The 44312-nt window shown below is 33.9% G+C and carries 39 protein-coding genes, 1 tRNA gene and 1 pseudogene (1 of these 41 cut by a window edge); 24 read left to right on the forward strand and 17 right to left on the reverse strand.

Annotation, left to right across the window (positions count from 1 at the left end):
• Together ppk1 and VFM92_RS04440 are read left to right on the forward strand one after the other, a co-directional pair.
• Positions 1 to 959: the final stretch of a polyphosphate kinase 1 gene (ppk1, locus tag VFM92_RS04435; RefSeq protein ID WP_325120987.1), read on the forward strand. It extends 1159 nt beyond the left edge of the window; the window shows 959 of its 2118 coding nt (coding positions 1160-2118); its start codon lies beyond the left edge, outside the window; its stop codon occupies positions 957 to 959.
• Positions 960 to 1001: 42 nt separating this feature from the next.
• Entirely contained in the window at positions 1002 to 2888 is a 1887-nt protein-coding gene (locus VFM92_RS04440; protein WP_325120988.1) for a mucoidy inhibitor MuiA family protein, read from the forward strand.
• Positions 2889 to 2895: 7 nt separating this feature from the next.
• Here the strand turns inward: VFM92_RS04440 and VFM92_RS04445 are convergent, their stop codons facing one another.
• The 7 genes from VFM92_RS04445 to VFM92_RS04475 form a co-directional block, all read right to left on the reverse strand.
• Positions 2896 to 3327, reverse strand: coding sequence for a hypothetical protein (locus VFM92_RS04445; RefSeq protein WP_325120989.1), 432 nt, complete (start codon positions 3325 to 3327; stop codon positions 2896 to 2898).
• 437 nt (positions 3328 to 3764) lie between these two features.
• Positions 3765 to 5615: a membrane protein insertase YidC gene (yidC, locus tag VFM92_RS04450; protein ID WP_325120990.1), complete on the reverse strand. Its 1851-nt coding sequence runs from the start codon at positions 5613 to 5615 to the stop codon at positions 3765 to 3767.
• 11 nt (positions 5616 to 5626) lie between these two features.
• Entirely contained in the window at positions 5627 to 7261 is a 1635-nt protein-coding gene (locus VFM92_RS04455) for a CTP synthase (RefSeq protein WP_325120991.1), read from the reverse strand.
• 173 nt (positions 7262 to 7434) lie between these two features.
• Positions 7435 to 8187, reverse strand: a complete 753-nt coding sequence (locus tag VFM92_RS04460; RefSeq protein ID WP_325120992.1) for a hypothetical protein — start codon at positions 8185 to 8187, stop codon at positions 7435 to 7437.
• A 10-nt stretch (positions 8188 to 8197) separates the two neighbouring features.
• On the reverse strand, positions 8198 to 8821 hold the full coding sequence (rsmG, locus tag VFM92_RS04465) for a 16S rRNA (guanine(527)-N(7))-methyltransferase RsmG (protein ID WP_325120993.1): 624 nt from the start codon (positions 8819 to 8821) through the stop codon (positions 8198 to 8200).
• Between the two features lies 1 nt (position 8822).
• Positions 8823 to 9440: an RNA polymerase sigma factor gene (locus VFM92_RS04470; protein ID WP_325120994.1), complete on the reverse strand. Its 618-nt coding sequence runs from the start codon at positions 9438 to 9440 to the stop codon at positions 8823 to 8825.
• Positions 9431 to 10552 carry a glycosyltransferase gene (locus tag VFM92_RS04475; protein WP_325120995.1) on the reverse strand — a complete coding sequence of 374 codons (1122 nt, stop codon included), beginning with the start codon at positions 10550 to 10552 and terminating at the stop codon, positions 9431 to 9433. The genes VFM92_RS04470 and VFM92_RS04475 overlap by 10 nt, the downstream gene beginning before the upstream one ends.
• A gap of 84 nt (positions 10553 to 10636) precedes the next feature.
• Between VFM92_RS04475 and tgt the strand changes: the two genes are divergently transcribed.
• The 5 genes from tgt to VFM92_RS04500 all read left to right on the forward strand — a co-directional run bounded on the left by tgt (position 10637) and on the right by VFM92_RS04500 (position 16294).
• Positions 10637 to 11767: a tRNA guanosine(34) transglycosylase Tgt gene (gene tgt / locus VFM92_RS04480; protein ID WP_325120996.1), complete on the forward strand. Its 1131-nt coding sequence runs from the start codon at positions 10637 to 10639 to the stop codon at positions 11765 to 11767.
• A gap of 9 nt (positions 11768 to 11776) precedes the next feature.
• On the forward strand, positions 11777 to 12850 hold the full coding sequence (locus tag VFM92_RS04485) for an LptF/LptG family permease (RefSeq protein WP_325120997.1): 1074 nt from the start codon (positions 11777 to 11779) through the stop codon (positions 12848 to 12850).
• Complete coding sequence (locus tag VFM92_RS04490) at positions 12847 to 13758, forward strand: DMT family transporter (RefSeq protein WP_325120998.1); 912 nt, start codon at positions 12847 to 12849, stop codon at positions 13756 to 13758. The genes VFM92_RS04485 and VFM92_RS04490 overlap by 4 nt, the downstream gene beginning before the upstream one ends.
• 11 nt (positions 13759 to 13769) lie before the next feature.
• A complete protein-coding gene (locus tag VFM92_RS04495) occupies positions 13770 to 15629 on the forward strand; it encodes an Ig-like domain-containing protein (protein WP_325120999.1) in 1860 nt (619 codons plus the stop codon).
• 176 nt (positions 15630 to 15805) lie between these two features.
• Positions 15806 to 16294: a fasciclin domain-containing protein gene (locus VFM92_RS04500; protein WP_325121000.1), complete on the forward strand. Its 489-nt coding sequence runs from the start codon at positions 15806 to 15808 to the stop codon at positions 16292 to 16294.
• Positions 16295 to 16359: 65 nt separating this feature from the next.
• Here the strand turns inward: VFM92_RS04500 and ispE are convergent, their stop codons facing one another.
• The 4 genes from ispE to VFM92_RS04520 all read right to left on the reverse strand — a co-directional run bounded on the left by ispE (position 16360) and on the right by VFM92_RS04520 (position 18977).
• Positions 16360 to 17160 (reverse strand): 4-(cytidine 5'-diphospho)-2-C-methyl-D-erythritol kinase, encoded by an 801-nt coding sequence (gene ispE, locus VFM92_RS04505; protein WP_325121001.1) that lies wholly within the window; start codon positions 17158 to 17160, stop codon positions 16360 to 16362.
• Between the two features lie 81 nt (positions 17161 to 17241).
• Complete coding sequence (locus VFM92_RS04510) at positions 17242 to 18051, reverse strand: enoyl-ACP reductase FabI (RefSeq protein ID WP_325121002.1); 810 nt, start codon at positions 18049 to 18051, stop codon at positions 17242 to 17244.
• A gap of 110 nt (positions 18052 to 18161) precedes the next feature.
• Positions 18162 to 18395 carry a hypothetical protein gene (locus tag VFM92_RS04515; protein WP_325121003.1) on the reverse strand — a complete coding sequence of 78 codons (234 nt, stop codon included), beginning with the start codon at positions 18393 to 18395 and terminating at the stop codon, positions 18162 to 18164.
• Positions 18396 to 18494: 99 nt separating this feature from the next.
• Positions 18495 to 18977, reverse strand: coding sequence for a mechanosensitive ion channel domain-containing protein (locus VFM92_RS04520; protein WP_325121004.1), 483 nt, complete (start codon positions 18975 to 18977; stop codon positions 18495 to 18497).
• 36 nt (positions 18978 to 19013) lie between these two features.
• On the opposite strand from VFM92_RS04520, the pseudogene VFM92_RS04525 reads away from it, so the two are divergent.
• Positions 19014 to 19781: pseudogene (locus VFM92_RS04525) on the forward strand (carboxypeptidase-like regulatory domain-containing protein); the annotation flags it as partial.
• Positions 19782 to 19783: 2 nt separating this feature from the next.
• Here the strand turns inward: VFM92_RS04525 and lhgO are convergent.
• Both lhgO and tyrS read right to left on the reverse strand, forming a co-directional pair.
• On the reverse strand, positions 19784 to 20977 hold the full coding sequence (lhgO, locus tag VFM92_RS04530; protein ID WP_325121005.1) for an L-2-hydroxyglutarate oxidase: 1194 nt from the start codon (positions 20975 to 20977) through the stop codon (positions 19784 to 19786).
• A gap of 136 nt (positions 20978 to 21113) precedes the next feature.
• The gene (gene tyrS, locus VFM92_RS04535; protein ID WP_325121006.1) at positions 21114 to 22418 is read right to left on the reverse strand and encodes a tyrosine--tRNA ligase; all 1305 of its coding nucleotides are present in this window, start codon (positions 22416 to 22418) and stop codon (positions 21114 to 21116) included.
• A gap of 206 nt (positions 22419 to 22624) precedes the next feature.
• On the opposite strand from tyrS, the gene VFM92_RS04540 reads away from it, so the two are divergent.
• Entirely contained in the window at positions 22625 to 23647 is a 1023-nt protein-coding gene (locus VFM92_RS04540) for a medium chain dehydrogenase/reductase family protein (protein WP_325121007.1), read from the forward strand.
• Between the two features lie 59 nt (positions 23648 to 23706).
• On the opposite strand, the gene VFM92_RS04545 is transcribed toward VFM92_RS04540, so the two are convergent.
• Positions 23707 to 24426, reverse strand: coding sequence for a tetratricopeptide repeat protein (locus VFM92_RS04545; RefSeq protein ID WP_325121008.1), 720 nt, complete (start codon positions 24424 to 24426; stop codon positions 23707 to 23709).
• 90 nt (positions 24427 to 24516) lie between these two features.
• Entirely contained in the window at positions 24517 to 25386 is an 870-nt protein-coding gene (locus VFM92_RS04550; RefSeq protein WP_325121009.1) for an alpha/beta hydrolase, read from the reverse strand.
• Between the two features lie 147 nt (positions 25387 to 25533).
• Here VFM92_RS04550 and VFM92_RS04555 point away from each other — a divergent pair, with 147 nt between their 5' ends.
• From VFM92_RS04555 to bshB1, 11 genes are all read left to right on the forward strand, one after another.
• Complete coding sequence (locus VFM92_RS04555; protein ID WP_325121010.1) at positions 25534 to 25926, forward strand: hypothetical protein; 393 nt, start codon at positions 25534 to 25536, stop codon at positions 25924 to 25926.
• Positions 25927 to 25982: 56 nt separating this feature from the next.
• Positions 25983 to 28475, forward strand: a complete 2493-nt coding sequence (locus VFM92_RS04560) for a PIG-L family deacetylase (protein ID WP_325121011.1) — start codon at positions 25983 to 25985, stop codon at positions 28473 to 28475.
• Between the two features lie 156 nt (positions 28476 to 28631).
• Complete coding sequence (locus VFM92_RS04565; protein ID WP_325121012.1) at positions 28632 to 29081, forward strand: MarR family winged helix-turn-helix transcriptional regulator; 450 nt, start codon at positions 28632 to 28634, stop codon at positions 29079 to 29081.
• A gap of 84 nt (positions 29082 to 29165) precedes the next feature.
• Positions 29166 to 29480, forward strand: coding sequence for a DoxX family protein (locus tag VFM92_RS04570; protein WP_325121013.1), 315 nt, complete (start codon positions 29166 to 29168; stop codon positions 29478 to 29480).
• 13 nt (positions 29481 to 29493) lie between these two features.
• Positions 29494 to 30489 carry an alpha/beta hydrolase gene (locus VFM92_RS04575; protein WP_325121014.1) on the forward strand — a complete coding sequence of 332 codons (996 nt, stop codon included), beginning with the start codon at positions 29494 to 29496 and terminating at the stop codon, positions 30487 to 30489.
• A gap of 570 nt (positions 30490 to 31059) precedes the next feature.
• Positions 31060 to 32640, forward strand: a complete 1581-nt coding sequence (locus tag VFM92_RS04580; protein WP_325121015.1) for an LptF/LptG family permease — start codon at positions 31060 to 31062, stop codon at positions 32638 to 32640.
• 70 nt (positions 32641 to 32710) lie between these two features.
• The gene (gene rpsO / locus VFM92_RS04585) at positions 32711 to 32986 is read left to right on the forward strand and encodes a 30S ribosomal protein S15 (RefSeq protein WP_325121016.1); all 276 of its coding nucleotides are present in this window, start codon (positions 32711 to 32713) and stop codon (positions 32984 to 32986) included.
• Positions 32987 to 33136: 150 nt separating this feature from the next.
• Entirely contained in the window at positions 33137 to 35278 is a 2142-nt protein-coding gene (gene pnp, locus VFM92_RS04590; protein WP_325121017.1) for a polyribonucleotide nucleotidyltransferase, read from the forward strand.
• Between the two features lie 103 nt (positions 35279 to 35381).
• Positions 35382 to 36245, forward strand: a complete 864-nt coding sequence (locus tag VFM92_RS04595) for a sigma-70 family RNA polymerase sigma factor (protein ID WP_322345743.1) — start codon at positions 35382 to 35384, stop codon at positions 36243 to 36245.
• 120 nt (positions 36246 to 36365) lie between these two features.
• On the forward strand, positions 36366 to 37337 hold the full coding sequence (gene trxB / locus VFM92_RS04600) for a thioredoxin-disulfide reductase (protein WP_325121018.1): 972 nt from the start codon (positions 36366 to 36368) through the stop codon (positions 37335 to 37337).
• A gap of 226 nt (positions 37338 to 37563) precedes the next feature.
• A complete protein-coding gene (bshB1, locus tag VFM92_RS04605; RefSeq protein ID WP_325121019.1) occupies positions 37564 to 38283 on the forward strand; it encodes a bacillithiol biosynthesis deacetylase BshB1 in 720 nt (239 codons plus the stop codon).
• Between the two features lie 315 nt (positions 38284 to 38598).
• Here the strand turns inward: bshB1 and VFM92_RS04610 are convergent, their stop codons facing one another.
• The gene (locus VFM92_RS04610) at positions 38599 to 39819 is read right to left on the reverse strand and encodes a glycosyltransferase (RefSeq protein ID WP_325121020.1); all 1221 of its coding nucleotides are present in this window, start codon (positions 39817 to 39819) and stop codon (positions 38599 to 38601) included.
• A complete protein-coding gene (gene pdxH, locus VFM92_RS04615; protein WP_325121021.1) occupies positions 39819 to 40460 on the reverse strand; it encodes a pyridoxamine 5'-phosphate oxidase in 642 nt (213 codons plus the stop codon). Before pdxH ends, VFM92_RS04610 begins: the two co-directional genes overlap by 1 nt.
• Before the next feature lie 159 nt (positions 40461 to 40619).
• Between pdxH and VFM92_RS04620 the strand changes: the two genes are divergently transcribed.
• The 4 genes from VFM92_RS04620 (at position 40620) to VFM92_RS04635 (ending at position 44071) form a co-directional block, all read left to right on the forward strand.
• Positions 40620 to 41255 carry a tRNA-(ms[2]io[6]A)-hydroxylase gene (locus tag VFM92_RS04620; protein WP_325121022.1) on the forward strand — a complete coding sequence of 212 codons (636 nt, stop codon included), beginning with the start codon at positions 40620 to 40622 and terminating at the stop codon, positions 41253 to 41255.
• Complete coding sequence (locus VFM92_RS04625; protein ID WP_325121023.1) at positions 41256 to 41834, forward strand: YqgE/AlgH family protein; 579 nt, start codon at positions 41256 to 41258, stop codon at positions 41832 to 41834. It begins immediately after the preceding gene.
• Between the two features lie 66 nt (positions 41835 to 41900).
• Entirely contained in the window at positions 41901 to 43865 is a 1965-nt protein-coding gene (locus VFM92_RS04630; RefSeq protein ID WP_325121024.1) for a DUF349 domain-containing protein, read from the forward strand.
• 133 nt (positions 43866 to 43998) lie between these two features.
• A tRNA-Thr gene (locus tag VFM92_RS04635) sits at positions 43999 to 44071 on the forward strand.
• Positions 44072 to 44312 lie beyond the last annotated feature (241 nt).

The following is a 44312-nucleotide window of genomic DNA, read 5'->3' on the forward strand; positions in this document are numbered from 1 at the left end:
ATCGATTGGCGGAGGATTCAAGAATTACAACTGCTCTACTGAAGGCAGCAGAAAATGGAATTCACGTTTCTGTGCTTTTCGAAGTGAAAGCACGATTCGATGAGGAAAATAATATTAGGGAAGCGAAAAGATTGCAAAAAGCAGGATGTTTTGTAATCTACGGTATAAGTCGTTATAAGACTCATACCAAATTGCTCATGATAGTTCGAAAGGAGAAGGAGAAAGTTACGCGCTACTTACACATGGCCAGCGGAAATTATAATGAGGAAACAGCTAGGCTTTATACCGACATTGGTTTAATGACCACCGATGAAATCTATGCTCAAGATATTTCAGAATTCTTTAATGTAATCACTGGTCATAGTTTGCCGCATGAATACCAAAGATTGATTACAGCTCCAAAAGATATGCGAACGCGTTTAATAAATCTAATTCAACAAGAAGCAGAAAATGCTAAAGCTGGTTTATCTTCAGGGATTTGCATAAAAATCAATTCTTTGGAAGATAAAGAAACAATAGAAGAATTATATGCTGCTTCTCAGGCGGGTGTAAGAATTAAATTGATAGTACGAGGGATTTGCTGCCTGAGACCAGGAAGAAAAGGATTAAGTGAAAATATCACAGTACGCTCAATTGTTGGTAATTATTTAGAACATTCCCGTATTTATTATTTCCATAACAATGGAGATCCTAAAGTATATGGTGGCAGCGCTGATATGATGGTAAGATCCTTTGAACGCAGGCTAGAATCTTTATTCTTAATTGTAGATGATACCTTAAAGAGACAAGTCATGAATATTCTCAGATATAATTTGCGAGATAATGTCAATTCTTATGATATGAATGAGGAAAGTTATTATAAAGTAGTGGAACGTAATGAAGAACCAATTTTTAATATTCATGAAGAGTTTTTTAACTTGACTCCAGAATTGATTGAGAATGTTCGATTGTTTGATTAATAACTATTGTTTGCTCGAATTCGATTTTTATCAATATTTTTTATGAAAAATTTACTTTTAGGTCTATTTCTAGTTTTTTCTTTTCCCAACCTTTTTGCACAATCAGGTAGTATAGAAAAAGAATTACCTACTGAAACTAGTCAAGTTACTGTTTATTTGCAAGGTGCACAGGTTCAAAGGGAAGGAACTATAAATCTAGGTTCGGGTAATTATACTTTGACGATTAAATCCTTATCTGCCTTATTAGACCCTAATAGTATTAATGTAAAAGGAACAGGTGATATTAAAATCTTATCCGTTCAACATCAATTTGATTATTTAGAAAAGGAAACTAATTCTCTTTTAGTAGACAGCATTGAATTTGCAATTGAAAAAATAGAGGCAGACCTAAATTCTTTGACCAACAGAATGGACATTTTAAATGCCAAAGAATCTCTAATTGCCTCAAATAAGAATTTGGGAACCGAGAATGTTACTTCCATTCAGTTGTTAGAAATGTTGAAGTTGTATGAAAAGGAACTAACATCTATTAAGAAAGAACAGACTTCCTTAAATCAAGAAATTACCCGTTTAAGAAGTCAACTGGATAAATTAAATAGTCAGTTGAATGCTGTAAACCGTGATAAAAGTGAAACAAAAAGTAAAATCCTTATCAAATTAGAGTCTAATCAAAATACTAAAGCTTCTTTTGAAATTAGTTATTTTGTAGAAGGTGCTGGCTGGTATCCAAAATACAGATTGAATGTATCAGACATCACTAAACCTATTGATTTGGAATATCAAGCCGAAGTTTTTCAGCAAACTGGAGAAGACTGGAATGATGTGAAATTACGTTTTTCTAATGCGGAGCCCAATCAAAATAAACAAGCTCCAGAATTAGAAACCTGGTATTTGGACTATGCCAGATTCACCGATTTCGAGGAAAATAACCCGGCTAACTTAAGGCTTAACAATAATTCAGTAAAAGGTAAAGTAGTGGATGCCGAAAGTGGAGAAGCGATTCCTGGGGTGAATGTATTGGTCAAGGGGACTTCAATTGGAACAAATACTGATTTACAAGGCAATTACGCTATTACAATGCCTCAAGGTGCCAACGAACTGGTTTTTTCATTTATTGGTATGGTTACAGAAATGATTGAGGTTAATTCTTCTATTTTAAATGTTAGTCTGAGCCCAGATATTCAACAATTATCTGAAGTTGTGGTGACAGGTTATGCAAGAGAGAGAAGAAGCCCTTCAATTCAATCTAAATTGCAAGGACAAGTTGCGGCTTTAGATATTGAAGATGCTGAAAGAATGAAATCAACCACCATCAAAAGACAAACGAATGTAGAATTTGAGGTGGATGAACCTTTTACCATCAAATCAGGAAATCCTCAAACTTATATTGATTTAAAGAAATATGAAATGGAGGCTGAATATCATTATGTAGCCATTCCTAAATTAGATAAAAGTGCTTATTTAATGGCAGGAGTTGCTAATTGGGATCAATATAATTTGATGGATAGTGAAGCGAAATTATTTTTCGAAGGTTCATTCGTAGGAACCACTATTCTAAATGCTAACGCCACTATCGATACATTGACTATTTCTTTAGGGAATGATAAAGGTATCATTATTGAACGCGAAAAAATTGATGATTACAATAAAAGTAATTTTATAGGCTTTAATAAAAATAAACAGATTGGCTATGAGATTATGGTTAGAAATTCAAAGTCACAAAAAATTGATCTAACTTTATATGATCAAGTTCCGGTTTCACTTAGAGATGATATTACTGTGACAGTTCAGGAATTAAGCAAAGCTAATTACAATAAGAAAACCGGAGAATTAAGATGGGATCTTAAGTTAGATGCCAAATCATCTGTTAGTAAGACCTTTGTTTATGATGTGAAATACCCAAAAGATGAAGCCATCATTTTGGAATAAATATTGTCTATTTAGCTTCTACTAAAAACCATTTTAAAGCTTTTTTTTGGTCTTTGAATACTTTAGTGACAAATGGTTGATCATCATTTTTAGAGTTATACTCATCAACCTTATTTGATGCTATCTGAGTAACTGGTGAAATAACTGCTTGATGTGTAAATCCTAAGGCTTCATATTTCGGATTAACCTCTTCATCCAACCATTTTATTTCCTCCTGACGGATCATTTCTAATTCACTAACATCTGCAAATAGGAAGAAGTAATTTTGACCTGTTATTTTGTGTTTCTTTATTTCTTTTTCATATATCTCTAAGGAGGTTTTAATTAAATCTCTGAATACTACTGGATTTAATATTCCTCTCCAAACTTCTTTGATATAGGGGATATTATTAAACTCTTCTACTGTAATTCTTAATTTGGGATGTGTGAATAATCTCATGTATAATTTTAAAAAATATATTTATAATTAGGAAATTTAAACAAAAAAATAATTGCAAAAGTATGAAATCATAAGTAGTTCTTTGCTTTTAGGTGTTTACTAGACCTATTTATAATAAATGGGGTGTATTATTACCTTTATTCATTTATCATATAAATGAATCAACTCTGTAATGCTTTTACAACCTGATTTTTTTAGATGAAGCTGCTATGTTTAGATAAAGTTTTTGGATTGATAAACAGAATATCGGCTATGTCGGTGCTTGATTTTCATGCTGCTAATAATTTACAATTTAAATTATAAAACAATACCTAATAAGCTGTATTTCTTATGAAAAATATTGAATTTATCTATTTTCATCAAATGGGAGTGAAGTATTGAAAATAAAAAAGGTGAGCCATTGCTGACTCACCTTTTGATTATGTTTTAAGAAAATATTATTTCTTCTTCTTTTTATTTTTTTCCTTTTCTTTTTTTGCTTCTTCACTTGCTTTCATTGCTTCTTGTAATCTTTGCTGAAATTTGGAAGTTTTCTTGTTAACATTTTTCTTTTTATTTTCTTCCAGAATTGCAATGATTTTATCTTCATCAATCATTCTTCTAATTAAAGTTTGTTGACCGAATGTAATTAAGTTAGCAATAAGATAATAGAAACTCAAAGCAGCTGGGAAGCTATTCAAAACAAACATGAAGATTACCGGCATGAAATACTGTATGTTTTTCATTGGTCCTTGCACAGAACTTACTTGTCCTTGTGACCAGGTTATCAATAAAGTAGATAAGGTCATTAAGATTGTAAATAAACTCACATGGTCACCATAGAAAGGGATTTCAAACGGTAAGCTTAATACACTATCATAAGTTGATAAATCGCTTGCCCACAAAAATGATTCTTGTCTTAGCTCAATTGAACTAGGGAAGAAGTAGAACATTGCAAATAGAATCGGCATTTGAAGCAAGAGCGGTATACAACCAGAAAGTGGATTTACCCCTACTTTTCGGTAGAGGTCCATCTGGTCAGCTTGAGCTTTTTGCATGTCTCCACCATGCTTTTCTTTTATCTCGTCTAATTGTGGCTTTAAAACTTTCGTTTTAGCCATGGAAACATAAGATTTATAGGAAAGAGGAGAGAGAGCTAATTTGATTAAAAACACCAAAATTATGATAATCAATCCGTAATTACTGATGTATTTCTCTAGTATATAAAATACATTGATAATTATATATTTGTTCACTAAACTGATTGGAAACCAGCCTAAATAAACGTTTTCTTCAAAATCAGGGGCAACTTCTTGTAATATTTTGTAATTGTTGGGACCGAAATAATATTTAAATTCTCCCGCTTTATTAGTAACCTCAGCTAAAGGAATTTCAACTTTTACTTTTCCTCTTTTAACATAGTCACTTGATAAATCTTCAATATTGGTAGCAAATTCTGCTCTTTTCATCGGTATATCCGTGATTAAAGCTTCTGTAAAGAAGTTTTGCTTAAAAGAAAACCATTTTATTGGTTCTGCAATTTCTTCACTATCATCTTCCGAGCGCTCACTTAAACCATCCATTCCTTCTTCTTCAGAATAATAGTTCATAGTCGCTTTTACTCTACTCTGCTCGAGATCCTTTTCAAACTTGCGCATTTTCTTATTCCAACGCAACGTCAATTGATCTCCTAAAATCTCATTAGTAAAACCATTGAAAGCTAATGAATATCCGACTTGGTAGTGATTGCCTGATAAGGTATAGATTTGCTCAATACTTTTATTGGGAGCTAATTGCGCAACAAACTTGATTTGTATAGTATCTCCATTTGTCAGCTCTCTTTTAGGAGAGCCTTGCATCTCAAAATACAAATCATATAAATTTACTGGTCCAGTTGCTGTATTAAATAATAGCTCTTTTTCTTCATCATCCTGATGATTGATGATGAGAGGTTGACCATCGTGAGTTTTAAAATCTTTTAACTCAACATTTTTGATTGTACCCCCTTTAGAATCAAATTGAATGACTAAGGTTTCAGTATTGAAAGTTGAAACGTTAGATTCACCTTTTGCAACACCTGCGAATACACCAAATTGATTTACAAGCGATTGATTTAAACTCGAATCAGTTTCAATTTCACTGGTGGAATTTGATTTTTGAGAATAAGCTTCCTCTTGCTGTTGGTCGTTTTGTTCTACTTGATTCCCCTCAATATTCTCTGGTTGTTTGGGAGTATCCGCAAAAAACCAAAAATAGGCAATCATTAAAATAGAAATCAGGATGAGTCCTGTTGCTTGATTTTTGTCCATCTAAATTGTAATTAATTCGATTCTGATAAAATTTTATGTTCTAAACTAGCCTTTACAAATCGCACAAACAAAGGATGTGGATTTAAAACAGTACTTTTCAATTCAGGATGAAATTGTGTACCCACAAACCACGGATGATCTGGAATTTCAACAATTTCGACTAAACCTGTCTTAGGATTAATCCCTGTGGCATTCATACCCGCAGCCTCAATATCCTGCAAATATCTATTATTAAATTCGTATCTATGCCTATGACGCTCATTAATTTTTGTTTTTCCGTATGCTTGATAGGCTTTAGTATTTTTTTTCAGCTCACAAGCATAAGAACCCAAGCGCATAGTGCCTCCTTTTTGGGTAATGGTTTTTTGTTCTTCCATTAAATCAATAATCGGATTTTTAGTTTTGATATCCATTTCGGTGGAAGAAGCATCTTTCAATCCTAATACATTTCTTGCAAATTCTACGACTGAACATTGCATGCCTAAACAGATTCCGAAAAATGGTAGCTTTTCTTCTCTGCAGTATTTAATGGTTTCAATTTTTCCTTCAATACCCCTTTCTCCAAATCCTGGAGCTACTAAAACACCATGAACTGTGGAAAGTAATGACTTAACATTTTCTGCATTAACCTCTTCAGAATGAATCCATTTTACATTTACTTTAGTTTCATTCTCAGCTCCTGCATGAATAAAAGATTCTGTGATGGATTTGTATGCATCCGGTAATTCAATATACTTTCCAACTAAAGCAATGTTGATTTCTGAAATCGGATTTTTTAATTTCCCAAGGAAGGTTTTCCATTGGGTTAGTTCTGGCTCTACTTTGTGAGAAAGTTTTAACTTTGCTAACACTCTTTCATCCAGCTTTTCTTTTCTCATTAATAAAGGCACATCATAAATAGAATCAGCATCCATTGCTTCTATTACAGAATTGATGTTTACGTTACAGAAAAGTGCTAGTTTCTTTCTAATTTCTTGCGGCAGTTTATGCTCAGTTCGGCAAACCAAGATATCAGGCTGAATACCTGACTCTAACAATTGCTTGACAGCATGCTGAGTAGGCTTGGTTTTTAACTCTCCAGCAGCTTTTAAATAGGGTATAAGTGTTAAATTGATTACAAGGAAATTATTAGGACCTACATCCCATTTCACCTGTCTGACAGCTTCAATAAATGGTAGAGATTCAATATCACCTACGCATCCACCAATTTCGGTTATTACAATGTCGAACTCATTTTTTTCCGCAACAGCGTAAATGTTTCGTTTAATTTCATCAGTTATATGAGGAATAACTTGAACGGTTTTTCCTAAGTAAGCACCTTCTCGTTCCTTAGTTATTACATTGTTGTAGATTCTACCCGTAGTGACATTATTTTCTTGAGAGGTATTAATGTTCAAGAATCTTTCATAATGGCCTAAATCCAAATCAGTTTCAGCTCCATCTTCGGTCACAAAACACTCACCATGTTCATAAGGATTAAGCGTTCCTGGATCAATATTGATGTAGGGGTCTAATTTTTGAATAGTGACAGAAAATCCACGTGCTTGTAAAAGTTTTGCTAATGAGGCAGCAATTATTCCTTTCCCGAGAGAAGAGGTTACCCCACCAGTAACAAAGATGAATTTAGTATTTTTTTGAGATGCCATAAGTTATTTTTGAAAAGCCTGCTATACTTATGGGATACAAAGGTAGTATAAGCATTTTAAAATCTTCATCTATTTGATAGATTAATATGAAATTTTATTAACCCATTTTTGAATGCTATTCTAATTAGAGGATTAATGATAAAATAAGTTTAGATTGTGATAAAAGAAATTACTTATTCAACAGTTTCTAATACCTTGAATTCGTCCTTTTCTGGAAACTCAGCTATAGTTCTCCAGGTTTTGAGTTCGGAAATGTTAATGGTAAAAATACTTTCATGGGTTTTCGCTATTTTAGCACCACCAGCAGTAGTATGCCAATTTTCCCAGCTAAATTTCAAACCTCCTATAGGTAATATTTGAACCCACATTTTTACAAATTCTGGCATTCCAGTTTTTTTATTAATTAACCATAGGTAGGAATCACCAGGCGTTACACCACCGCTTTTGTAAGTTACCAAAAGGCCTTCAGTTTTTTCGTCTTTTTGTGCTACATATTTTCTTTCTGTTCCTGCATCTCTCACTTTAGAAATCGGATTTAACCAAAAAGAATCATTGGCCCATATTTCGTAAGCATCATTTAGAAGCTTTGTAAGTACCTCGTCTCGCTCCACTTGCTTATCTTTTGCAAAAGCAACCCCTGTTTTGGAATCTAATTTGATAAATACATCATAATTTTCCCATGAGACTTTTGCCCAATGTCTATCTTTATCCCAGACCAAATTCCGCATTCCACCCAGACTCCATTTTACCACATCAATTTCTTGCCATGCAGAATCATTTACTGCATTAAGCATTTTATCTGTCAACTGCTCTGCTTGCTGTCCTTTCTCGCCTTTTGGTAAATTTTCATCTATTATTAGATATGTAATAAATCCTATTAACCCCAATGAGATTAAAACAATTAATATCCACTTTAAAACTTTCATTTAATAACTATTAGAAGGGTACAAAAACAATTTTCTTAGTTTCAAAAAAAGGCTCTGAGAAATACTCGGAAATTGGGACTTCCTGATACATTCTTTTGATTTCTGCCATTTCCTCTTCTAAGTCACCACCTTTCAAAGCGATTACTCCACTATTGTCTTCAGGACTTTCTGACTGTATTTTTTGGTTTATCCAATGTAGAAAGCTTTTCATTCGAGTAACAGCTCTGCTTACTACAAAATCAAATTTTCCTTTTACCTTTTCAGCTCTTTGGTGAAAGGCTTCCACATTTTCCAATCCTAATGCGATTACTACAGCTTCCACAACTTTAATTTTTTTTCCAATAGAATCCACTAAGGTGAAATGAGCATCTGGAAATAGGATGGCTAGAGGAATTCCTGGGAATCCACCACCGGTTCCTACATCTAGAATCTTTTTTCCTGAAAGGTCTTGAAATTTGGCAATTGCTAAGGCGTGTAGAATATGCTTTTCATAAATATTTTCAATGTCTTTACGGGAAATGACATTTATTTTTTCATTCCATTCAGTATACAAATTGCCTAATTCTTGAAATTGTGCTTTTTGCTGTGCACTCAAATGAGTAAAATACTTTTCCACTATAGCACTACTGTCCATCTTAGAATTGAGTTTCTTTTCCAGTAATAAGTTCTCGCATCAATTCTCTAGAACGGTGTAGTTGCGCCTTGATAGTACCTAAAGGAGCTTCTAATTCAGTAGCAATTTCTTCATAAGAAAGCTCTTGAAAATACCTTAACTTCACTAATCGCTGATATTTGGCTGGTAATTTATCGACAAACATTCGCATTAATTCAATTCTTTGCGCCTTAATGGCTTTATCTTGCGGAGTTAAATTTCCCTTATCTTCTACATCCAATTCTACTGCATCACCATTGTCATCAGTATAAGAAGAATGAATGCTTATCGTTCTTAGTTTCTTTTTACGAATAAAATCAATGGCATTGTTGGTAGCAATTCGGAACAACCAGGTACTGAAAGTGTAATCTTTTTTAAATCGGTGAAGACTTTTAAAAGCTTTAGAAAACGCTTCGATAGTCAAATCCTCTGCATCATCCACATTTCTCACCATTTTCAACACCATATGATAAACAGGCTTTTTATATCTTTTCATCAACTCTGCATATGCCATTTGGTCTTTAGCGATAACTGCCTGGTCGATTAATCTAAAATCCTTTAATGCCTTCTCTGAAAAATTTCTATTTTTATTTATTTCCATTTAAGATGCTTTGTTAGTGAAGCATAAATTCCCCAAATCCAATAGTATAGAATAAACAGGATTTCTAAAACGGGTAAATTGTAATGCATAAATTTAATCCCAAACTTAATGCTAAGGTGATAAAATACGACATATTGTCTTACTAAATACATTAAGGTAAGGAAACTTAAAATTAAACAATCGATCGGATTTCCCAACGTTAAGCCCAATATAAATATTATCCAAAGTAAAGATTGTGTAAAATGGAAAAGTCCTAATTTGAATTTATCTTTGAATTTATAATACTTTCCGACTGATAGGTGTCTTTTTTTCTGTTGGAAGAAGGAAGCCCAACTTTCTTTTGGATTGGAAAATGTTAAAGCCTCCGGCAGTGTGCAAATCTCTGTATTTTCTTTATTTGCATATCTGTTAACCCATAAATCATCATCACCACCCATAATTGCACTCAAATCGTTAAAGCCACCTTTCGCTATAAAAAACGATTTTCTGTATGCTAAATTCCTTCCTACTCCCATGTAAGCTTCCTTTTTAAAGGCAAATGAACTATAAAGCAGGGCAGTCTGAAGAGTTTCAAATCTAATAAACTGATTCAGAAATCCTTTTCTTTTTTTATAAAGTGAGACACCTAAAACAATGGATGTATTATATTTAAATGATCGTGACATTCTGTCAATCCAATCAGAAGATGCAGGCTGGCAATCTGCATCGCTTAATAAAATAATATCATTTTGTGCTGCTTCTATCCCTTTGGTTAGTGCATATTTTTTGGGATTAAATCCATCAGCAGTCGTTGTAATATGAACTGCTTTCAAATGAGGATATTGGGTTTCTTGTGTGCTTAACCAGGTATTACTTTCATCATCAGAACGGTCATTCACTACAATCACCTCAAATTCTAAAAAATCTTGGTTTAAGAATTGGATTAAATTCTGCTTAAGATTTTCAATTTCATTATGTGCACAGATTATGACAGAAACTGCTTCGGTAGGAAGTTTTTGACGCTGTAGAGATGGCTTATTGCTTACAAAAGGGAAGAAATATCGTAATTGGAAAAAGAACTGAATAAAAAATACGGCAATAAAAATTATAGTGAGAATGTGGATTTGCTCCATGCTTTTAAATTGATTTGCCTTTTTGACAAAGATATTAGAAAATTAAAACTATAAATTCTTAAGAAGCTATATTTTTGCACTTCTATGCAATTTACGATTTCAAATAAAGATAAAAACTCTAATGCTCGGGCTGGTGAATTAACCACCGCCCATGGCAATATTAAAACTCCTATTTTCATGCCGGTTGGCACTGCAGGTTCAGTAAAAGCGGTTCATCAGCGTGAATTAAAGGAAGATATTCAAGCGCAAATCATTTTAGGAAATACTTATCATTTGTATCTGCGCCCTGGGTTGGAAATCCTGCAAAAAGCTGGAGGCCTTCATAAATTCAATGGTTGGGAGAAACCTATTTTGACTGATAGTGGCGGTTATCAGGTTTATAGCCTTTCCGGAACCAGAAAGATCAAAGAAGAAGGGGTGACCTTCAAATCTCATATTGATGGTTCTTCTCATATTTTTAGTCCTGAGGGCGTAATGGATATTCAGCGAAAAATAGGGGCTGATATCATTATGGCTTTTGATGAATGTACGCCTTATCCCTGCGACTATGAATATGCCAGAAAATCGATGGATATGACCCACAGATGGTTGGACAGATGCATCGATCAGTTTGACAAAACCGAAGGCCATTATGGATATGAGCAATCTTTATTTCCGATAGTGCAAGGAAGTACTTACAAGGATTTGAGGAAACGTTCAGCAGAGGAAATAGCTTCAAAAAACAGAGCAGGAAATGCGATTGGTGGTTTATCCGTTGGTGAACCTGCCGAAGATATGTATGAAATGACCGAATTGGTATGTGGTATCTTGCCTGAAGATAAACCTCGTTACCTCATGGGTGTAGGTACTCCTGCAAATATTTTAGAATGTATTGCTTTAGGTGTAGATATGTTTGATTGCGTGATGCCCACCAGAAATGCAAGAAACGGAATGTTATTTACGACTGAAGGAATCATCAATATTAAGAATAAAAAATGGGAGGATGATTTTACGGCCATAGACCCAACCTTGGGAACTTATGTGGATACATTTTATACAAAGGCCTATTTAAGACATTTAATTCATTCAAAAGAAATTCTAGGAGCGCAAATTGCCAGTATTCATAATTTAACTTTTTACCTTTGGTTGGTAGAACAAGCCAGGGCACAAATAATATCTGGCACATTTTATGAATGGAAGGAGAAAATGGTCAAAAAATTAATGACTAGGCTATAAAAATTCAATATGAAATTATTAGATAAATATATACTGAAGAAGTTTTTATCCACTTTTATCTTTGTAGTATTAATCATTTTGGCAATCATTACTGTTATTGATTATACTGAAAAGAATGACGATTTCATGGCGCATAATCTAGGATTAATTGATGTTTTGCCATATTATGGAGCATTTATTCCATGGATTGCTAACTTAATTACTCCTATTACTATTTTTATTGCCGCGGTTTTTGTGACTTCAAAAATGGCTGGACATACTGAGATAGTTGCTATGCTTTCCAATGGGATGAGTTTTCGAAGATTTTTAGTTCCTTATATGATGGGAGCTGCATTAATTTCAGTCTGCAGTTTTTTCTTATATTCTTATGTCATTCCTAACGCAAACAAAACCAGGATAGCCTTTGAAACAACCTACATTAAAAAGCCTTTTTATTTCACGGACAGAGATATCCATCTTAAAATAGCACCTGAAACTTATGCCTATATGGAAAGCTACAATAATCAAAGAGATGTTGGGTATAGATTTACATTAGAATTGATTCAGGAAAAATTATTGAAAGAAAAACTGAGTGCCAGGAGAATAGAATGGGATTCTGTTAAAAGTAGTTGGTCGATTAAAGATTGGACATTAAGAAAGTTTGATGGGATGACGGAAACAGTAGAAGTCGGCCAAGAACTAGATACAGTTTTAAATTTTACGCCTAAAGATTTTGGAAATACCTATGGTTTGCAAGAAACGCTTACGCTTACAGAGCTGAACAACTATATTTCTTTATTAAAAGAGCGAGGCGCTGATAATGTCAAAATTTATCTTATTGAACGTTATATTCGCTATATGGCACCATTTGCTGCCATTATCCTCACCTTTATTGGAGTAGTAGTTTCATCCAAAAAGAAAAGGGGAGGCACAGGCTTTCAGATTGCTTTGGGATTTGTGATAGCATTCGTTTTTATTATCTTTTTTATATTAAGTAAAGCCATTGCTGAAAATTCCACAATGAATCCTCTTTTAGCAGTATGGCTACCAAACATCACTTTTAGTATAGTCGGATTAATCCTTTATAAATTTGTTCCTAGATGACAAGCGAAGCAAAAAACTATTTGCAATTACATTTTGTGGTTTTAATTTGGGGATTAACAGCAATTTTAGGATTGCTCATTAATATTTCTGCAGTAGCTGTTGTATTTTATCGAACACTATTCGCGACTATAATACTTTTCGTTTTACTGTATTACTGGAAACTGAGCTTTAAGATAGGCTTTAAAGAATTTCTAAAAATTACAGGTGTAGGCCTTATTATTGGTCTTCATTGGATTTTATTTTTTGCGGCAGCAAGAGTATCCACAGCTTCAGTTTGTCTTGTTGGAATTGCAACCTGTTCTTTTTGGACAAGTTTGATTGAACCTATGATGAGCAGTAGAAAAGTAAAAGTTTATGAGCTTGCTTTAGGAATTTTAGTGGTAATTGGATTGTACATCATTTTTAGTGTGGAGTTTCAATACTTGGAAGGTTTGATAATGGCCATTATGGCTGCTATGCTTGCAAGCGTATTTACTGTTTTAAATGGTAAATTAACACATCGTCATAATCATTATGTCATAACTTTTTATGAAATGATGGGTGCTTTTATTGGTTCTGTATTATTAATCCCTGTCTATCTATATTATTTTGATACTGAAGTGATAAGTTTTTTACCTCATGCCTGGGACTGGTTTTATCTGGTGATTTTGGCAGGAATCTGTACTGTTTTGGCATTTTCAATGTCTGTTAAAATTCAAAAAGTTTTAAGTGCATTTGTGGTAAACCTTACAGTCAATTTGGAGCCGATTTATGGAATAATTCTAGCTTTTCTTATTTTTGGAGAAGAAGAGAAGATGAGCCTTGGCTTTTACATTGGTACAGGCATCATTTTACTATCCGTGCTTTGTTATCCCATGGTAAACAAAATCATGAAAAGAAGAGCACTTCAAAGCGATGTAATTAGGTAATATCCCATTTTATGATATCAAGAATAAAGATTTTATTCATTTTTTTATATGTACTTACTTTTAATCTTCAAGCACAAAATGAAATCATTCTAGAATCACCCGAACTGGTAGAAGCACGAGTTGGTGAGGGCGTTGTTTTCCTTGTAAAATATAATAAATTAGGTAATCCCGATCTAAATCTTACATGGAAAAGTGATATTTTAGATGCTAATTTTGATGACCAAGAAGGTGAGTTTTATTGGGAAACGGGTGGTCAGGATATTGGGCTTCATTCTGCTTTTTTTTACTTGAAAGATTCCCTAGATGATATAGTTGCCTCTTCTAAAACCTTAATAAAAGTATCATCTAGAGAATCAGTCCCCTCTATTGAGTTAGAACCAGATTCTCTGGATAGCAGAGCTTTTATTAAGTTGCTTCAGGGGGAATTGTATAAGCTTGAATTCATTGCTTCCACAACTAACACTAGGAGTGCAGATGATGTTATATTGACCTACATATGGAATAATAACACCGACTTAACAACTATTGACCAAGCGGAAACTCATGTCATCGGAAATCGACTTTTGCTTGACTGGACCCCAAGTCAAAGTCAAGCCTCTAAGAAATATTTTGATTTGGATTTAATTGCAATCGATAATACTAATGCCGTGAACAGACGGAAATATCGTTTTCAAATAATAGGACAGGAGTTGCCTCCGCGTTTACGAAATAATGTAAATGATACATATATCATAACAGCAGATCAGGAATTGGATATAGATTTTTCAGTTTATGACCCGAACAATGATCCAGTGGTATATTCAGTTGATATTCCTGTTACTGTTGGAGTCCCAACTATAAATGAAAATGGCATATTTACATGGAAACTAAGTTCCATGGAAATGAGTAATATTAGCTCAATTTTCCCTTTAAAAGTTAAATTGAAGGCTGAAGAAGCAGAAAATGCAGAGCATTATGTTGAAAAAGAAATTACCATTCTAAAAAGTGAAAGAAATGATCCTCCGTTGATTACAAAGCTGAGTAACTTGAGTATCAGAGAAGGTTATGACATTAAAAGAAGGGTTTTTATACAGGATAATAATCATCCACTTCCAGAATTAAAATATTCTTTAGAAAATGAGCCAGATTGGCTTTATGTTCAACAAGAGGGTGATAGATTATTTTTAATGAGTGACACTTTAGATTTCGATATTGTTAAAGCAGACGGTATTCCAGTTCAGTTTGATGTTCTATTTACAGTAACAGATCCCGAAGGCGCCACTGACAGCAAATTTTTTACAGTAACCGTGAATGAAGGTGTAAATACTCATGAATTGTACACAGAATTAGTGGAGTATCAACGGTCAACGGATGCACTTTTAGTGGGGCTTAGGAAGCAAATAAGAGAGTTAGATTCAAGAGTTCAAAGAAATCAACGAGTGAAGAAAGGATTATTATTTACCACCTTTTTCTTAGGTAGTTTCAGTGCTACAGGCTCATTTTTTGATGACCATACCATAGCAAATGAAGCGATACCTTATGCAGGGGCACTTTTAGCTATTACTAGTAGTGTGAATGCTTTAGCTTTTAATCAAGAGGGGAAAACCATAAACTTAAAAGGAAGATTGGAAGATGTGGAAAAATCTTTAGTTAGAAATAAAAGTTATCTTGATACCTATTCAATTGAAGATGAGAATGATGATGAACTTAGAAATAGCGAACTGGTAAATAGAGTTCAATCTTACAGACAAGCATTAATTGAGCAAAGAATAGAGCTAAGAAGGTTAGAAGATGAATACCGTGAGCTAAATTATGTTCAACGTAGAATAAGAAAGTTCAATAGAAAAGGAAACCCTGACAAAATGAAGTGGAGTTTTATTGATAAAATTTAATATCTCTAGCCAATTTAAAATCTTATCATTTTACATAAACAGTAAATAATCTATAAATTCATATAGTTCACAAGTGAAGAATTGTCGTTTTTTACAATTAACAATTAATTAATATATATAAGTCAAACAAAATCAAGAACATAGGGTTTCAATGGCTCACTAAAAAAAACAACAGTATGAAAAAGTTATTGAAATCAATCGTATTAGGTGCCTTGATAATCGGGATGTCTTTCTCAGTAAAAGCACAAAACAAAAACATTGTTGAATTAGCTGCTGGAACAGAATCACTTTCAACATTGGTTACTGCAGTTAAAGCAGCAGGTTTAGTAGAAACGTTAAGTGGTAAAGGTCCATTTACAGTATTTGCACCAACAAATGAGGCTTTTGAAGCATTACCTAAAGGAACACTTGAATCCTTATTAAAACCAGAAAATAAAGACAAACTTGTTGCAGTATTAACTTACCATGTAATTGGTGCTAAAGTAATGTCAACTGATTTGAAAGAAGGACAAAAAGCAAAAACTGTTCAAGGTGAAGAAGTTACAATAAGTTTAAAGTATGGAGCGTCTGTGAATGGAGCAAAAGTGGCAAAAGCAGATATTAATGCATCAAACGGTGTAGTACACGTTATCGATAAAGTGATTTTACCACCTTCAATGAAATAATATTGATTATTTTGATTAATTATAAAACCTCGGGAGTCTCTTTCGAGGTTTTTTATTGATTAACTTTAGAACTTAAATATTTGATTTGCTCGAATACAACTTAATTCAATGGACTTATCAAAAATCCCAAACATCGTAGAACCACTGCCAGTCATACTTGCATAAATTGCTCCAGCATCATAGAATTTATTCTTGATTTTCTGGAGTTCAGGATATTTCTTAAATATTCCTTCCTCAAAATCATTCTTTAATTTTCCTTTCCACTCCACAATAGGATGATGTTCAATGATTTCTTCAACTGAAATTTCAGGCATTTGTGGCTTTACCCCACTGTATGCTTCTGCAGTGCTGATATGAATATCAGGATAAACCAATGCTAAATGATGTCCAAATAAATCAAGACTTGTATTTTCAAATAGTTCACCTCTTCCGCTGACTAGTTTAGGTTTGTTTTCAATGAAGAAAGGACAATCACTTCCTAATTTTAAGGCATAAGATTCAAGTTTCTCAATAGAAATATTCAATTCGAAATATTCATTGAGCAGAGTCAGCATAAAAGCACCATCTGCCGAACCACCGCCCATTCCTGCCCCCATAGGGATGTTTTTATGAAGAATGATATCAACTGGAGGTAACTCGAAATCTGCTTTTAATAATTCGTAGGCTTTCAGAACTAGATTATCGTCAGAATTGCCAGGTATTGCTAAACCAGTTGTTTCAAAGCTCAATTTTTTAGAAGGGATAATTTCTAATGCATCTTTTAAGGGAATTGGGTAAAAGCAGGATTCAATATTATGATAACCGTCCGCTCGCTTGGCAGTGATATTAAGCCCTAAATTAATTTTTGCATTGGGGAATTTTAGCATTGGGGTGTAGTTGAATAAAAAACCTTCCAGCCTGTTAGAAGTCTGGAAGGTTTAATAGTTATAGTAAATCCTGAATGGACATTATTTCATTTCTTCAATCAATTCTTCCGAAATACCAGTGAAAGAATAACCACCATCATGGAATAAGTTCTGCATAGTTACTTTTTTAGTGAAGTCAGAGAACATCATAATGATATATTCTGCACATTCTTCGGCAGTTGCATTTCCTAATGGAGACATTTTTTCAGCGAATTTAAAGAATGAATCAAAACCATCAATTCCCGAACCAGCAGTAGTTGGAGTAGGGGACTGAGAAATTGTATTTACTCTTACTTGTTTGGTTTTACCAAATCTATAACCATAGCTTCTTGCTATAGACTCTAATAAAGCCTTCGCATCCGCCATATCATTATAGAATGGGTAAGTACGCTGAGCTGCAATGTAAGATAAACCTACTATGGAACCATACTGATTCATTACGTCCATTTTGTCAGCTGTTTGCATCATTTTGTGAAAAGATACAGCTGAAATATCATAAGTTTTTTGCAACCAGTCGTAGTTTAAATCATGGTATGCTTTTCCTTTTCTCACATTCGGGCTCATACCAATTGAGTGCAATAGAAAATCAAAATTACCGCCTAAAATTTCTTTTGATTCTGTATATAATTTCGTGATATCATCAACTGAAGTAGCATCAGCGGGAATCACCTCAGTATTGCATTCTTTAGCCAATTCCTGAATTCCGCCCATTCTTAAGGCTACCGGAGCATTGGTCAAAACGAATTTCGCACCTTGATCTTTTGCTTTTAAAGCTACTTTCCAGGCAATAGAGTTTTCATCTAAAGCACCTGTGATAATTCCTTTTTTTCCTGCTAATAAGTTATTTGACATAGTTTTCTGTGTTGTGTGTTTAGGCAAAAATATAAATTAATTATGATTATGGCATAAGGATTTAGAATATAGTGAAGCAAAAGCTTTAGTTATGAAAGATCACACGAAGTTTATTTGTTTCTTGTATCCACTTTTCCTTCTGTTTGGTTGTAAAAAATCCTTTGGGTAGGGTATGCGAAATCTATGTCTTCATGCTTTGCTATAACATCTAATATTTCTTCCCAAACATTATTTTCGGTAACTCTTCTTTTCTTTGGTTCTGAAAGAAATCTAATAGTTAATTCTATTCCGCTATCTTTCACAGAAGTATATATAATTGGAGTGAGGTTACTGTAAAAAATCATAAATTGTTTTGAGGCTTGCAAAAGCTTTCTTTTAGCACTAAAAGATAATTCTTCCGCATGATTAGTTATTATCTGTTCTAATAACCCCTTAGCTTTTTTTCAATTACTTTCAAAAGTGACCAGAACGGGCATTTCTATCCAGATATGACTAAAACCCTGATTGTAATTGGCTTGGCTTACTCTGAAAACTTTTCCATTTGGAATATGAATTATTCTGCCTGTACTTTGGTCTGCAGCCACCCAATTTCCAATTTCATTTAATGTGAATTGGAAAAAACGGATATCAATCACATCACCAGCTACCCCTGCAATTTCTATGCGGTCACCAACTTCAAATGGCTTACGAATGACAATAAAAAGCCAGGCGGCAAGATTTACTATTGGGACCTGCAAGGCAATGGCCAAACCCGCACTTACTAAACCTAAAAATGTACCAATAGAGTCAATTTTATCAATCCAAATATTGAGTAATATAATGAGAACTAAGATGTAGTAAATATTTTTTACACCATTTTTCCATAGATATCGGTCTTTAGCATCTTTGAAATTTTTAAAGACCAATTGAAGAGCAGAAAACCTCAAGATTACTAAGATAATAATACAGGCCCTTTTGCATCAGTTTATATTAAAAACGAACAAAAGGGAACAAGTTCAAATTTAGAGGGTCGGTTTACAATTGAATTGAATAAAAATGATACTTTGATTATTTCATCTGTAGGTTATAAAACGATAGAGCTAGCTAATTCAAAAGTAGAAGATTCAATATCTTTAGCCCCAAGTATTTTGGAGATGAAAGTCCTTGAAATTCAAAGTAAAGAGCAGCTTGGATTATTTCCAAAAAGAAACACTATTGGAGACGTGAGCAAATCTTTTTTTAAAAATCAAACTTGGTATTCAACTGGAGGATATCCATATGAAATTGCTAGATTTTTTGAATATAAAAAAGCATTTTCAGAGACTAGATTTGTTGAATCAGTGACTGTTGAAACTTCAAGCAAAATTAAAGATGCAATTTTTGCTGTTAAATTTTATCATGTTGGTGATGATGGTTTGCCAGGAGGTATTATCAATAAAAAGACAATTATTGGTACTGCTAAAAAAGGAAGACATAATACTAAAATCAAACTTAATGATGAAGTGATCTTTTTCCCTGAAGATGGGCTTTTTATTGCAGTTGAATTTCTGATCGTTGATCAAAACCGAATAGAAAGAGAGGACCCTATTTCATATAAAGGAAACACTTATAAATATAGATATGAACCATCATTTTCTGTTACTGATTTGGAAGCAGTTAATTTTTTTCATTTAGATATAAAAAATCAAATCTGGAAAAATTGTAATAAAGATCGAAAAGCATTAGAATGTGAAATAGTTTTGGTAGAATAATTTTAAAATCTTTTCAACGCCAAATCGCTGACATGGTCTCCAATCGATAAGGAGGAAGTTGCAGCGGGTGAAGGAGCATTACAAACATTAATTGCATTACGTTCTTCTAAAATCAAGAAGTCATCGATTAAGCCTCCGTTTCTATCACAGGCCTGAGCTCTGACTCCAGCACCTCCTGGAGTCAAATCATCTTCGGTGATATCGGGTAATAGTTTTTGTAGTGATTTGGTAAAAGCTGATTTTGAAAAAGAGCGGTACATTTCTCCAAAACCAGTTTTCCAATATTTCGCGGCTACTTTTTGAAAGCCAGGCCAGGCTAATGATTCGCCAAGTTCTACTAGATTGAATAATGATTTTCGATAGCCTTCACGCTTAAAAGCTAGAACAGCATTGGGACCAGCCTCTATTCCTCCATTTATCATTCTGGTGAAATGAACACCTAAAAAAGGGAAATTTGGATCTGGCACTGGATACACTAAATTTTTGATTAAATATTGCTTTTCAGGCTTAATCATAAAGTATTCTCCACGGAAAGGGATGATTTTTAAATCTAATTTCTCTGTGGTCAGTTTGGCAATTTTATCGGAATACAAACCCGCGCAATTGATTACTAATTTTGTATCAAAACTTTCTTTATTGGTGGAGACAGTCGTTATTCCATTTTTCTCCTGAATATTATTAACTTTTTGTCCTAAAGAGATTTCTCCACCTAATTCCTGAAATTTCTCTTCATATTTAAGCGAAACCGCAGTATAATCGATAATACCCGTCTGTGGAACGTGAATTCCTGCTATGCCATTTATATAAGGTTCATGTTCTTGAACCTCTTCTTTTGTGAGTCGCTTAAGATTTTGCAATCCATTTTGTGCACCTCTTTCTTCAATCATGGAAAGGGTCGAGAGTTCGCTTTTATCTGTAGCTACAATTACCTTCCCACATAATTCATAGGGAACACCTTCTTCGTCACAGAATTTAAGCAATTGATTATAACCATCTATGCAGTTCTTGGCTTTTAGACTGCCGGGCTTGTAGTAAACGCCTGAGTGAATAACACCACTATTATTTCCCGTTTGATGTTGGGCTAATTTATCTTCCTTTTCCAAAAGAAGTACTGAAAGCTTAGCATTTTTCTGCTTGATTTTCAAAGCTGTAGCTAGACCTACTATTCCTCCACCAATTATGATTATGTCTTGCATTTTCTTGAGTATTATGTAGTAAGTTTTAGATATTAAGTTTCGAGTAGCTAGTATCAAGTATCTAGAAAACTTTCAACTAATTTTTTTTAACCACATTTCATTTTTTGCTACAACCTATCCCTCACCAGCTGGCGGGTTAGGGCGCCACAGTCACCAAAAAATAATTCTTTTTACCTTTTTGAACCAAAATATATTTATCCTGTAATAAACTCAAATCAACTGGAGCATTGGCATCGAGAACCTTTTCTTTATTGATGCTGACACCACCTCCCTTTATCATCTTTCTTGCTTCACCTTTTGAAGGAAAAATTACTTCCTGAGTCAATTCAGAAAGGAAATCAGTGATATTTTCTGTTTTATCCAAATCAGAATTACTAATCGTTACCTGAGGAACTCCTTCAAAAACACTTAATAAAGTGTCTTCATCTATGCTTTGCAATTCTTCAGTGGTTGATTTACCAAATAGGATGGAAGAGGCTTGTAAAGCCATATCCAAAGCTTCTTTAGAGTGCACTCTAATGGTCAACTCTTCAGCCAAAGCTTTTTGTAAAGTTCGCAAATGTGGAGCTTCATTATGCTCCTTTTCTAATGCTTCAATTTCTGCTTTGCTTTTTGTGCTAAAAATTCTAATGAAATTGCTCATATCCTCATCTGAAGCATTTAGCCAGAATTGATAGAATTTATACGGAGACGTTTTCTTAGGGTCAAGCCAAATGTTACCACTTTCAGTTTTTCCGAATTTAGTCCCATCAGATTTTTTAATAAGCGGACAAGTCACCGCAAAAGCTTCTCCTTGTTCCATCTTTCTGATCATTTCCGTACCTGTGGTGATATTTCCCCACTGATCAGAACCTCCCATTTGCAGTTTGCAATTTTTTTCTCGGTAAAGATGAAGAAAATCATAGCCTTGCACTAATTGATACGTGAACTCAGTAAAGCTCATTCCTTCGCTGGATTCAGAAGACAACCTTTTCTTTACAGAATCTTTCGCCATCATATAATTGACGGTAATGTGCTTACCAACATCTCTGATAAAGCCAAGGAAGCTAAAATCCTTCATCCAATCGTAATTGTTAACTAGCTCAGCGCTGTTCTCAGCTTTTGCATCAAAATCAAGGAAATTCCTGATTTGAGCTTTGATAGAAGCTTCATTATGGCGAAGAGTTGGTTCATCTAATAGATTACGCTCCTGAGATTTACCGGAAGGATCACCAATCATGCCGGTAGCGCCACCCAATAAAACGATAGGCTTATGACCAGAATCCTGAAAATGCTTTAACATCATGATTCCAACCAAATGCCCAATATGCAAAGAATCAGCCGTAGGGTCGATGCCAACGTAAGCGCTGCTCACTTCTTTAGCTAGTTGTTTTTCAACACCCGGCATCATGTCATGGATCATTCCTCTCCATTGTAGCTCTTCTATAAAATTCTTTTGCATATTGATATAAATTGAAAGTCTGTGATTGAATAATGCCTGCAAATATAAAAGGCTTAGAAAGGAAATAATAGCAATTTTTAAAATAGATTTAAGAGGCTAGGTATTTAGAATAAGAATCAAGAATACTTTGTCTCGTTTCGAAGCAAAACGTGTGCTGCCAGTAAATTCCCAACATCATTTACTATTTTTGAGAAAAATAATTTACAATGCTCATTAGAAAATCATACCGTACCGCTAAGGCTGGTTCTTTCAGTAAACTCAAGTTAGTTGAAGAGGAATTGCCTAATCCTAAATCAGACGAAGTACAAGTAAAAGTGAAGGCTGTCGGATTAAATTTTGCAGATGTATTTGCGATTTTAGGGTTGTATAGTGCAACTCCAGAGGGGAGTTTTATTCCTGGTTTGGAGTATTCTGGTGAAATCATTGCTAAAGGTGATGAGGTACAAGATTTCGAGATTGGTGATAGAGTTATGGGGGTGACTCGTTTTGGCGGTTATACTTCCCATATCAATATTGATGCTGCTTATGTCAACAAAATTCCTGTAGGTTGGAATTTTGAAGAAGGAGCCTCTTTTTTGGTACAGGCATTAACAGCATATTATGGATTGTTTCATTTGGGTAATTTACATAAAGGAGATACTGTATTAATTCATTCTGCAGCTGGTGGAGTAGGTCTTTTGGCAAATAGAATGGCTCAGAAAACGGGTGCTTATACCATCGGAACAATCGGTTCAGCAGCTAAGATAGATTTGCTTAAAAAAGAAGGATATCAGAAGTACATAGTTCGTTCTAAGCATTTTAAAAAGGATTTAGAGCAGGTGTTAGAGGGCAGAGAATTGAACCTGATAATGGAATGCATAGGAGGGAAGATATTCAAAACTGGATATGATATGCTGGCTCCACAAGGTAGGGTTATCAATTATGGTTCTGCTCGATATGGAGATACTAAAAACTCACCTAACTGGCCCCGTTTAGCCTGGCTGTATTTAACCCGTCCTAAAATTGACCCACAGAAAATGATAGAAAGCAATAAAGGGATTTTGGGTTTTAATCTTATTTGGCTTTATGATAAAAAAGACCTGATGAAGCAAATTCTTAAAGAGTTGGAGAATCTCAACATGGAAGCCCCTCATATTGGTCATCAATTTAAATTTGAAGAAATGCATAACGCCCTAAAGCTATTTCAATCGGGTAAAACGGTTGGAAAAGTGGTATTGGTGATAGAATAAAGATTCAAGAAAGGCTTAGCATTTCTCGTTCTCCATCACCCGTCATCCAACAATCATTTTCACTTTAAAACTTTATCTTTAACAAACTGCCAAAACTCTTTTCTTTCATCAGCTGAAGTCAATAAAGATTTTAAAGTGCTTCCAAAGCTAGGCTTCTTGTCTTCTAGTTGGCCTGGCTTAATATCAGGTAAGGGAGCAGGTTCAGCTTTAGGCTGGGGAGTAAAATCGGCTTTTGGTACTTCGGTTTTACTCATCCCAAAATTCTTTGGGTCTAGCTTTTCAGCATCTTTATAATGCTTTTCCGCTCTTTTATGATTCCCCATTTTGCCTAATACTAACCCTAAATTATTATGCGAAATGGCATCTTCAGGATCTAATTCTAACGCTTTTTGATAATCCTCTTTTGCGCCTGCTAAGTCGTTTAAATGGTCTTTTATAAATGCTCTGCTTGCATATCGAAATGGGTTTTCGGGCTCCATTTCTACTGCAGTATTGAAATCAGCCATTGCTTTTTCCTGTTGCTTTGCCATATAGTAAATTAGACCACGCTCAGCAAATAATTCAGCACTATCAGCTTTTAGTTTGATGGCTTTAGTTAAATCAGATTGTGCTGCTTGGTAATCTTTAATTTTGAAATATGCTTTTCCTCTTTGGTAAAAAGCCGCGGGATTTTGATTGTTCTGCGTAATGTATTGTGAATATAAATGTATTCCCTGTTTAAAATCACCTTGTTGACAATGAGATGATGCACTAGCCAATAATATATTAATATCCTCCATTAATTTTTTATATCAAATTTGATTAAGCAAATCTATTAAAGTTGTAATTACAGCAAAATATAAGAGTTTAAAATTTCTCTATTTGGATTCTCACTTAGCACTATTCTTGATAAAAGTCTCAATCCAATCATAAGTTTTGTTATTACTATTTAAAAATTGTGTAATCATGGGAATATGTTTTTTTCCTTCTTGAAGATGAAAGTTTGGTTCTGGTACAATTTTCTTATACTCTTCTAAAAACCGTTCAGTACTTGAAAGTATACCTGGTAAAGTATTTTCTCCCATCATTATCAATAAAGGTGGGTCATTTTCATCTAGGTAATATATTGGCGAGTTCTTTTTCCAAACTTCAGAATCGTTCGTGAATGTTTTTAAATAAGAGGTTCCTGCAGGATAATTTTTATTTTTAAGATAAGTATACATATCCAAACCAGCAGCATCTATTAAAATGGCCCCTTTAATTGGGTTTTTGATGTTTAGTTCTTTAAAATAATCGTCTTTAACAGTAAGAAGAGCGGCTAAATGGCCCCCGGCTGAGTGTCCGGAAATATAAATTTGGCTGGGATCACCGCCATAATTCTCAATATTTTCCGTTACCCATTTTACAGCCTGAGCTGTTGCTTTAGTCATATCTGGTATTATATAATCAGGACTTAATGGGTAATCAATTATAGCAGCAACCATTTCCTTTCGAGCTAACCTTTTACCAAATAGGTTATACAATTCTTTTTTACCTGAATTCCAACTTCCGCCATGGATAAAAATGAATACTGGCTTTAGTATTTCAGCCTTTCTAGGGGAGAAAATATTAAGCTTTTTCTCTGGTAGCTTTTCATTAAATTCCTCCTCCAAATAGGTTATATCTTTTGTTTTAGAAACTTGACAAGAAGAAAATGAGACTACAATAATTAGAAGTAAGGATAGAAAAGAATTTACTTTAAGTGTATTAATTTTGAGCATATTAATGCTAACTCTATCGATAATTTTAAGTTATTTATTTTTAATATTCTGTAAAGTTAAAACCCTTATTTCACATTATAATTAGATAGATTTAAGATAGGATATGCTATCCTTAACTGTTAATTTTAAGTTTTTTAAATATATTTTATGATACAAGCTTGGATGAGAGGGGTGTTATTGATTGCCTCAGTTTATAATTTGGCATGGTCGGTTTTTCTATTCTGGAGTCCGAAGAGTTATATCAAATGGATGACAGAGGGGGTACAAACTGAAAATCAATGGGTTTTTTATCAAGCAATTGGGATTTTAGTGATCGCCATTTTTCTTTTCATGGGCTTTTTAAAGCCTTTGAAATTTAAATGGTTTATATTAATATCTTTTCTAGCAAAATTATTTGGAGGGATTTTAGTTTACTTATTCCTAATGGAATCCACATACACCAAGAAATTTATGTTTCATTTGCTCATGAATGATTTAGTATGGTTAGTTCCCTTATTTTCAATTGTTTTGGCAGCATTCAAATCAGATAAAAACCGTTGAAACATAATCCATTGTTCAAGGAATGTAATTTCATTAAATCGCTTTAAAATTTCATCATGATGAAGTATATTTTATCAATAATTATTTTTATTTCTGTTATTTCACTGACTCAAGCCCAAGTCAAAGAGCCAGTTCCAGCCTCTGAAATACTGCATCAAATGCAAAAACTAGAAAACACAACCCGTGTTTTATATCTCGCTGCACACCCTGACGATGAAAATACCCGATTTATAGCATATGTTGAAAACGGTAAAAAGTATGATGCGGCATATCTTTCTTTGACAAGGGGAGATGGCGGACAAAATGTAATAGGGCCAGAATTACGTGAGGGATTAGGTTTGATTCGAACCCAAGAATTACTAGCGGCTAGGGAAATTGATGGAGGTAAACAATTCTTCACTAGAGCAAATGATTTTGGGTTTTCTAAAAATCCAGATGAGACTTTTAATAAATGGGGGAAAGAAGAAGTCCTTTCAGATGTTGTTTGGGTAATCAGAAATTTCCAGCCTGATATTATCGTGACCCGATTTAACAAGACACCAGGAATAACACATGGTCATCATACCGCTTCTGCTATTTTGGCACACGAAGCTTTCAAGCTTGCAGGAGATGAAACAGCCTATCCAGACCAATTGAAGTTAGTAGATACTTGGCAACCTAAAAAGATTTACTGGAATACATCTTCATGGTTTTTTCGAAGAAATGAGGATTTTGATAAGTCTCAATATGTTACTGAAAATGTAGGTGGTTATTCACCACTTTTAGGTATTTCTTATACCGAAATGGCAGCATTGAGTAGAAGCAGGCACAAATCGCAAGCTTTTGGTACTGCTGGAAGTAGAGGGGCTGAAATTGAATATTTTGAATATTGGGATGGTCCTGAAAGCCAAATAGAAACATTTGAAGGTCTTGAAGACTCTTGGAATAATTTTGAAAATGGCAAAGAGATTCATTCAGCAATTGATAAATTAATTTCTGATTTTGAAATTACTCAACCAGAAGCTTCTATTAATCAATTGTTTGTAGTCAAAAAACTAATTGAAAAACTGGAAGAATCTGCTGTCAAGGAAGATAAATTACAGGCAATAAATGAACTGATTTTAAATTGTGCGGGTTTTTATCATTTATTTTATCACGATAATTCTTATGCATCTCCGGGAGATAATATTAATGTCAATTTAGAACTAGTTAATCGCTCGTCAGCAGATATTCAAGTCGTAGATGCCAACATAAAATCTATTGAAGAACATTTATCCATTTCAGGTGCTTTGCAGAATAATCAAGTAAAATTGCAAGAGTTTAGCATTTCCATTCCTAATGATTTTCCTTATTCAAATCCTTATTGGTTGAAGGACCCATCAGCAAATGGATTATACAAAGTTGATAATCAAGAATTAATAGGACAAGCTGAAAATGAGCCTGCCATTACTGCAGAAGTTAATTTAAAGATAAATGGGAATGATTTTTCTTTTGAAACCCCCTTAAAGTTCAAAAGCTCAGATAGAATTAATGGTGAAATGATTCAGCCATTATACATCATTCCACCCCTTTCAATCGAATTTGGAGAAGATGTTTCTATTTTCACTGCTCCAAGACAAGAAAAAGAAATTACAATTTCCGTTAAAGCATTAAAAGATAATCTTTCAGGAAGTTTAGAACTGAAATTGCCTGATGGGTGGAAATCTGAAAACACTAATAAATCATACGTTTTCAGTGATTTAGCGAGAAATGCAACCGTAGATTTTAAAATCATTATTACTTCAGGTGATGTTGAGGGAAAATTTGATTTAAAGGCAATTGCTAAAGTTGATGGTAAATCCATTGATCAAAAAGTACAGGAAATACAGTATGGACATATACCTAATCAGGTGATTTTGAGAGAAGCGCAGCAAAAGCTTGTTTTTGCTGATGTTAAAATAAAAGGCAGAAAAATTGGTTATATAGAAGGTGCAGGGGATGCTGTTGACGAGGCTTTGCAAGCAATGGGATTTGAGGTAGAATACATAAACATAGAAGATATAACTGTAGAAAGCCTCAAGACATATGATGCTATTATTGCTGGTATTAGAGCATATAATGTTAATAAAGAGTTACAAGTTCATTATGGTAAAATGAATGAATACATGAACTCGGGTGGTGTTTATATGGTTCAATATAATACTACTTACAGTCTTCCTGATACTGATTTTTGGCCGTATCCTCTGAGCTTATCTCGAGATAGAATTACAGTGGAGGAATCGAATATGGAATTCATTGAAAAAGAGCATCCTGCATTGAATTATCCTAATAAGATTACTTCAAAAGATTTTGAAGGTTGGGTTCAAGAAAGAGGGTTATACTTTCCCAATAAATGGGACGAAAATTACTTAGCTATTTTGGCTGGAAATGATCCAGGAGAGGAAAAAACAAAAGGAGCACTGCTAATTGCTAACTACGGCAAAGGAAAATTTGTCTACACAGGCTTAAGTTTTTTTAGAGAATTGCCCGCGGGAGTTCCAGGCGCCTATCGTTTGCTTGCCAATTTGTTGGCCAGCAGCCCTAATCCATGATTTGTTAATTCCTATTTCATCAAACAAAATTGATGATTAGTCGATTAAATGTTCAAACATGCAAACAAAAAGAATACGATCGTGTTTAATGTAATAACAATACATATTAATGTAATGTTAATTTTATATAAAAATATATTTTAAATAAGTTTAAAGATGAAGTTAGAAGAAGAAATTAAGCAGTCAAAATTTGAAACTGAAAGACAGAAGGCAATATTAAATGTAATTTACACGGCCAACTGGATTGGATCAGTTCAACACAAAATTTTCAAAAAGCACAAACTTACATCTCCCCAATATAACGTGTTAAGAATTCTTAGAGGTAAATTCCCTGACCCTTTAACAGTTTCATCAATTCAAGAAAGAATGCTCGATAAAATGTCTAACGCATCTCGTTTGGTAGATAAGTTAGTCGAAAAAGGATTAGCTGAGCGTTCCATTTGTTTGTACGACAGAAGACAAGTAGATGTAGTTATCACAACTGCTGGTCAAAATCTATTAAAAGAAATAGAACCTGAGTTAATAAATTTCCACGAGGAAGAAATAGTTTTATCAGAAGCAGATGCAGCAGCAGTTAATAGTGCTTTAGATCAAATAAGAGGATAATTTTCTCTATATTAGGTTCTTTAATCAAGTATTATTGAAATGAATCTAAGTGCTGAAATTGGAAGGTTTTTATTTGCTATTCCTATGCTTATTTTTGGGGTATTTCATTTTGTAAACACAAGAACGTTGCAAAGTGTAATACCCTCTTTTATTCGTGGTCAAACTTTTTGGGTCTACCTAACTGGTGCAGCTTTGATTGCGTCAGCTATTAGTATTATATTGAAAAAACAAGTTCAACTCATTGCAAATCTCTTAGCAATAATGCTTTTAATTTTTGCATTATTTATTCATTTTCCATTAGCGCTTGATGGTGATCAACTAGCCTCGAGTTCTTTACTAAAAGATATTGCCTTAGCAGGAGGAGCTTTGGTAATGGGCAATTATTTTAAAAATAATTAAGTAGATGAAACTTATGAAAATACTTAAGAGAATTTTAATTGCTATTGCTATACTTTTCGTAACGCTAGTAATTTTTTATTTTATAGGTCCAAAAATTCAAAAGCCTAATTTCGCTAGTAGTTTACCTGAAATTCCAGCCGATATCATCACCTTAGAAAATTGGATAGAGGAAAAAGAAGGTAAAGTGAAAGATATTAAAGAGGGTAATGAAGCGCAAATTGTTTGGAATGATGAAAGTCATACCCCAACAGAATATTCATTAGTGTATTTACACGGATTTGGCGCTAGTCATCAAGAAGGTTTTCCGGTTCATAGTCATTTAGCAGATAGCCTAGATGCCAACATGTTTTTAGCTCGTCAGAAAGGACATGGGCTAGCTTCTGAAACAGCTTTTAAGGGGCTAACGGCCGAATCTTATATGATGTCAGCGATGGAAGCACTTTCGGTCGGGCAGTTATTAGGAGAAAAAATAATTTTAATTGGAACCTCTACTGGTGCAGCACAAGCGATTTGGCTGGCTTCTCAGTTTCCAAATCTAATTGAAGCTTTAATTTTATATTCACCTTACATCGCGCTTAAAGATGCTTCAAATGAAAAATTAGTTTTAGGGCCTTGGGGAGAAAATTTGACTGAATTAGTGATGGGTGGCGAAATAAATTATCAAAAAAGAGAAGATTCAGTAGCTGCTTTTTGGTCTGAATATTATCATTTGGATGCTTATTTCTCATTATTCAGTATGATAAATGAAACTATGAAACCTGAGACTTTTAAAAAAATCGAGTGTCCAGTTTTTATGGCCTATTATTATAAAGATAAAAAAAATCAAGATGATGTAGTTTCAGTAGCAGCAATGCAAGAAATGTTCAGTCACTTATCATCAGAAGAAAAGAAATCAGTTGCTTTTCCGAACTCAGGAAATCATGTAATCGCATCAAATCTGCGTTCAAAAGACTGGATAGGAGTCAGGGATAGCACTTGGGTCTTTCTGCAAGATTTTGTTTTGGATTAGAAATAAAGTTTTAATACTAATCTATTAATTGCGAATAGTTTTTGCAGGATGTTACTTTAAAATATTATAGCATCGTAATACAACGCTATTTACTCAATTAATATAACGCCATCTTGAAATGTCTTCAACATAATAAGTAAATGAAACATATTTAAATATAATTGTTCATCCTTGAGAATATTTTGTCAATTAGTAAAATATTTTTGAACAGCAAGATGAAGTCAACCATTACTTTTTACTCAATCTTCTTTTCAATTACTTTCTTATTAGGTTTTGGTGTATGTACTCAGAAGTAGCCTCGCAATACTTTATTTAAGGATAATGATTTGGAGACATTTCATAACAGAATTTAGTATAATTCTAGTCTTTAACCGTAACAAAACATGCTTTTAGTAGAATAATGCCGGTCTTTGGCGTAAATTATCAACTTTAGTTCATGAAATGCAGTACCTTTACAGAAATAAATATTATGATTTTTATGTTTATTTATTTCTTTAGCACAATTCTTGTTTATTTGTGTTTTGAATTTTAACAGATATAAATTTTAGTATTTCAATTCATAATTTTTGAATGAAGAAGATAGATAAATTAATACTTAAGTCTTTTATAGGGCCATTTCTAATTACTTTTTTTGTGGTAGTATTTATATTGCTCACTCAATATATGCTGAAATACTTCGATGATTTCGTAGGAAAGGATTTAGGTTTCGAGGTGTTTGTAGAACTCATTATGTATTTCAGCATAAACATGACCCCCATTGCTTTTCCCCTTGCTGTACTACTTTCGTCATTGATGACATTTGGTAACTTAGGTGAACATTTTGAATTAACAGCTATTAAAAGTTCTGGTGTTTCATTAGTGCGGGTATTAAGACCACTATTTGTATTTGTAGTGCTATTAAGTGCTTTGGTTTATTATTCCAATAATTTTATTGTTCCGAAAGCTAATCTTGAAGCCTACAGCTTGCTTTACGATATCAAACAAAAAAAGCCATCTATCGATATAAAAGAAGGTGCGTTTTATGGAGGAATTCCAGGGTATAGTATAAAAGCAAATAAGAAATACGATAATGATGTGTCATTAGGTGATTTGATTATTTATAATCATTCCAATAAGAAAGGAAATGTCGAAATTATTCTTGCTGATTCAGCTTTAATGTACACTATCCTAGGTGATAAATATCTAGTATTGGAGCTGTTTGATGGAAAGAGCTACACCGAGGAAGATTCTAAAAACCCCAATAAGCCTGCTAATTATATTAGAAATTTTTTCCAGCATAATAAAGTAGTATTTAGTTTAGCTTCATTCGAAATGGAGCGAACTGATAAAGATTTATTTTCATCTAACAGATTAATGAAAAATGAAATCGAATTACGCCATGATGTAGATTCAATGCAAAATGATATTATTGAATCTAAAAGAAACATCCACAAGTACGTTCCTAGGTTTTTTGAAATGCACTTGCGTGAAGTAGAAAACATTAAACCAGTTTCGGTTGAGCAGTGGGAAAAAAGAAAAGAGGAAGAAGAAGCGAAAATTGGTGATTCTACAAAATCAGATAACGAGCGTTTAAATAGTGAAAATATTGATGATAACACGATTGAAGTAGCTTCATTAAGAGAAAGCGATATTGGTCTTGATTCTATTCAGTCTTATGATTCTGTATTAATTGCTAAGATTGATGAGGCATTTGTCAATGATAGTAATGGACCTGTTTCTTACGGTGATAAAGCAAGATTCGCTAAAGGAAGATTAAAAGCTGAGAATAGAAGGATTGATCAGAGAAATTTTGAAAGTAATGTCTATGCAATTGAAGCGAATAAAAAGCTATCTGACGCATTTGCTTGCATAGTGATGTTTTTAATTGGAGCGCCATTAGGAGCTATTATTAAAAAAGGTGGACTTGGTGTTCCTGTTATTGTTTCAATTTTATTTTTTATTGTTTCCTATATTATTAATACCACTGGAATTAAACTTGGTAGGGCAGGAGATATTTCAAATTTCATGGCGGTTTGGGCTTCAAATATTATTTTAATTCCTTTTGGATTATTTTTCCTAAGACAAGCTAGAAATGATTCAAGATTATTTGAAACGGATTACTATGTTGTGTTTTTCTCTAAAATATTCAAAGTATTTAAAAAGGAAAAATAAATGGTTATTTTTGTTAACCAAGAATTATACATATATTTGCGCCTTTAAAATATTTTAATAAACGCTAACTATGTATTTAGACACAGAAAAGAAAAAAGAACTGTTCAAAAATCATGGTCGGTCAAAAGCAGAAAATGATACAGGTTCGGCAGAATCTCAAATAGCGCTTTTTACCTTCCGAATTAATCATTTGACGCAGCATCTAAAAGTAAACAAGAAAGATCACTCTTCAAGAAATGGTCTTTTAAAGCTTGTAGGTAAAAGAAGAAGATTGTTAGATTATCTTCATGATAACGAAATTGAAAGATACAGAGCAATTATTGCGGAGTTGAATTTAAGAAAATAAATCACTTTTCATTAAAAAAGGGAATCTTATGGATTCCCTTTTTCCATTATTATTACCTCATTATAAATACCACATCTTTTAAAGGACGTGTATAGCAAATGCGGAAAAATTAACAACAAGACGAGAAAACAGTAAAAAAGACTATTATTTATGGCTATACCAAATGCAATTAAAAAAACAATTAACCTACCTGATGGGAGGGAAATAAGTATAGAAACAGGAAAATTAGCAAAACAGGCAGACGGATCAGTTGAAGTAAGAATGGGTGATACCATGATTTTAGCTACGGTTGTTTCCAGCCAAGAGGCAAAAGAAGGAGTTGATTTCCTTCCTATGTCAGTAGATTACCAAGAAAAATTTGCTTCTTCAGGAAAAATCCCTGGTGGATTCTTAAAAAGAGAAGGAAAACTTTCAGACTACGAAGTATTAACTTCTAGATTAGTGGATAGAGCATTGCGTCCATTATTCCCTTCTGATTATCATGCAGAAACTCAAGTGTTCATTCAATTATTCTCTTTAGGAGAAGATGATTTACCTGATGCTTTAGCTGCATTTGCAGCATCTGCTGCTTTAACCGCTTCTGATATTCCATTTGAAGGACCAATTTCAGAAGTAAGAGTTGCTAGAGTAAATGGTGAGTTTATTGCCAACCCTACATCAAAGCAATTAGCTGAATCTGATATAGATATGATTATCGCTGCTACTATTGATAACATCATGATGGTAGAAGGTGAAATGAAAGAAATTTCTGAGGCAGAAATGGTGGAAGCAATTAATTTTGCACATGAAGTTATTAAACCTCAGTGTCAAGCACAATTAGATTTAGCTAAAGAAGCTGGCAAAACTGAAAAAAGAGAATACAATCACGAAGAAGAGCCTAATCCTCAATTAGAAAAACAAATTTTTGATAAGCATTATCAGCAGTATTTTGATGTTGCAGCAAAAGGATTAGCTGATAAAAAAGAAAGAGGAAGACTTTTTAAAGAAATTAAGGAAAGCTATATCGATGCTATTCCTGAAGATTCTGAGATCAGTGTTTCACTCGCTAAAAAATATTTACAAGACATCCAAAAGAAAGCTGTTAGAAATGCTACTTTAGAAACTAGAAGCAGACTTGATGGTAGAAAATTAGATGAAATCAGACCAATCTGGAGTGAGGTAGATTATTTACCATCTGCTCATGGATCAGCGGTCTTTACTAGAGGTGAAACTCAATCAATTACTACCGTAACGCTTGGTACTAAATTGGACGAGCAAATGGTAGATGGAGCGGTTCATTCTGGATACAATAAATTCATATTACATTATAATTTCCCTGCATTCTCTACTGGTGAAGCAAGACCGAATAGAGGTCCTGGTAGAAGAGAGGTAGGTCATGGTAACTTGGCTTTAAGAGCATTGAAGCAAATATTGCCATCTCCAGAAGAATTACCTTATACTATCCGTATTGTTTCTGATATTTTGGAATCAAATGGTTCATCTTCAATGGCAACAGTTTGTGCAGGTTCATTAGGATTGATGGATGCAGGTATCCCAATCAAAGCACCAGTTTCTGGTATTGCAATGGGATTGATTTCTGATGCTAAAACAGGAAAATATGCTATTCTTTCTGATATCTTAGGAGATGAAGACCACATTGGTGACATGGACTTTAAAGTAACGGGTACAGAAAAAGGTATCACGGCTTGTCAAATGGATATCAAAGTAGACGGTCTTTCCTCTGAACTTCTAATGGAAGCATTAAACCAGGCGAAAGCTGGTCGTGACCATATCAGAAATGAAATGTTGAAAACTATTTCCGCTCCTAGACAAGATTATAAACCAAATGCACCGAGAGTGGTTAACATTGAGATCGAAAGAGAGATGATAGGTGCCGTAATCGGTCCTGGTGGAAAAGTAGTTCAAGAAATTCAAAAAACAACTGGTGCTACTGTTGTAATTGAAGAAACTGAAAAAGGCGGTAAAATTAATGTATTTGCTGTAAATAAAGATTCTTTAGATCAAGCAGTAAAATGGATCAAAGGTATTGTGGCTAAACCAGAAGTTGGTGAAGTATATGATGGAGTTGTTAAAGCTATACAGCCTTATGGAGCTTTCGTTGAAATCATGCCAGGAAAAGATGGTTTATTACATATCTCTGAAATCAAACATGAGAAAATCGAAAACCTTGAAGGTATTTTGGAGATAGGAGAGGAAATTAAAGTGAAGCTAATAGATATCGACAAAAAGACCGGAAAACTTCGATTATCAAGAAAAGTATTATTACCTAAGCCGGAAAAAGAAGAGAAATAATTTCATATTAAGTGAAATATTTACATTTTTGATGTAGAGAAGGAACTGTTTGGTTCCTTCTCTATGTTAAGAGTTCGTTTAAATTTAAACCTAATAATAATTAATGAGACAGCTCAAGATTAGCAAGCAAATCACCAATCGGGAGAGTCAATCCCTCGATAAGTACTTACAAGAGATAGGTAAAGTAGATTTGTTGACTCCAGACGAAGAAGTAGATTTAGCCGTTCGGATCAAACAAGGTGACCAACTTGCACTTGAAAAATTGACTAAAGCCAATTTGCGTTTCGTAGTGTCTGTGGCCAAACAATACCAGAATCAAGGTTTATCCTTAGGAGACTTGATAAATGAAGGAAACTTAGGTTTGATAAAAGCAGCACAAAGATTTGACGAAACAAGGGGTTTTAAATTCATTTCTTATGCAGTATGGTGGATCAGACAGTCCATATTGCAAGCATTGGCTGAGCAATCACGTATTGTTCGTCTTCCATTGAACAGAGTAGGATCTTTGAACAAGATATCTAAAACCTTCTCTACCTTGGAGCAAAAGTTTGAAAGAGAGCCTTCTCCCGATGAGTTGGCTGAAGTTTTAGAAGTTACTTCAAATGAAGTAGTTGATACCATGAAAATCTCTGGTCGTCACGTATCCATGGATGCACCATTCGTGCAAGGTGAAGAAAATAGCCTATTAGACGTATTAGAAAATGACGGTGAAGAGTCTCCTGATGATGAATTAATGAATGATTCATTAAGAAGGGAAGTTCAAAGAGCATTATCTACTTTAACTCAAAGAGAAGCTGATGTAATCACGCTTTACTTTGGATTGAATGGTGAGCATTCTATGACCTTGGAAGAAATAGGAGAAAAATTCAGCTTAACAAGAGAAAGAGTACGACAGATTAAAGAAAAAGCTATCAGAAGGCTAAGACATACTTCAAGAAGTAAAGCTCTAAAACCTTATTTAGGATAATTTTTTCGTAACAATTCATACATAAAAAGGTCTTATATAAGACCTTTTTTTATTTTATTAATTAAATTCACATCTGTTTTAGCAGACGACCGTAACATTATTCAGAAATTATTGAGCGTTATGACAGAAGAAAAAGTAAATGTACTAATTATAGGTTCTGGACCAGCAGGTTATACAGCCGCTATTTACGCAGCTAGAGCAGGATTAAAACCTGTTTTGTATCAAGGTGGACAACCTGGTGGGCAATTAACCATAACCAATGATGTGGAAAATTATCCTGGATATCCTGATGGAATAAATGGACCACAAATGATGGTGGATTTTCAAAAGCAAGCTGAAAGATTTGGTACTGACGTAAGATTCGGTATGGTTACAAAGGTTGACTTCAGTGGTTATCCTCATAAAGTGATTATTGATGACAAGCATGAAATAACAGCTAAAGCCGTTATTATTTCTACAGGTGCATCAGCCAAATGGTTAGGACTGGAATCTGAACAAAGATTAAATGGAATGGGCGTTTCTGCTTGTGCAGTCTGCGATGGTTTCTTTTACAAGGGACAAGATGTTGTGGTAGTTGGCGCGGGAGATACTGCGGCTGAAGAAGCTACATACTTATCCAACATTTGCAATAAAGTAACTATGATTGTGAGAAGAGGTGAAATGAGAGCTTCCAAAATCATGCAAAGACGTGTAGAAAAAGCTAAAAATATTGAAGTATTGTGGAATACTGAAACGGAAGAAGTTTTGGGTAAGGATGAGGTAGAAGGTGTTAGGGTAGTGAATAATGTAACTGGTGTGAAATCAGAAATTAAAGCTACTGGTTTCTTCGTAGCTATTGGTCATAAACCCAATACGGATATATTCAAAGATTTCTTAGATTTAAATGAGGCTGGATATATTATAACAAAACCTGGCAGTACTAAAACAAAAGTTCAAGGAGTTTTCGCATCTGGGGATGCACAAGATTTTATCTATCGACAAGCAGTTACTGCTGCAGGTACAGGCTGTATGGCTGCTTTGGATGCTGAAAGATTTTTATCTGAAAAAGAAGATGAGTTAGAAGAACATGAAGAAGTAGCTGAAAAGGCTTAAATATACGTAAGGAGAGTTTTCACTCTCCTTTTTTATTGAACTGTTTAATGTTTATACATCTTATGTAACTGTAATTAGATAAGATATTTTAATGCACTACTTTATGAAATAGTCTTAAAGAGGAGAATTCTAGCCGAAATGAATAATAAGAGATTTTGAAGGTTAGTGATTCAAACTATTAAATTTTGACTATCACATGTAGCGTTTTTATGACAATCCAATACATATGAAATTAAATATTTTAGCTTTTGCAGCCCATCCAGATGATATTGAATTGGCTTGTGCCGGAACTTTGGCCAAGCATTCGGAAATGGGTGAGAATATAGGTGTTATTGATTTGACGCAAGGAGAAATGGGTACACGTGGCACCCCTGAACAGCGATTAGATGAGGCAGCGGCAAGTGCGGATATACTTGGTTTGAGAGTTAGAGAAAACTTAGGCTTTAATGATGCTTTTTTTAAAAATGATTTAGCCCATCAGACGGAGATAGTTAAGAAAATCAGACAATATCAGCCTAATATTATACTTGCAAATGCTATTTCTGACCGTCACCCTGATCATGGTAGGGCATCCGAATTAATTTCTGAATCTGTATTTTTAGCTGGATTGAAAAAATTCGAAACTATTGATGATAATGGAAAAGTTCAGGAAGCTTATAGGCCAAATAAGGTATATCATTATATTCAGAGCTTGCCTATCAAACCTGATTTTGTAGTAGATGTGAGCGGACAATGGCAAAAGAAGATGAATTCCATAAAAGCTTTTGATTCACAATTCTACAAGCCAGATTCTGAGGAACCGGAAACCTACATCTCAAGTCCAAGATTTATGAAAATGATTGAAGCCAGAGCCATGGAATTCGGTCAAATTATTGGAGTCGATTATGCTGAAGGCTTTACGGTCGAGAGATATTTAGGTGTTAAGGATTTGAATGGACTAATTTAATTACGAATTACGAATTTTTAAATTAGGAATTTAGTGTGCTGCGGTTTGACGGTCGGAACCGTCTAATCGCTAAAGGTAAGTTTGTGAATTATAGGTCAGATGGTTTGGAAAATAGCTAAAATCGAAACCGTTAGAATTTTCAATGCTTTAAAGATAGAATTGAATTTAATATGTAACAAACCGTCAGTCCGAGGGTAGTTCAGTACTTATTTCAGACATTCCAATGTCTAACATATCTGTAATTAATCACGAATATGCACAGACTTAGATTAGAACGTATCGTAAGTTAGCTCCTGCAATTGAATAGGTTGAAAATCAGCTTTCCCTATCCAACCCCCTATAGATCTCTAGTAACTCCAAAGCCGAAACATTAGAGCTCTGTTCAAAATCAATCTCTTCCAATAATATATTTGATTGTACTACCAATTCTTTTTCAGGAAAGTAGTTATCCCTCAGATAATGAACTAATTTCAGCATTTTAAAGCCATTAAACCATTCAAAAAATCTTACTTTAAAATGTGCTTTATTTTTAGATTGAGATTTTATTTTTTCCAATTCGCTTAGTAAGTCGGAAAATTTTAAAAATTCCATTATTTCTTTAGGAATATTTTTGATCAAGCTGTCACTTTCAATATTCGCTAAAAACTCTTTTACAAGCTTAAAACTTTCAAAATCATAGGAAAGGTTTAAGTCCTTAGATTCATTTTGGTATTCTTGCATGGCTCTACCAGTTCCAAAAGGCACTCTATCTGAAATTCTAGCAGAGGGAATAACTTTGGTTGAGGAGATATTGTGAAAATTACCTAATGGAATAATTTTATGAAGAAAGTAAAAGTCCTCGCCAGCTTTTCGTTGATTCATACCACCTTGTTTTTGATAAATGGAGGAACGCACGGCCATACTTGAACCAATGGTATGAAATGCATAAGGATAACCCGCATATTTCAAAGCTTGGATATAATAGCGTAGATGCAATTCGTATAAAATGATGGGCTCATTGAGTTCTCCATTATTCAAATATAAAGGGTGTTCATAGTGAATGGACAAACCTGTGCAATCTGAATTGTCCAAAAAGTGATTCTCGATTTCCTGTAAATAATTAGGATCACATTGGCTATCCGCATCAAAGCAAAGGATTACTCCATCCTGATTGATTGAATTTAATCTGAAAGCAGCTTCATCCATTCCTATTTTTCTTGCGATTCCTACTCCAGCTTTTTTAGAAGGTAAATCAAATGCCTTTATAATGCGAAAAGTAAGTTCAGATGGATTATCATTTATAAATTGTTCTGTTTCAGAAACCGTTTTTTTACTCTGGTTTTTTACTTCTTGCGCTACATTTTCAGGATGATTGATAACCAAAATTACTTCTACAGGACAGGTTGTTTTAGCACATTCGACTAATGATTTTAAGGTACTATTTAAATTTTCTTCTTTGTAAACAGGGATTACTACTATGGTAAAAGTGTCTTTAACAATAGGCGCTTTGATAAATCTTTTCGGGTAAGCGTATCTTTCGAAATATAAATTAGACATCAAGGAGCTAATCTTTCAATGTTCCATTTTTTAGCATCCGATAAAGTATATTGAATCCTATCATGCAAACGGCTTGGTCTACCTTGCCAAAATTCAATCATACTTGGCTTTACAGTGAAACCACCCCAATGTGGTGGTCTTTCTACTTCTTTATCTTTAAATTTAAGTTCAATCTCCTCTAATCTTTTATCTAAAATGGATCGGTTTTGAATCTTTTCACTTTGTGGCGATACCCAAGCTCCAATTTGACTAGCTCTTGGTCTGCTTTTAAAATATGCATCGCTGGTATCAGCATTAACTTTTCGAACCTCACCTTCAATTCTAACTTGTCTTTCTAGCTCTGGCCAGAAGAAATTTAAACAAACAAAGGGTGAGTTTGCCATCTGCGTGCCTTTAGCACTGTGATAATTTGTATAAAATACGAATTCATCATTTTCGACTCCTTTTAACAAGACTATTCTTGAGGAAGGTTTTGTACCATCAACCGTGGATAATGTCATGGCATTTGGTTCCATAATTTCTGCGCTAAGCGCCATATCGAACCAATTTAAAAATTGTTTAACAGGATGTTCTGCTACTTCTGATGCCCGTAAACTTAAAGCGGTATATTCTTTGCGAATGTCAGCGATGGATTTTTTCATTTATTTTTTTGAGATTTCCCTCTGATTTATTAGTGGCTTAATATTTTTAAAATTATTATTGTTTCAAATTGTTTCCAATTATTGCGTAATAAATAGTAAAAATATTTTCTATATGAAATGAGCATAAATATTCGAGGGCGTATTTATACCAACCGCCAGATGAATATTTATCGCGAATTCCATGTGACCGTTGGCAATAAACTTATATACATGAAATTGAGGATTGATTTAAAGGTAGAAAGTAGTCAAGAATGGATTGATACAGTAATGGCTGATTTTGATAGTTTTTTACAAGATCACGCTAATTGTGAGCGTAAAGCATCTGGAATGGCAATGAGTTTTGTTGCTAAATTTCCAGATAGAGTAGAGATAATTCCTGAGCTGATCAATACTGCTGTAGAAGAATTGGAGCATTTTCGTGATGTTTATGCAATTATGCAGTCAAAAGGAATAAAACTCCCTCATAAAATTGAAAAAGACTATTATGTAGACGATTTAATAAAGATTTGTCGTTCAGGAAGAGAGGAAAGATTTATGGACCGATTATTATTAGCATCATTAGTGGAAACAAGAGGAGCAGAGCGTTTCAGAATGGTTTATGAAGCATTGCCTGAGGGAGATTTGCGAAAGTTTTACCATCGGCTATGGGCATCAGAAGCAAAACATGGTGAAATTTTTGTAGAAATGGCGCTTCAATATTTTGATAAAGAAGAAGTATATAATAGATTGGATGAAATGAACGAGGCAGAGGCTAAGATTTTACAAGCCTTACCTTTAAAAGCAGCTCTTCATTAAATGGAGTTTTTTGAATTTAAAAATATCGAACGACCACAGAAAGGAGATTTATTACTCTCTGAGCCTTTCTTGCCAGACCAAAATTTTGACAGGACTGTGACTTTGTTATGCGAGCACAATGAAGAAGGTTCTTTTGGGTTTGTATTGAATAAATTATCAATACTTAAAGTAGATGAAGTGCTACAGAAAATTGGCAATTTTGAAGCTGAGCTATTTGTAGGTGGACCTGTGCAGCAGAACACGCTCCATTTCATACACAACATTGATAAATTAAAAGAAGGCGGGCAAAAAATTACAGATGGGCTTTTCTGGGGTGGTGACTTTGAGGTATTGCAAGAATTAATGTTAAGAGGTGAAGTTGAAAAGGAAAAGTCTCGATTTTTTGTGGGCTACAGTGGGTGGTCAGAAAATCAATTACAGGAAGAAATAGATAATAATAGTTGGATTGTTGCACGTGGAGTGCATCCTTCCTACATATTTAATAGTCCTCCGGATACCCTCTGGAAGAATATTTTAGAGAAAATGGGAGGGAGATTTAAAATTTATGCCAATTACCCTTCAGATCCCAACCTTAATTGATTAAATCTTTTCACAATTTTTAATTAATATTGTACCTTATTGCAGAATAGAGAAAGCTAAATTATTATGATAGACGAAAAAGGTACTTCTGAAAATCCTCAAGAAAATAACTCTGAAATGGATAAAGAGAAGGAAAATGTGGAAACCACATCAGGAAATCAATCTGAAAATTCATCACCAGAAGAGCTGGAGGTTGAAAATTCAGCTTCTGAATCTAAAGGAGAAGAAGCGAAGGAAGAAAAATCTTCTCAAGATAAAAATATTGAGAGCTCAAATGATGAGTCAGTTCAAGACGAAGATTCAGATGATAATGATGATGAAGAATTGCCTGATTATTCAGCATTTAATAAAGAGCAACTAGTAGAAGCAATAAAAGAGATTTCTAAAAGTGATAATTTCAAAAAATCGGATCGTGTCATCAATGAACTAAAGCCCGTTTTTGATGAGATTTATGAAGCTGAAAGAAAACTAGCCTTAGAAAAATTCTTAGAAGAAGGTGGGGAAGAGGCTGATTTTGCTATGAAGCATGATGAGCTAAATGAAAGATTTGACGCGAACTTTCAATTATATCGCGATAGAAGAAAAAAACATTATAAAGAGCTTGAACATCAGAAAGATGCGAATTTCAAAACTAAAGTAGAAATATTAGATCGATTGCGGGCTTTGGTGGATGGTGAGGAAACTATTACAGGTCTGAACGTAATTAAAGAAATACAAAAAGAATGGAAAGCGGTTGGTCCTGTTCCAGGAAATCAATCCAAAACACTTTGGGCAAATTACAATGCGCTACTTGACCGTTATTATGACCAAAGAAGTATACTTTTTGAACTTAAAGAATTAGATAGAAAGAAAAACCTAGAAGCTAAAACTGAGCTTTGTGTAAAGGCTGAAGAATTATCTAAGTCAGAAGATGTTCCTTATGCTATAAAGCATTTGAATGATTTGCATGAAGAGTATAAACATATCGGTCCGGTACCAAAAGAAGAACAAGAGCCACTTTGGCAACGATTTAAAGCAGCTTCTGACGCCATCTATGAGAAGCGAAAAGAATTTGTTAAGAATTTAAAAGAGCTTCAAACCGAAAATATTGATAAAAAGAAAGAAATAATTGAAAGGCTAAAGCCATATCTAGAATTTGATTCAGATAGAATCAAGGATTGGAATTCTAAAACAAAAGAGATTTTAGCGATTCAAAAAGAATGGGAAGCTACAGGACAAGTTCCTAAAGAAAATGCTAAGGAAATTAATAAGGATTTCTGGAGCAGTTTTAAGCAATTTTTTGCTAATAAACACGAGTTTTTCAAGCGTCTTGATAGTATGCGAGAAGAAAACTTAAAGAAAAAGCAGGAATTTGTAGAAAAAGCTAGACAATTGTCAGAGAGCACAGAATGGAATAAAACTGCAGATCAACTAAAAGGTCTACAAAGACAATGGAAAGAAGTTGGACCTGTTCCAGAGAAATTTAGAGAAAGCATCTACAAAGAGTTCAAAACGGCTTGTGACAAATTTTTTGAAAATAAAAGGGCAGGTACTAAAGATGCTCAAAAGGAGTTTGAAGAGAATCTTAAAGCAAAAGAAGATATTATTTCACAAATCAATGGTTTAGAGCCTGGAGACTTAGAGCAACTGGAAGCTTATGAACAGGCGTATGGCAAAATTGGGTTTGTTCCAAAAGAAGCGATTCAGAAAGTAAAAGAAGACTTTTCTAATGCTATACAAAACTTCATTGATAAATCTGAGGATGTATTAAATGATGAGCAAAAAGAAAAGATTAAGCTAATGGCGCAGCTTACTAAAATCATGGCTGGACCAAATGCTGATCGTAAATTAAATCAGAAGGAGCATTCTATTAGAAAAAAGATGGGTGATTTGCAAAATGACATTATAACATGGAAAAATAACATGGAGTTTTTTGCTTCATCCAAGACTGCTGATAAATTGAAAAAAGAATTTGAAGAAAAAATAGAGGATGCTGAGAAGGAAATCTCTCTGTTAAAGAAGCAGTTACGAATAGTTAGGTCTATCGACTAAAAAAATCTTTAATATTTTTCTGAAAATGGGTTTGGATTAACGAAAACAGCCTTTATATTTGCATCCGCATTCAGAGATAACAAAAGGTTAAATACTGAAAAAGCGTTTTAGAATTTGTTCTAAGTTTTTTTAAGCCTCCTTAGCTCAGATGGTAGAGCAACTGACTTGTAATCAGTAGGTCGTTGGTTCGATCCCGACAGGAGGCTCTTGATTATCAGTCATTTACGTTTGAAAAATGTAAATGGCTTTTTTATGTGCAGTTTTTTTGCACAGAAATTTGAATTATAATATGCTCCAAGAAGGAAAAAATGGATCAAGCAATAATTCTGGGGATTTAGGATTGAAGAATTAACTTTGTCAAAAAAAGACAAAGTGGATCAGAGTTTAATTGAGTTGTTTTTGCCAGAAGGGATTCTCGAATATTTCCGGGTTACTTCAGTTAAAAAG

The organism is Marivirga sp., assembly GCF_035704835.1.
Lineage (GTDB): Bacteria > Bacteroidota > Bacteroidia > Cytophagales > Cyclobacteriaceae > Marivirga.

Excerpts from the sequence above, each read along its gene's own strand:
- VFM92_RS04455 (WP_325120991.1), bottom strand. The coding sequence starts at position 7,261 with ATGGCATCTCAAAAAAATACTAAATTCATCTTTGTTACTGGTGGGGTA.
- tgt (WP_325120996.1), top strand. The coding sequence starts at position 10,637 with ATGCAATTTACGATTTCAAATAAAGATAAAAACTCTAATGCTCGGGCT.
- VFM92_RS04485 (WP_325120997.1), top strand. The coding sequence starts at position 11,777 with ATGAAATTATTAGATAAATATATACTGAAGAAGTTTTTATCCACTTTT.
- lhgO (WP_325121005.1), bottom strand. The coding sequence starts at position 20,977 with ATGCAAGACATAATCATAATTGGTGGAGGAATAGTAGGTCTAGCTACA.
- VFM92_RS04460 (WP_325120992.1), bottom strand. The coding sequence starts at position 8,187 with ATGAAAGTTTTAAAGTGGATATTAATTGTTTTAATCTCATTGGGGTTA.
- VFM92_RS04630 (WP_325121024.1), top strand. The coding sequence starts at position 41,901 with ATGATAGACGAAAAAGGTACTTCTGAAAATCCTCAAGAAAATAACTCT.
- VFM92_RS04565 (WP_325121012.1), top strand. The coding sequence starts at position 28,632 with ATGAAGTTAGAAGAAGAAATTAAGCAGTCAAAATTTGAAACTGAAAGA.
- VFM92_RS04475 (WP_325120995.1), bottom strand. The coding sequence starts at position 10,552 with ATGGAGCAAATCCACATTCTCACTATAATTTTTATTGCCGTATTTTTT.
- pnp (WP_325121017.1), top strand. The coding sequence starts at position 33,137 with ATGGCTATACCAAATGCAATTAAAAAAACAATTAACCTACCTGATGGG.
- yidC (WP_325120990.1), bottom strand. The coding sequence starts at position 5,615 with ATGGACAAAAATCAAGCAACAGGACTCATCCTGATTTCTATTTTAATG.
- VFM92_RS04495 (WP_325120999.1), top strand. The coding sequence starts at position 13,770 with ATGATATCAAGAATAAAGATTTTATTCATTTTTTTATATGTACTTACT.
- VFM92_RS04570 (WP_325121013.1), top strand. The coding sequence starts at position 29,166 with ATGCTTATTTTTGGGGTATTTCATTTTGTAAACACAAGAACGTTGCAA.
- VFM92_RS04540 (WP_325121007.1), top strand. The coding sequence starts at position 22,625 with ATGCTCATTAGAAAATCATACCGTACCGCTAAGGCTGGTTCTTTCAGT.
- VFM92_RS04610 (WP_325121020.1), bottom strand. The coding sequence starts at position 39,819 with ATGTCTAATTTATATTTCGAAAGATACGCTTACCCGAAAAGATTTATC.
- VFM92_RS04500 (WP_325121000.1), top strand. The coding sequence starts at position 15,806 with ATGAAAAAGTTATTGAAATCAATCGTATTAGGTGCCTTGATAATCGGG.
- VFM92_RS04515 (WP_325121003.1), bottom strand. The coding sequence starts at position 18,395 with ATGATTTTTTACAGTAACCTCACTCCAATTATATATACTTCTGTGAAA.
- pdxH (WP_325121021.1), bottom strand. The coding sequence starts at position 40,460 with ATGAAAAAATCCATCGCTGACATTCGCAAAGAATATACCGCTTTAAGT.
- VFM92_RS04555 (WP_325121010.1), top strand. The coding sequence starts at position 25,534 with ATGATACAAGCTTGGATGAGAGGGGTGTTATTGATTGCCTCAGTTTAT.
- trxB (WP_325121018.1), top strand. The coding sequence starts at position 36,366 with ATGACAGAAGAAAAAGTAAATGTACTAATTATAGGTTCTGGACCAGCA.
- VFM92_RS04580 (WP_325121015.1), top strand. The coding sequence starts at position 31,060 with ATGAAGAAGATAGATAAATTAATACTTAAGTCTTTTATAGGGCCATTT.
- tyrS (WP_325121006.1), bottom strand. The coding sequence starts at position 22,418 with ATGCAAAAGAATTTTATAGAAGAGCTACAATGGAGAGGAATGATCCAT.
- VFM92_RS04545 (WP_325121008.1), bottom strand. The coding sequence starts at position 24,426 with ATGGAGGATATTAATATATTATTGGCTAGTGCATCATCTCATTGTCAA.
- VFM92_RS04440 (WP_325120988.1), top strand. The coding sequence starts at position 1,002 with ATGAAAAATTTACTTTTAGGTCTATTTCTAGTTTTTTCTTTTCCCAAC.
- ispE (WP_325121001.1), bottom strand. The coding sequence starts at position 17,160 with ATGCTAAAATTCCCCAATGCAAAAATTAATTTAGGGCTTAATATCACT.
- bshB1 (WP_325121019.1), top strand. The coding sequence starts at position 37,564 with ATGAAATTAAATATTTTAGCTTTTGCAGCCCATCCAGATGATATTGAA.
- VFM92_RS04620 (WP_325121022.1), top strand. The coding sequence starts at position 40,620 with ATGAATATTTATCGCGAATTCCATGTGACCGTTGGCAATAAACTTATA.
- rsmG (WP_325120993.1), bottom strand. The coding sequence starts at position 8,821 with ATGGACAGTAGTGCTATAGTGGAAAAGTATTTTACTCATTTGAGTGCA.
- VFM92_RS04490 (WP_325120998.1), top strand. The coding sequence starts at position 12,847 with ATGACAAGCGAAGCAAAAAACTATTTGCAATTACATTTTGTGGTTTTA.
- VFM92_RS04470 (WP_325120994.1), bottom strand. The coding sequence starts at position 9,440 with ATGGAAATAAATAAAAATAGAAATTTTTCAGAGAAGGCATTAAAGGAT.
- VFM92_RS04595 (WP_322345743.1), top strand. The coding sequence starts at position 35,382 with ATGAGACAGCTCAAGATTAGCAAGCAAATCACCAATCGGGAGAGTCAA.
- VFM92_RS04625 (WP_325121023.1), top strand. The coding sequence starts at position 41,256 with ATGGAGTTTTTTGAATTTAAAAATATCGAACGACCACAGAAAGGAGAT.
- VFM92_RS04510 (WP_325121002.1), bottom strand. The coding sequence starts at position 18,051 with ATGTCAAATAACTTATTAGCAGGAAAAAAAGGAATTATCACAGGTGCT.
- rpsO (WP_325121016.1), top strand. The coding sequence starts at position 32,711 with ATGTATTTAGACACAGAAAAGAAAAAAGAACTGTTCAAAAATCATGGT.
- VFM92_RS04575 (WP_325121014.1), top strand. The coding sequence starts at position 29,494 with ATGAAAATACTTAAGAGAATTTTAATTGCTATTGCTATACTTTTCGTA.
- VFM92_RS04560 (WP_325121011.1), top strand. The coding sequence starts at position 25,983 with ATGATGAAGTATATTTTATCAATAATTATTTTTATTTCTGTTATTTCA.
- VFM92_RS04550 (WP_325121009.1), bottom strand. The coding sequence starts at position 25,386 with ATGCTCAAAATTAATACACTTAAAGTAAATTCTTTTCTATCCTTACTT.
- VFM92_RS04445 (WP_325120989.1), bottom strand. The coding sequence starts at position 3,327 with ATGAGATTATTCACACATCCCAAATTAAGAATTACAGTAGAAGAGTTT.